Source organism: Corynebacterium sp. HMSC076D02 (genome assembly GCF_001813815.1).
Classification (GTDB): Bacteria; Actinomycetota; Actinomycetes; order Mycobacteriales; family Mycobacteriaceae; genus Corynebacterium; species Corynebacterium simulans.
Window position 1 is genome coordinate 1 of sequence record NZ_KV814037.1, and the last position, 49,928, is coordinate 49,928.

42 protein-coding genes and 1 pseudogene are annotated in these 49,928 nt (G+C 59.4%); 24 read left to right on the forward strand and 19 right to left on the reverse strand.

What is annotated here, in order from left to right; genetic code table 11:
- Nucleotides 1-1,223 precede the first annotated feature (1,223 nt).
- Nucleotides 1,224-2,213 carry a pseudouridine synthase gene (locus tag HMPREF2935_RS00885; RefSeq protein WP_070731606.1) on the reverse strand — a complete coding sequence of 330 codons (990 nt, stop codon included), beginning with the start codon at nucleotides 2,211-2,213 and terminating at the stop codon, nucleotides 1,224-1,226.
- Between HMPREF2935_RS00885 and HMPREF2935_RS13110 the strand changes: the two genes are divergently transcribed.
- The 4 genes from HMPREF2935_RS13110 (at nucleotide 2,212) to HMPREF2935_RS00900 (ending at nucleotide 4,401) form a co-directional block, all read left to right on the forward strand.
- Nucleotides 2,212-2,355, forward strand: coding sequence for a hypothetical protein (locus HMPREF2935_RS13110; protein WP_162839578.1), 144 nt, complete (start codon nucleotides 2,212-2,214; stop codon nucleotides 2,353-2,355). The two genes, HMPREF2935_RS00885 and HMPREF2935_RS13110, sit on opposite strands and share 2 nt — an antisense overlap.
- 43 nt (nucleotides 2,356-2,398) lie before the next feature.
- Nucleotides 2,399-3,298 carry a universal stress protein gene (locus HMPREF2935_RS00890; protein WP_070731608.1) on the forward strand — a complete coding sequence of 300 codons (900 nt, stop codon included), beginning with the start codon at nucleotides 2,399-2,401 and terminating at the stop codon, nucleotides 3,296-3,298.
- A 155-nt stretch (nucleotides 3,299-3,453) separates the two neighbouring features.
- A complete protein-coding gene (locus HMPREF2935_RS00895; protein WP_061925134.1) occupies nucleotides 3,454-3,717 on the forward strand; it encodes a GlsB/YeaQ/YmgE family stress response membrane protein in 264 nt (87 codons plus the stop codon).
- Nucleotides 3,718-3,792: 75 nt separating this feature from the next.
- Nucleotides 3,793-4,401, forward strand: a complete 609-nt coding sequence (locus HMPREF2935_RS00900) for a TetR/AcrR family transcriptional regulator (RefSeq protein ID WP_062043032.1) — start codon at nucleotides 3,793-3,795, stop codon at nucleotides 4,399-4,401.
- Here the strand turns inward: HMPREF2935_RS00900 and yidC are convergent.
- Nucleotides 4,358-5,332 carry a membrane protein insertase YidC gene (yidC, locus tag HMPREF2935_RS00905; protein WP_062043035.1) on the reverse strand — a complete coding sequence of 325 codons (975 nt, stop codon included), beginning with the start codon at nucleotides 5,330-5,332 and terminating at the stop codon, nucleotides 4,358-4,360. The two genes, HMPREF2935_RS00900 and yidC, sit on opposite strands and share 44 nt — an antisense overlap.
- A 61-nt stretch (nucleotides 5,333-5,393) precedes the next feature.
- Between yidC and HMPREF2935_RS00910 the strand changes: the two are divergent.
- Nucleotides 5,394-6,126: pseudogene (locus tag HMPREF2935_RS00910) on the forward strand (class E sortase).
- Nucleotides 6,127-6,279: a hypothetical protein gene (locus HMPREF2935_RS13115; protein WP_168166278.1), complete on the forward strand. Its 153-nt coding sequence runs from the start codon at nucleotides 6,127-6,129 to the stop codon at nucleotides 6,277-6,279. It begins immediately after the preceding pseudogene.
- Here the strand turns inward: HMPREF2935_RS13115 and HMPREF2935_RS00915 are convergent.
- Nucleotides 6,276-6,830 carry a DUF2020 domain-containing protein gene (locus tag HMPREF2935_RS00915; RefSeq protein WP_061925122.1) on the reverse strand — a complete coding sequence of 185 codons (555 nt, stop codon included), beginning with the start codon at nucleotides 6,828-6,830 and terminating at the stop codon, nucleotides 6,276-6,278. The two genes, HMPREF2935_RS13115 and HMPREF2935_RS00915, sit on opposite strands and share 4 nt — an antisense overlap.
- On the opposite strand from HMPREF2935_RS00915, the gene HMPREF2935_RS00920 reads away from it, so the two are divergent.
- Nucleotides 6,829-8,001 (forward strand): sensor histidine kinase, encoded by a 1,173-nt coding sequence (locus tag HMPREF2935_RS00920; RefSeq protein ID WP_061925119.1) that lies wholly within the window; start codon nucleotides 6,829-6,831, stop codon nucleotides 7,999-8,001. The two genes, HMPREF2935_RS00915 and HMPREF2935_RS00920, sit on opposite strands and share 2 nt — an antisense overlap.
- 42 nt (nucleotides 8,002-8,043) lie before the next feature.
- Nucleotides 8,044-8,682 carry a LuxR C-terminal-related transcriptional regulator gene (locus tag HMPREF2935_RS00925; RefSeq protein WP_061925116.1) on the forward strand — a complete coding sequence of 213 codons (639 nt, stop codon included), beginning with the start codon at nucleotides 8,044-8,046 and terminating at the stop codon, nucleotides 8,680-8,682.
- 113 nt (nucleotides 8,683-8,795) lie between these two features.
- Here the strand turns inward: HMPREF2935_RS00925 and HMPREF2935_RS00930 are convergent, their stop codons facing one another.
- Nucleotides 8,796-9,428, reverse strand: coding sequence for a DUF6474 family protein (locus tag HMPREF2935_RS00930; RefSeq protein WP_070731609.1), 633 nt, complete (start codon nucleotides 9,426-9,428; stop codon nucleotides 8,796-8,798).
- 66 nt (nucleotides 9,429-9,494) lie between these two features.
- On the opposite strand from HMPREF2935_RS00930, the gene HMPREF2935_RS00935 reads away from it, so the two are divergent.
- Nucleotides 9,495-10,958 carry a TM0106 family RecB-like putative nuclease gene (locus tag HMPREF2935_RS00935; protein ID WP_083313152.1) on the forward strand — a complete coding sequence of 488 codons (1,464 nt, stop codon included), beginning with the start codon at nucleotides 9,495-9,497 and terminating at the stop codon, nucleotides 10,956-10,958.
- A gap of 83 nt (nucleotides 10,959-11,041) precedes the next feature.
- Here HMPREF2935_RS00935 and HMPREF2935_RS00940 read toward each other — a convergent pair whose 3' ends face one another.
- Complete coding sequence (locus HMPREF2935_RS00940; RefSeq protein WP_246817750.1) at nucleotides 11,042-12,322, reverse strand: copper oxidase; 1,281 nt, start codon at nucleotides 12,320-12,322, stop codon at nucleotides 11,042-11,044.
- 11 nt (nucleotides 12,323-12,333) lie between these two features.
- Nucleotides 12,334-13,485: an MFS transporter gene (locus HMPREF2935_RS00945; protein ID WP_070731613.1), complete on the reverse strand. Its 1,152-nt coding sequence runs from the start codon at nucleotides 13,483-13,485 to the stop codon at nucleotides 12,334-12,336.
- A gap of 92 nt (nucleotides 13,486-13,577) precedes the next feature.
- Here HMPREF2935_RS00945 and HMPREF2935_RS00950 point away from each other — a divergent pair, with 92 nt between their 5' ends.
- On the forward strand, nucleotides 13,578-14,486 hold the full coding sequence (locus HMPREF2935_RS00950; RefSeq protein ID WP_070731614.1) for a LysR family transcriptional regulator: 909 nt from the start codon (nucleotides 13,578-13,580) through the stop codon (nucleotides 14,484-14,486).
- 95 nt (nucleotides 14,487-14,581) lie between these two features.
- Here the strand turns inward: HMPREF2935_RS00950 and HMPREF2935_RS00955 are convergent, their stop codons facing one another.
- Nucleotides 14,582-15,184 carry a superoxide dismutase gene (locus tag HMPREF2935_RS00955; RefSeq protein WP_061925107.1) on the reverse strand — a complete coding sequence of 201 codons (603 nt, stop codon included), beginning with the start codon at nucleotides 15,182-15,184 and terminating at the stop codon, nucleotides 14,582-14,584.
- Nucleotides 15,185-15,381: 197 nt separating this feature from the next.
- Here HMPREF2935_RS00955 and msrA point away from each other — a divergent pair, with 197 nt between their 5' ends.
- The gene (gene msrA / locus HMPREF2935_RS00960) at nucleotides 15,382-16,032 is read left to right on the forward strand and encodes a peptide-methionine (S)-S-oxide reductase MsrA (protein WP_061925106.1); all 651 of its coding nucleotides are present in this window, start codon (nucleotides 15,382-15,384) and stop codon (nucleotides 16,030-16,032) included.
- Nucleotides 16,033-16,072: 40 nt separating this feature from the next.
- Here the strand turns inward: msrA and HMPREF2935_RS00965 are convergent, their stop codons facing one another.
- Nucleotides 16,073-17,920, reverse strand: coding sequence for an alpha/beta-hydrolase family protein (locus tag HMPREF2935_RS00965; protein WP_083313153.1), 1,848 nt, complete (start codon nucleotides 17,918-17,920; stop codon nucleotides 16,073-16,075).
- Nucleotides 17,921-18,050: 130 nt separating this feature from the next.
- Here HMPREF2935_RS00965 and HMPREF2935_RS00970 point away from each other — a divergent pair, with 130 nt between their 5' ends.
- Genes HMPREF2935_RS00970 through HMPREF2935_RS00980 form a run of 3 tightly spaced genes read left to right on the forward strand, consistent with a single transcriptional unit; the run spans nucleotide 18,051 to nucleotide 20,638 of the window.
- Nucleotides 18,051-18,998, forward strand: a complete 948-nt coding sequence (locus tag HMPREF2935_RS00970; protein WP_061925105.1) for an L-lactate dehydrogenase — start codon at nucleotides 18,051-18,053, stop codon at nucleotides 18,996-18,998.
- Complete coding sequence (locus HMPREF2935_RS00975) at nucleotides 18,998-19,696, forward strand: glycerophosphodiester phosphodiesterase family protein (RefSeq protein ID WP_062043054.1); 699 nt, start codon at nucleotides 18,998-19,000, stop codon at nucleotides 19,694-19,696. Before HMPREF2935_RS00970 ends, HMPREF2935_RS00975 begins: the two co-directional genes overlap by 1 nt.
- Nucleotides 19,697-19,717: 21 nt before the next feature.
- Nucleotides 19,718-20,638, forward strand: coding sequence for a DUF5926 family protein (locus tag HMPREF2935_RS00980; protein ID WP_061925103.1), 921 nt, complete (start codon nucleotides 19,718-19,720; stop codon nucleotides 20,636-20,638).
- A gap of 118 nt (nucleotides 20,639-20,756) precedes the next feature.
- On the opposite strand, the gene HMPREF2935_RS00985 is transcribed toward HMPREF2935_RS00980, so the two are convergent.
- From HMPREF2935_RS00985 to HMPREF2935_RS00995, 3 genes are all read right to left on the reverse strand, one after another.
- On the reverse strand, nucleotides 20,757-22,100 hold the full coding sequence (locus HMPREF2935_RS00985) for an LCP family protein (protein ID WP_070731615.1): 1,344 nt from the start codon (nucleotides 22,098-22,100) through the stop codon (nucleotides 20,757-20,759).
- A gap of 103 nt (nucleotides 22,101-22,203) precedes the next feature.
- Nucleotides 22,204-22,953 (reverse strand): CPBP family intramembrane glutamic endopeptidase, encoded by a 750-nt coding sequence (locus HMPREF2935_RS00990; RefSeq protein ID WP_210400709.1) that lies wholly within the window; start codon nucleotides 22,951-22,953, stop codon nucleotides 22,204-22,206.
- Complete coding sequence (locus HMPREF2935_RS00995; protein ID WP_070731618.1) at nucleotides 22,950-24,098, reverse strand: amidase; 1,149 nt, start codon at nucleotides 24,096-24,098, stop codon at nucleotides 22,950-22,952. The genes HMPREF2935_RS00990 and HMPREF2935_RS00995 overlap by 4 nt, the downstream gene beginning before the upstream one ends.
- A gap of 33 nt (nucleotides 24,099-24,131) precedes the next feature.
- Here HMPREF2935_RS00995 and pheA point away from each other — a divergent pair, with 33 nt between their 5' ends.
- Both pheA and HMPREF2935_RS01005 read left to right on the forward strand, forming a co-directional pair.
- Nucleotides 24,132-25,049 carry a prephenate dehydratase gene (gene pheA, locus HMPREF2935_RS01000; RefSeq protein WP_061925094.1) on the forward strand — a complete coding sequence of 306 codons (918 nt, stop codon included), beginning with the start codon at nucleotides 24,132-24,134 and terminating at the stop codon, nucleotides 25,047-25,049.
- Nucleotides 25,050-25,060: 11 nt separating this feature from the next.
- On the forward strand, nucleotides 25,061-25,726 hold the full coding sequence (locus tag HMPREF2935_RS01005) for a histidine phosphatase family protein (RefSeq protein ID WP_062043068.1): 666 nt from the start codon (nucleotides 25,061-25,063) through the stop codon (nucleotides 25,724-25,726).
- Nucleotides 25,727-25,735: 9 nt separating this feature from the next.
- Here HMPREF2935_RS01005 and HMPREF2935_RS01010 read toward each other — a convergent pair whose 3' ends face one another.
- Genes HMPREF2935_RS01010 through HMPREF2935_RS01020 form a run of 3 tightly spaced genes read right to left on the reverse strand, consistent with a single transcriptional unit; the run spans nucleotide 25,736 to nucleotide 27,990 of the window.
- Nucleotides 25,736-26,083, reverse strand: coding sequence for a metallopeptidase family protein (locus HMPREF2935_RS01010; RefSeq protein WP_096337089.1), 348 nt, complete (start codon nucleotides 26,081-26,083; stop codon nucleotides 25,736-25,738).
- A 45-nt stretch (nucleotides 26,084-26,128) separates the two neighbouring features.
- Entirely contained in the window at nucleotides 26,129-27,211 is a 1,083-nt protein-coding gene (locus HMPREF2935_RS01015; RefSeq protein ID WP_070588556.1) for a septum formation family protein, read from the reverse strand.
- 44 nt (nucleotides 27,212-27,255) lie between these two features.
- Complete coding sequence (locus HMPREF2935_RS01020; protein ID WP_070731620.1) at nucleotides 27,256-27,990, reverse strand: GntR family transcriptional regulator; 735 nt, start codon at nucleotides 27,988-27,990, stop codon at nucleotides 27,256-27,258.
- Nucleotides 27,991-28,055: 65 nt separating this feature from the next.
- Here HMPREF2935_RS01020 and serS point away from each other — a divergent pair, with 65 nt between their 5' ends.
- The 6 genes from serS to HMPREF2935_RS01050 all read left to right on the forward strand — a co-directional run bounded on the left by serS (nucleotide 28,056) and on the right by HMPREF2935_RS01050 (nucleotide 36,661).
- A complete protein-coding gene (gene serS, locus HMPREF2935_RS01025; RefSeq protein WP_070731621.1) occupies nucleotides 28,056-29,312 on the forward strand; it encodes a serine--tRNA ligase in 1,257 nt (418 codons plus the stop codon).
- A 141-nt stretch (nucleotides 29,313-29,453) separates the two neighbouring features.
- On the forward strand, nucleotides 29,454-31,274 hold the full coding sequence (locus HMPREF2935_RS01030; RefSeq protein WP_070731623.1) for a lysophospholipid acyltransferase family protein: 1,821 nt from the start codon (nucleotides 29,454-29,456) through the stop codon (nucleotides 31,272-31,274).
- A gap of 354 nt (nucleotides 31,275-31,628) precedes the next feature.
- A complete protein-coding gene (locus HMPREF2935_RS01035) occupies nucleotides 31,629-33,341 on the forward strand; it encodes a glycerol-3-phosphate dehydrogenase/oxidase (RefSeq protein ID WP_061925075.1) in 1,713 nt (570 codons plus the stop codon).
- A 27-nt stretch (nucleotides 33,342-33,368) separates the two neighbouring features.
- Complete coding sequence (locus HMPREF2935_RS01040) at nucleotides 33,369-34,109, forward strand: MIP/aquaporin family protein (RefSeq protein ID WP_061925072.1); 741 nt, start codon at nucleotides 33,369-33,371, stop codon at nucleotides 34,107-34,109.
- A gap of 45 nt (nucleotides 34,110-34,154) precedes the next feature.
- Nucleotides 34,155-35,702, forward strand: coding sequence for a glycerol kinase GlpK (gene glpK, locus HMPREF2935_RS01045; RefSeq protein WP_070731624.1), 1,548 nt, complete (start codon nucleotides 34,155-34,157; stop codon nucleotides 35,700-35,702).
- A 122-nt stretch (nucleotides 35,703-35,824) separates the two neighbouring features.
- Nucleotides 35,825-36,661, forward strand: a complete 837-nt coding sequence (locus HMPREF2935_RS01050) for a Cof-type HAD-IIB family hydrolase (RefSeq protein ID WP_061925066.1) — start codon at nucleotides 35,825-35,827, stop codon at nucleotides 36,659-36,661.
- 36 nt (nucleotides 36,662-36,697) lie between these two features.
- On the opposite strand, the gene HMPREF2935_RS01055 is transcribed toward HMPREF2935_RS01050, so the two are convergent.
- Nucleotides 36,698-38,857, reverse strand: a complete 2,160-nt coding sequence (locus tag HMPREF2935_RS01055; RefSeq protein WP_070731626.1) for an N-acetylmuramoyl-L-alanine amidase — start codon at nucleotides 38,855-38,857, stop codon at nucleotides 36,698-36,700.
- Between the two features lie 204 nt (nucleotides 38,858-39,061).
- Between HMPREF2935_RS01055 and glf the strand changes: the two genes are divergently transcribed.
- The gene (gene glf, locus HMPREF2935_RS01060) at nucleotides 39,062-40,258 is read left to right on the forward strand and encodes a UDP-galactopyranose mutase (RefSeq protein ID WP_070731628.1); all 1,197 of its coding nucleotides are present in this window, start codon (nucleotides 39,062-39,064) and stop codon (nucleotides 40,256-40,258) included.
- Between the two features lie 245 nt (nucleotides 40,259-40,503).
- Nucleotides 40,504-42,000: an ATP-binding protein gene (locus HMPREF2935_RS01065; RefSeq protein WP_246817751.1), complete on the forward strand. Its 1,497-nt coding sequence runs from the start codon at nucleotides 40,504-40,506 to the stop codon at nucleotides 41,998-42,000.
- On the opposite strand, the gene HMPREF2935_RS01070 is transcribed toward HMPREF2935_RS01065, so the two are convergent.
- The 4 genes from HMPREF2935_RS01070 to HMPREF2935_RS01085 all read right to left on the reverse strand — a co-directional run.
- Nucleotides 41,997-45,215 (reverse strand): type I restriction endonuclease subunit R, encoded by a 3,219-nt coding sequence (locus HMPREF2935_RS01070; RefSeq protein WP_070731630.1) that lies wholly within the window; start codon nucleotides 45,213-45,215, stop codon nucleotides 41,997-41,999. The two genes, HMPREF2935_RS01065 and HMPREF2935_RS01070, sit on opposite strands and share 4 nt — an antisense overlap.
- Nucleotides 45,216-45,255: 40 nt before the next feature.
- Nucleotides 45,256-46,419, reverse strand: coding sequence for a restriction endonuclease subunit S (locus HMPREF2935_RS01075; RefSeq protein WP_070731632.1), 1,164 nt, complete (start codon nucleotides 46,417-46,419; stop codon nucleotides 45,256-45,258).
- Nucleotides 46,419-48,050: a class I SAM-dependent DNA methyltransferase gene (locus HMPREF2935_RS01080; protein WP_070731633.1), complete on the reverse strand. Its 1,632-nt coding sequence runs from the start codon at nucleotides 48,048-48,050 to the stop codon at nucleotides 46,419-46,421. The genes HMPREF2935_RS01075 and HMPREF2935_RS01080 overlap by 1 nt, the downstream gene beginning before the upstream one ends.
- A 52-nt stretch (nucleotides 48,051-48,102) precedes the next feature.
- Nucleotides 48,103-49,928: hypothetical protein (locus HMPREF2935_RS01085; protein WP_070731635.1), on the reverse strand; the 1,826-nt coding region annotated here is incomplete at its 5' end.

Consider the following 49,928-nt stretch of genomic DNA (forward strand, 5'->3'; position numbering starts at 1 on the left):
CGAGAAGCGTTGGGGCCGCTAGATTTTATGGCTTCGATGCTTCGAATGCAGGTCCTGTCCGCTTTTGAGTTTGAATGCGGCTTTCGATGGTTGTTTAGGATTGGGCCCCGCTTGGTTAATGCCGATGAGATCTTTCCCCAAGGCCGCTAACTCCGGAGAAGCTGAATACATCATCTTTCGTTGCCTTGTTCTGACGGCGCTTGAGCAATCAACCCGGTTGTTATCGGCCTTGGATCAGGGAATCCATGGCTGGAGGTCTTGTGATCGCAGGGGTATTTGCGGCGTCAATTATTCACTCAAGCCACACCGGTTTTCCAATAGTGCTCCTGTTTGTACACCGATTTTCCCGTTTCCCTTAGGAATGCTCAATCCCTGCGTTTTTGAATGGCGTTTAGATCGCTTTATTCGTTGTTCAGCTAGTCGAGACGTTTTCCGTGAGTAGTCCCATTCTGAGCCGGTGGGTAATTGCGTCTATTTGTTTGCATAGCTGTGCAATTGGTGCTTGTCCGTCTCGTGAATGTGCAGGTAGAGACAGTTTCACTGATAGCGGCGCGCCGCCGGACTGATTTATTGCCCGTGGGCGACGGTGTCGGTGACTGTTCCAATTCGCCGTCCTTAGTCTCGGCTTAAAGCACAGTGTCGAAACGCTTCTTATGGATGGATCGCATGAAAGTAGACATTTCGCCGTCGATTTCTTTATTGCGATTGCAGCCGTGGACCGGTTGGTCCTTGGGTAGTGGCGACGAGTGGGGTACGGAGTTGCTATGGGGCTTACGGTGCCGGTGTAGTTTCGGGGAATCGCAACCTCACCGAGGTAAGTCGCCCTTTCAAGTTTTGTCGTTTCGTTTGCGTCGCGGCGGCTCCGACTTCATCGTCTGCGGAGCGTTGAGTCTTAGTCGTTCGGGGTGACCTTATGCTGCGGGCTATAACTCTAAGTCTGCGGCTTGTTCGTGGTTGCTGTAACGGGTCGTGCTTGTTTGGTGGATTGCTCGCGCCAGGGTTATTGCTTTCTGGTCGGGTCCAGGGCGCGATAGCTTGAGCATGAATGCTCTAATGCGCGCTGCATTTTAATGTGGGCGAGGCTCGGCTTTTGAAAGTTTGGAATGCGGGTCGGCTGTTTTTATTTCGTTTCGGTTTAGTGGGTTGGGTAAAAGATGAGTTTGTAGACGCTCGTGATTTTCCTGGTGAAAAGCTCGATGGGATCGACGTACGAATTACAACATTTATGGGTGAAGGAAATTATGGGCGACTAGTGGCAAGTTTGAGGAGAACTCGCGAGGTTTGCCAGAAAGTGGATCGGTGAATGCGATGTGCGTTGCGGTGAGATGCATTGGGACGCGCATGTTCTCCGCGTCGGCGGGATAGATGACGGGGTACACGGGGTCGCCGAGAATGGGTACGCCGGCTTGCCACATGTGGAGCCTTAGCTGATGGGTCTTACCCGTCTTCGGCTTGAGCGTGTAGCGGGCGAGCGGGGGTTGCTTGCCATGAATATTTTCGTAACCGGTGTTGTCCACAGCGGTCACGTCGGCGAGGATGGTGATCGCGTTTACGGGGCCGTCCACAATGCGCCCTTGGATTTCGCCAGGGGTCTTTTCGATGCGTGACTCCCACACGGTGCCCGCCGCGACGTCGGAAAGCGGGGCGATAGCCTCGTAAGTCTTTTGCACACGCCTTTCCGCAAATAGTGTCTGGTAGGCGCCGCGTACGTCCTTCGTCTTTGTAAATACCAAGATTCCGGAAGTAAGTCGGTCGAGGCGATGCGCGGGTGTGAGTTCGTCGATTCCGGTCTTGCGGCGCATCTGAACTGTGGCCGTCTGGACGATGTGCTTTGCGCGGGGCATCGTTGCCATAAATGGCGGCTTGTCTACTACGAGCAGGTGCTTGTCTTCATAGATGATCGGGATGTCATAGGGCACCGGTGTTTCGGGCGCCGGCATGCGGTAGAAGAACACGTCAGTGTCGGTGCTGAGCAGTGTTTCCGGGCTCAATACTGTTTGGTCGCGCAGAACCACCTCATTGTTGTCGAAGCGCGCCTGGAGCGCCGCGGCGTCGTCAAGCGGACTGCGATGGCGCTGTGCTGTAATCACTTCTTCCAAAAATGCCCAGGCTGTAATTGGGCCGGCCGGTACGCGCACCCTGGTCGGATTCAGACCATCTTTAATTGGCAATGGGCTGAACCCCTTGCGCATATGCACTAGTCTGTTTCCCATGGATTTTGACTCTCTTCTCGCACCGGTAATTGAATTCTTCTCTAACGGCATTGGCGCCGTAATCGCACAGATTGCGGAGTTCTTGTACTCCGTATTTTTCCCAGCTAATGCAGGCGCTGCAACTACTGCGGAGATTGGTTAGTACGTACTAGACTGAGGGTATAACCAGCTGAAAGGAAAACATCATGGCCAAGGAAGACATTGTTGTTGTTGCCGTAGACGGTTCGGAAGCCTCCAAGAACGCTGTTCGTTGGGCTGCTAACACCGCAACCAAGCGCGGCATTCCGCTGCGCATTGCCTCCAGCTACACCATGCCGCAATTCCTGTACGCAGAGGGCATGGTCCCTCCGAAGGAACTCTTCGATGATCTGCAGGCAGAAACTCTGGAGAAGATCGAAGAAGGCCGCGCCATCGCTCATGAGGTTTCGCCGGATCTGAAGATCGGCCACACGGTGGCTGAAGGCTCCCCGATTGACATGCTGCTGGAAATGTCCAAGGACGTCACGATGATTGTCATGGGCTCCCGCGGTATGGGTGGTCTCTCCGGCATGGTGATGGGTTCCGTTTCCGCTTCCGTGGTTTCCCACGCTGCCTGCCCGGTTGTTGTGGTTCGTGATAACAACAACGTCACCGAGCTGAACAAGTACGGTCCGGTTGTTGTTGGTGTCGATGGTTCTGAGGTTTCCCAGAAGGCTACCGATTATGCCTTCAAGGAAGCAGATGCCCGTGGCGCCGAGCTCATCGCGGTTCACACCTGGATGGACATGCAGGTTCAGGCTTCCCTCGCTGGCCTCTCCGCCGCACAGGCTGAGTGGGCAGACGTGGAGAAGGAGCAGGCAGAGCTGCTCAGCGAGCGCATTGCTTCCCTTCAAGAGGAGTACCCAGGCGTTCAGGTCAAGAAGGTTATTGCTCGTGACCGTCCGGTCCGCGCACTTACCGACGCCGCTGATGGCGCCCAGCTGCTAGTCGTTGGCTCCCACGGCCGCGGCGGATTCAAGGGCATGCTTCTTGGCTCCACCTCCCGCGCACTCTTGCAGTCGGCACCGTGCCCGATGATGGTTGTGCGTCCGGATTCCGGAGAATAGAGCGCTAGTTTCTGGGGGTTCCCTGGCAATTAACTAACGATTCATCAACGCTTCGAGGGGCGACCTGCGGAAACGCAGATCGTCCCTTTTGTGTTTATATTTTTTGCTGGCACCATAGTGCTTGTAGCTGAAAGAACTAATAAAAGGAGATAGCTATGGGCATGGGCCTTGGATTTTTCGGTTCGATCATCGTCGGCATTATCGCTGGCTGGTTGGCAGAGAAGATTATGAAGCGTGATCACGGTCTTCTGACCAACCTGATCGTCGGTGTACTTGGCGGCCTCTTGGGCGCAGGCATTATGTCCTTTGTTGGTTTTGACTCCCCGAATCGATGGATCATGATGATCGTCGTCGCCACCTTGGGCGCTTGTTTGCTTCTGTGGATTGTCGGCCTGGTTACCAAGAAGTCTCCCAAGTAAACAGGGTTAATTAGCGTACATACCGGTTTGTCTATATTGTATAGATGAACCGGTTTTGTCGTTTTAGGAGAGGATATGCCAGAAAAGAAATCGCGCAGGAACCGTCCGAGTCCGCGTAGCCGACTCCTTGAGTCCGCAACCAATCTTTTCACCACCGAAGGCATTCGCGTCATCGGTATTGACCGTATTCTCCGCGAGGCGGATGTGGCCAAGGCATCCCTTTATTCCCTCTTTGGCTCTAAAGACGCCCTCGTCATTGCATATGTGGAGTCGCTTGACGAGAAGTACCGGGCCGATTGGGAAGCCCGTACCGCAAACATGACCGATCCGTACCAGAAGGTGCTGGCCTTCTTCGATAAAGCAATCGAGGAACAGCCAGGAATCGAATTCCGCGGCTCCCACTTCCTAAACGCCGCGGGCGAATATCCACGCCCTGAAACCGATGCTGAACGCGGCATCGTGGCAGCCTGCGTAGAGCACCGCACCTGGGTGCACAACACCATGACTGCGCTGCTTACCGCAAAGAACGGCTATCCTTCTGCCACGCAGGCAAGCCAGCTGCTCATCTTCCTGGACGGCGGCATGGCAGGCGCGCGCCTTACCCGTGAGCTTTCACCGCTGAAGACCGCGCGCGAACTGGCTATTCAGCTTCTTTCTGCGCCTCCTGCTGACTATTCGATCTAAGCTGCTTGCGAGCCTGCGCCACGATGCGCATGTTTTCCTTGCGCTTCGCCTTAGCCTGTTCCTTTGCCTCCTTGCCGGAACGGGCTTTCTTTTTGCGCTTTTCTTCCTTGGAACGCCAGCGGCCGATGGTCTCACGGCGGAAGGCATGGACTTCCTCTGGTAGCGGGTAACGGCGGCGCAGGATTAGCTCATAGACCACTGTCTGGATGAGCGTGTAAAGATACGTCCAGCCCCAGTAGTAAATGATTGCCACCGGGATAGGTGCGGTCATTGCGGTGTTCCATAGCAGCAACGGCACCAAGAAGATGAGCAGGACCGTAAACCAGAGCATGCGGCGGTTGAACTTCTTATCAAACTGCGTGGTCAGATAAGAGCGGTAAAGCGTGATGACCATGTTCAGAACGGTGAACAAAAGCGCTAGCACCAAGATGGGAATCACAAGATCCTTGTGCTCACGGGCGAAATCCGTAATCGGTACTCCGTTGAGCAAGGTGGTGCGGAATGCCGCGACGTCTGCGGGATTTAAAAGGCCCACATGGTCGCTGTTGCCCTCGCGGGAGGCGCGCAAAACCACCTGGTAGAGGCCCAAGAACATCGGCATGATGATGAAGATGGGCAGGCAGCCTACCGCCGGGTTGAATTTGAATCGCTCACGCAGTTCCTTTTGCTCGGTGAGGATCTCCATCGCCTCTTCCACCGTGGTTGCCTCTTTGAGGCGGGCATTGAGAGCGACCTGCTCTGGGCGCATGAGCGCGCCAATGCGCCCCGACTTCACCGAAAGCCAATTCAGCGGTGCGATAAAGCTGCGGATTGTGATCACAAGGAAGACGATTGCCACCAACCACGCCAGCGAGCTATCGAGGAATTGGGCGAAAAGTATGTGCCACAACTTCATGATTCCGGAGACCGGGTACATGAATATTTCGAGCATGTTAATCCTTCACGAGGCGCGGATAGGGCTTTCTGTACTGTACAGCGATTAAGTTTAAATTATGAGCAAAAATAGAGTGAGCACCGTCATCGGTGAGCTATTGCTGACCAGTGGCGTCATCTTGCTTCTCTTTGCCTTCTATGAGGCCTACTGGACCAACCTTGAGTCTGACCGTCTGCAGGAAAAGGCGAGCGAAAACTTGGAAACTCAGTGGCATAACCCCCCGCGGAAAACTCCACCCCAAGCTGGGTGAGGCCTTTGCCCGGATGTATATTCCGACGTTCGGCTCGGATTTCCAATTCGCCATCATTGAAGGCACGCAGGAAGAGGATCTACTGCGCGGTCCAGGTCGCTACACCGATAGTCAGATGCCGGGGGAACTCGGAAACTTCGCCGTCGCCGGCCACCGCGTGGGCAAGGGTGCCCCATTTAATGACTTGGCTAATCTTGAGACCTGCGATGCCATCGTGGTCGAAACCCAGTCGGAGTGGATAACCTACCGCGTGTTGCCAATCGACGGCGCGCCAGCTGATTGCTTTAGCCCTGAACAGAAGGCTAAGCCTGAGTACCAAGGTTTGAGCGGTCGGCATATCACGCTGCCTGGCGACGTCGGGGCTATCGCCCCTGTCCCGGGCTGGGATACCCCGGTCGAGCAGGCGTCGGAAGCCTTGCTCACCCTAACCACCTGCCACCCGCAGTTTTCGAATGCGGAGCGCATGATTGTCCATGCCATGGAAGTCGCACATGAACCGAAGGTAGAGGGCAAGACCCCTGCCGTACTGGAGGAGAGCTAGATGTATCGCGCACTATGGAATCTTTTGCCAGGGCCCACCGCCGTCAAAGCGGTGCTGGCTCTCGCGATTGCGGTTGGCGTATTTTTTCTCCTGATGGAGGTTGTTTTCCCGTGGGTTTCGACGATAATGCCGTATAACGACGTGGCGGTTTAAAGCCCTAAGTTCTTAATCGCCTCTTGGGCGATGAGCTCAGCCTTCAAGGTCTGGAGCTGATTCGACCACACCAGCACGGCCTTGTTGTCCTTTTGCACGGCGTATACGGAATATGCTTCGTCGAAGACGCCGCGGCCGCCGGACCAGCCTGCGAACTCGGCTAGTTCCGTGGAATCGACCGGGGCGGCCCAATCCACCACGGCACGGGCCTGTTCAACGTCCGGCATCTCGCGGACTACGACCGTGGCCTGCGGGTCTTCCGGATAGGACCAGAAGATGCACGCGGGGGTGCTAAAGCGCTTGTCGACGGCCGTGCGGGTCATCCTCTGCCCATTCGTATCAGCTACCCACTGGGTATCGAGATAGGGGCAGGCTTCTTCGGCATTCGGCTCGGCGGTGGCATCGACGGGCAGGCCGTCTCCTGGAGCCGCGGAAGACGGCGCGGCGTCGTGAGGCGCGGGTGCGGAGTCGGTGGATGCGGTCTCCTGGGAGCTGCAGGCGCCGAGGGCGAGCGTGACGGCCAGAAGGCCGGACAGTAGGCTTTTGCGCATGATGTCCACAATAGACCAGCGTTCCTCAGAGACTGAGGCTTTGCGCAATGGCATTCATATCCTTACCGCGACCTTGCTCGTGGTGGCCATCTTCAGCACGGTGCGCCTGCCGTTGTGGCAGGCCGTGATTAACCTGTTGCTGCTGACGGCGTTTGCGGCAATTTACTTCGCAGGCTCGGTCTTTTTGGAGCAATGGCCAAAGGGCGTGCGATACCTATGGCTGGTGATTCTATCCGTCGTGTGGATGGCAGACATGTTCGTCGCTCCCGTTGCGATTTACCTGGTCTTTGCGCTGTTCTTTTTGTATCTCTACGTGCTTGACCTGTACGTGGGCATCGTCTGCGTCATTGCGGCGACGGCGATTTCGGTGATCATGCAGATCCCGGGTGGGTTGACCTTCGGCGGTGTCATGGGACCTGCGGTCTCTGCGCTAGTGACGGTGGCTATCTACTACGCATTCCGAGCCTTGTCCCTGATGAATCGCGAGCTCATCGAGACGCGTTCGCAGCTGGCGGAATCGGAACGTGAAAGCGGCATGATCGCAGAGCGCCAGCGCATCGCGCACGAGATTCATGACACCCTGGCTCAGGGGCTTTCCTCCATCCAGATGCTGCTGCATGCGGCAGATCGGGACTTGGGGAAGGAAGACATCAAGCGAGCCCAGGAGCGCATCGAACTCGCGCGGCGAACTGCGGCCGATAACCTGCACGAAGCCCGCGCCATGATTGCGGCGCTCCAACCACCCGCGCTGGCGGAGGCTTCACTGGAGGCGGCGCTTAACCGCATGGCTGAGAACTTCGCGGCCACTAGCGGCGTGAACGTCGAGGTGGAGGCAGAAGGTGAAGAAGTTAAGCTGCCGATGAAGGTAGAGGCGGCGCTTTTGCGTATCGCGCAGGGCGCGGTGGGCAACGTCGTCAAGCATGCGGGTGCCACCCGCGCGCGCATCACCGTGACTTATGCCCCGGACGAGGTGCGTGTCGACGTCGTGGATAACGGGCATGGCTTTGACGTAGCGAAGGTGCAGGACCAGCCCGCGGGCCTGGGGCATATTGGGCTCAGCGCTATGAGCCGGCGCGCGGAGGAGCTCGGCGGTGAGGTCGTGGTGGAGTCAACACCAGGTTCCGGTACTGCGGTGTCAGTTAGTATGCCCTTGGGCGGCACGGTAGATTAAACTTTTGGATGATTGTCTCGACCACTTTAGGAGGAAGCGCGCGTGATTAGGGTCTTGTTGGCCGATGACCACGAGATCGTTCGCCTCGGGCTGCGATCCGTACTCGAAGGCGCTGAAGACATCGAGGTTGTAGGCGAGGTGGCAACTGCGGAGGCCGCGGTGTCCGCGGCACAGGCCGGCGGAATCGATGTCATCTTAATGGACTTGCGCTTCGGTGCCGGCGTGGAAGGCACGCGCGTGATGGGCGGTGCTGAGGCAACCGCAGCTATTCGCTCCTCCATGGCGCATCCGCCGAAGGTTCTCGTAGTGACTAACTATGACACCGACGCCGATATTCTCGGCGCCATTGAGGCTGGCGCAGTGGGCTACCTGCTCAAGGACGCTCCGCCGAACGAGCTGCTCGCTGCCGTGCATTCCGCCGCAGATGGTGACTCGGCGCTTTCGCCGATCGTGGCAGATCGTTTGATGACCCGCGTGCGCACTCCGCGCACCTCGTTGACCCCGCGAGAGCTAGAGGTACTCAAGCTGGTGGCTGCCGGCGCTTCCAACCGTGAGATCGGCCAAGACCTCATGCTGTCTGAGGCAACCGTGAAGTCCCACCTGGTGCACATCTACGACAAGCTGGGCGTGCGCTCGCGTACCTCCGCTGTGGCGGCTGCTCGCGAGCAGGGCGTGCTGTAGAGCTTTCTCGGCCCTACCGCCCTTTTTAAGGTTCTTAATAGGGGTCCAAAACTTGGTTGAGCCCTAATAAAAAATAAAAAAGGCGGCGTGGAGAACTGCTCTGCTGGTTGACCTTATGCGGACAGGCGCTGCTGGATTTCAGCGGTGATGTTGTCGATCTCCGCGTTGATGGTCTTGTGCACGCGGCGGCGCTGCTGGTCGGTCATGTACTCGGCGTTATCGATGGAAGAGTCAACCTCGTTGAGGCGCTCCTTCACGTCACGCTTGAAGCCGGCCGGGAGATCAGAATCCTTGAGGGTGTTGCGGATGCCTACGGTGCGAGCCTTTAAGGAAGCACCGTGGCCGGAGAATGCCGCCATCTGATCGGTGGTCAGGCCGGCCTTCTTAGCGCGTTTGGTCTCAAGCTGGCCCTGTGCCGCAACGATGCCACGGTAAACGAGCGGCAGCAGCAGTGGGGCAGCGGTGCGCAGAGCACCGGCGTAACGCTTGACATTGTCCTTGTTAAGGCGGCCGTGCTTGAGCTTATCGAGCTCGAGCTGTGCCATCTTCTTTTCGTGCTTGCGGCGCTTCTTAAGGCCCTTCTCCTCGGACTTGATGAGCGCCTTTTCCTGCTTGGCCAGGAGCTTCTGCTGGCGCTGCTGGGCCTTGGATGCTTCCTTAACCTCTGCCTTGACGCGGGTCTTGGCGGCCTTGACCTCGGCGCGTGCTTCGCGGCGAGCCTTCCTAATCTTCTTCACGATGCTCATAAATTTTTCCTTTACTTAATTGTCTGGGTTCAACTTTACCTTGCTGTTCTATTAAGCTCACCCGTTGTGAAGGATGTGCTTGGTGCTGCGGACCTCGTGGGGTGTCGCTATAGGCTGGTGCAGCGGCGTGCCCATCCGGAGATCCAACCAACTGAGGCCTCCAAGGCCCGGGCCGAAAGGCACGTGGCCGCCGTAGAAGCCGCGATGGCGAACCTGCCGGTCAAGGCTCCCGGCCGCTTCCGGCGCATCGACTTGGAAGGTGATGAGTGGGAGCGTTCTATGGCCACGCTAGAGGCGTTGGCCTATGGATACACACACATCACGGGAGCCATTTTCGCCACCGACGAATGGAAGGTAGAAGTAGACCTTCTGCTGCGTGAGGGTGAGGCATATACGCCGATCATCGTCTCGAATCACCGCGTAGCGCGCCGTAACGAAAATGCGCGCACTCTGGCGGTGCCCACCCACAGGGTAGGCCTTAGTGAACCACTAGAGGTGCCTTATAAGCTGCGGCATCATTCCGTCGACGGCTATCGTCTGGCATTTGCCGCGCGTGCGCTGGAGGACCTTGATCTAAATTCGGGCCGGGGCGGAGCGATTGGCCAGGATCGCTCGCGGGTATTTTTCACCGACACCGCACGTTTCGACGTCGCGAGTGCGTTGGCGCAGCCTTTGCCCACGGGTCCACGCCGCGTCAAAGAGTGCGCAACCTGCCGTTTCTGGAAGCTGTGCGAGCCTGAGCTGCGCGCCCGCGACGACATTTCGTTGTTCCTGCCGGGCGATCGCGCCAAGCCCTACCGCGAAAAGGGCATCGAGACGGTGCAAGCGCTTATCGACGCCCAGTTGGGCGAGCCCTCCCAGCTCGCCAAGGCCTGGCGCGTGGGCGAGCCACTTTTGCGCCGCGATAAAGCTACACAGAGCGCTCAGCCCGGACTCACCGTGCCACGTGCCGACGTCGAAGTCGATGTAGACATGGAGGCCTACCTGGACCAGGGCGCTTATCTCTGGGGTGCTTGGTATGAGGGTGAGTACCACGCTTTCGTGACCTGGGAACCGCTCGGCGGGCGCGCTGAGGCTGCTAACTTCGCGGAGTTCTGGGAGTGGCTGATGGGCCTGCGCGCCCAGGCGCATGCCGCGGGCAAGACCTTCGCGGCCTATTGCTATTCCGCGCACGGTGAGAACCACTGGATGCGCATGTCCGCCAAGCGTTTTGGCGCCCCACAGCTTGAAGAGGTCGAAGAGTTCATCGCCTCGCCCGAGTGGGTCGACATGTTTGTCCACGTCAAGCGCAACTTTGTGGGCCCCTATGGGCTCGGCCTTAAGACCGTGGCTCCCGTTTCCGGTTTTCAATGGCCCGAAGACTTCGACGGCGAGGAATCCGTCAACGCCCGCCGCGAAGCTTTGGCAGGGGATATGGAAGTTCGCCAGCAAATCCTCGATTATAATTCTGGCGACGTGCAGGCCACTCGTGCCGTGCGCGACTTCATGAGTGTCGGCGCGCCGGGCGTACCTGCGCTTTCTAGCATCTAGCCTTTGGGGCTTTATCTAATCTCTCTAGCATCCTCCGATCCTGGATACGCCGGAACCGCCGCTGTAAGCGACGAGTCTGCGTATTAGAACAGCAGCAGTGGTGCCAGGATGGCAGCGCCTATGCCCACTTGGTGCCACGGAATGGTGGTCTCCGGGGCAGGGCCCTCGGCTTTCTTCTGCAGCACTGCTTTCTGGGCTTTCACCGCGCGTACGATGAGCACCGGGTAAACCGCGAGGGAGCCGATGCACAGGAGAGTGGCAACCAGCGTCACCCAGACGGTCGTCGAGGACATCCAGATCGCCACGCCGCCGTTGATGAAGGTGGCGCGCAGCAGGCCCAAGCGGTTGAGCTCCTGCAGGCCCGCACGGGTGGCTGCCGGGCCGCCGCCCATTGTGATGGGAAGCAGGTAGCTCATCACGCCAAAGAGGAGCTGCGCGGCAAAGCCCACCACCAGTCCAAGCGTGGGAATGCCGGGCTCAGGGCTAAAAAAGTGTTGCACCGTGTAGTAGGTCAGCGCGCCTACCAGCCAGAAAGCGGAGCACAGAACGGAGATCGAAGGGTAGTTCACACGCCCGCGCGGCTCCTTAGCCACGTTGAGTACGTTGGTGACCCAACCTTCAAGGCTTAAGACCCAACCCACGCAGTAGACCACGAGGCCGAACTCCGGATGGTTAAAGATGGTGCCGACCAAGGTGACGATGACGCCGAGGGCCAACAACAGGAAGCTCGGGCGCATACGCTTGTTGACGCCCTTGGTGCGCCAGATGGACGGGAACAAGATGGTCAGCGAGCCGGCCGCGGCCAAGCCCACGAAGCCAGCGACGTTGGCCGTGACGTGGGCGATGAGCAGTTGTGGGTGAGCAGGATGCACCGAAAGCAGCGCGCCCAAAGCAGCGCCCACCGCGAGGAAGAAGGCGGAGGCGACGTAGGCGGCAACGACGGGGCGGAAGCGTTTGCCATTGCTTCCACGCCACTGGCCGGACAAGGAAACGCCATGCCAGGCAATCATCGCAGCAACTATTGTGGCGCCGACCTGGGTGAGTATCCAGTGCTGTGACCACGCATGCAGAAGCAATTGACCGATAAGCACCAGCACAATGCCCGCGTTGAGCACGTAGATGCGGGTGAGCTGGGCGGGCCGGGCGGAATCCGGCAGGCGGGTTTGCACAAACTTCTCAGAAAGGTGCTGGGACCACACCACGATGGAGTTGCTCAGAATGCCCAGCGTGAAGATGTGAATGAGCACCCAGCGCGCGTTCGGGATAAAAGTGTGGATAGCGCCTGCAACGATGAAGACCATCATCCAGATTGTCACGGGACGCGAGGCCCGGCGATGCCACGTGCGCGCTGACCATTTATCCATAAAACACGAGTTTATTCGTTTTTTCTCAAGGTCAAAGTCAGGCCTGTCAGTACCAGCGCCGCGCCGCCGTAACAGGCGATGAAGCCGGCCCAGGGCAGGGCGTCGAAAAGCAGGCCTGCCACCGCGCCCAGGACGGAAGAACCAAAGTAATAACAAAAGACGTACATGCTGGAGGCCTCCGCACGGTCATGGGTGGCCAGATGGCCGACCCAGCCAGAAGCTGTGGAATGCGCGGCAAAGAAACCGACCGTCAGCGCCACGATGCCCAGCAGAACTAACGGAAGGGGCCCGGCGCAGGCAAAGATGCCGAGCGCGAAAAGGAGACAGGAAGCAAAAAGCGTCTTTCCATGGCCGATCTGCTGTACCAGCCGGCCTGCGCGAGCCGAGGCCCACGTGCCGCTCAAGTAGAAGAGGAACACCGAACCCGCCAGCGCTGGCGCCAGGCCAAAGTGCTGGATGAGCCGGAATCCTAAGAAGTTGTACATCGAGACAAAGGTGCCCATCGCCAGAAATGCCACGAGGTATAGCTCCACCAGTTTGCGGTTTCGCAGATGGCCAAAGATGGCGCGTAGCTCGTTGCCAAAGCGCAGTTCCTTAGGGGTGAAGTTGCGCTGTGCGGGCAGCAACAAGATGCAAACGAGGGCGAAAAACAACGAGACGCAGGCTGAGCCGAACAACGCCCATCGCCAAGAGCTGAACTCCACGATGCTGGTGGGCACGAGACGGCCGGTTAGCCCGCCGATGGAGGTGCCGGCGATGTAGAGGCCCATCGCGCGGGCGAGATCGGTGGCAGAAAGCTCCTCAGATAGCCAGGCCATAGCCGTGGCTGGGGCGCCGGCAATCACCGCGCCCTGCAGGCCACGCAAAGTAATGAGCAATGCTGCGTTTGGGGCCAGCGGTACGACCAAGCCCAGCAGCGTCGCACCCACCGCCGAGACGATGAGCAGGCGGCCGCGTCCGAATCGCTCCGAAAGGATGGAAGCGGGAATTACGCATAGTGCCAGCGCGCCAGTGGCCGCCGACACCGTCAGAGCGGCCTGCGTGGAGCTGAGCCCCATCTGTTCCACCAGCGTGGGCAGTAGGGCTTGGGTGGTGTAAAGACAGGAAAAGATCGCCAGCCCCACGAAGAGCATTGCGAGCATGGCGCGCCGGGTTCTAGTCATATAAACAGCATGCGTGGCGGAAATGCATGTGTAAAATGTCTGAAAATTAGAAATTTAATGCAGACTGCGCATATAGAAAAGTGGGTGCGGGAGTGAACCTGGATGACGTTCGTGGCATCGTCGCCGTTGCGGAGCTCGGGCAGGTGGGCGCCGCGGCTGATGAGCTAGGCATTTCCCAGTCTGCGCTCACCCGCCGAGTGCAACGCATGGAGCGCGCGCTGGGGGCAAGTCTTTTCAACCGCGTGGGGCGCAGGCTGGTGCTCAATACCCGCGGTGAGGCATTCGTAGTGCAGGCACGGAAGATGCTCGCCGCCGAGCGCGCCGGGCGGGATATGGTGTCCCGGCTCATGGACCCGGAACGCGGCACGGTTCGCCTAGATTTCATGCATTCGCTGGGCACCTGGATGGTCCCTGACCTGGTCAAGGCTTATCGCGCACAGCATCCGAACGTGGATATTCGTCTGCATCAAGGCGCGGCGCAAGAGCTGGTCGGCCGCGTGGTCGCGGGCGAGTCTGATCTAGCGTTGGTGGGCCCGCGGCCTACTTTGCCCGAAGCGGCGGAGCCGGCAACTAGCGCACAGGTGGGATGGCACCAGATCGAGAGGCAGCGGCTGGGGCTCGCCGTGCCCGAGGGGCACTGGGCCGCAGGCCGCGCGGAGGTAGGAATCGCCGAGTTCCGCGAGGAACCCTTCATCGGCATGCTTCCCGGGTATGGCACGCGCATGCTTCTCGACGCCCTAGCAGACAGTGCAGGCTTTAGCCCACGGTTGGTCTTTGAGTCGATGGAGCTAACCACTGTGGCAGGACTCGTTGCCGCCGGCCTGGGTAGCGCGCTTCTGCCCCTCGACGACCCCTACCTGCAGGTAAGAAACCTCGTTCCGCTGCAGCCGCCCGCCTACCGCGAGCTTGGCCTCGTCTGGCGGCAAGGAGATGAGGCTCCGCCGGTCGCGCAGTTCCGCGACTTCATCGTGGAAGGGGCCTGGGCTAAAGGCAGGGTCTAACAAGGGCTCGAGAAGTAGGTGAAAACAAAAAGAAAGCCGGCCTTCCTGCCAATCAAAGGCGGGTAAAGGCCGGCTCTAAAAGCGTGAATTAACGCTTACTTGGAAGCTGCAGCGAAGCGCTCAGCAACGTCATCCCAGTTGAATACGTTCCAGACTGCCTTGACGTAGTCAGCCTTCACGTTCTTGTACTGGAGGTAGAAAGCGTGCTCCCACATATCCAGCATGAGCAGCGGGGTGAAGTTGATGGAGGTGTTGCCCTGCTGATCGGTCAGCTGCTGAACGAGCAGGCGGCCAGCGATGTGGTCGTAGCCCAAGACAGCCCAGCCGGAGCCCTGCAGGCCAAGAGCCGCAGCGTTGAAGGCCTTCTGGAAAGCCTCGAAGGAACCGAAGTCGCGGTTGATAGCCTCTGCCAGCTCGCCGGTTGGCTCGCCGCCACCGTTAGGGCCAAGGTTCTTCCAGAAGATGGAGTGGTTGGTGTGGCCACCCAGGTTGAAAGCAAGGTTCTTGTACAGAGCGCGGAGGCGGTCAGCGTTGCCCTCACCCTTAATCTCAGCGTCGATAGCCTCGAGAGCAGCGTTTGCGCCAGCAACGTAGTTAGCGTGGTGCTTGGTGTGGTGCAGCTCCATGATCTCTGCGGAGATGTGTGGCTCGAGTGCGTCGTATGCGTAGTCGAGTTCTGGAAGTTCGTAGACAGCCATTGTTAATTCCTTTCTTTGGGTACGGTGCCCAATGATAGGAGCGCTGAAAGTATTCCGCCACAATTTTTCCACCCCGCGCTACACTCGTCCGCATCGAAGAGCAGGCCTTGGCCCTAAACGGTGGCCAAACGGCCCGAAGAAAATTCGTGAAAACCATCAAATAACCATCAAATTCAAAGTGAAACGAGGAAGAAAACATGTCGTGGTTGTTTAAACCAGAACCGAAAATCGTTAGCCGGGAAGATGCTCTGCCGGGGCGCGCGGAACCGATCTTGGAGCCGCAGCCGCACGCTGTGTTGGGCACGCCGATTACCGGCCCCTGGAAGGAGGGGCAGAAGTCTCTCGTGATCGGCATCGGCTGTTTCTGGGGTGCGGAGAAAATGTTCTGGGAAACCCCCGGTGTGGAGTCCACGTCCGTTGGCTATGCCGGCGGCACCACCCCAAACCCCACCTATTACGAGGTCTGCCGCGGGCTGACCAATCACGCGGAGGTCGTGCAGATTACCTATGACCCGCAGCAGGTAACCCTGAAAGAGCTCGTGGTCAAGGCTTTGGAGGCACACGATCCAACGCAGGGCTTCCGCCAGGGCAATGATGTGGGAACGCAGTACCGCTCGGCCTTTTATCCAGAGACCGAGGCCGAGCGCGTGGAAATTCAGGGCATCGTTGACTCTTACGCGGGCAGGCTTGCCGACGCCGGCTTTGGTGACACCACCACTGAAGTAGTCGTGCTATCTGAGACCGACGCAGGAGAGTATTACCTCGCCGAAGACGAGCACCAGCAGTACCTGCACAAGAACCCACACGGCTACTGCCCGCATCATTCCACCGGCGTGAAGTGTGGCTAAGACCCAGCCATGCTGGGATAGAGCGAGAAGCGTTTCTTAGCTAAAAACGCTTTTTTACCTGGTGCCGGAAATCGGAAGGCTTGTTGAGCTGGTCGCGCTCGACGAAGGCGCGCATGCGCTCTGCCAGTTCTGGCGTTAGCTGCGTACGCGCCTGTGAGCCGAGCACGCTATCCCAGTACCAGAAGGTTTCCTCGAAGTAGTTATGCCCGTGCCCGCCAGGGACGTTGAGCGAATTGAGTTGGTCGAGAGCTACTTGCCAGAAGGTGATGAACGGCACCCATGGCAGGCGCCTGAAGGTATCTGCGTACAGCGTCCTTGGGGTGGGTTCCTGGATCCAGTCAGGGCGCATGAAGATAAGGCGGCGATCCCACCAGACGATGGCGTCAGAGGCGTGTTGGCCAAAGACCACGCGGGGACGCTGCCAGCGCTGGTATTCGTTGCCAAAGGCGTCGTGCTCCATGTGTTCTGGGGTGGAAGCGAACCTGACGTGTTGCCCGGCGTCGATAAGCGGTAGCCGCTCCAATGAACCGCGGTCGCGGCTACGAGCCAAACGGCGGGTAAAAGCCGTCATCCGCGGCGGGCCGGTAAAGACCGCGCCGTCGCAAGCCGCCAGCAATTCCTCCAAGTCCCGATAGTTTTCAACGATGCCGTAGCAGCCCAAAGACTCCCCGGCGAAGTAAAGCTTCGGCCGGTTATCCTCCGGCATATCGTTGATGCGTGATTGCACCGCGGCGATGAGCTCGCGCGCAGCATTGATTGGTGCTTTGCGGTCCACGACGTAGCAAAAGACCGAAGGAAGATAGGAAAACTGCAGTGTCACGGTGGCGCAGTCGCCATGGGTCAAAAACTCATACGCGGACACCGAGTAGTTGTTGATCCACCCGGAACCTGCTGGCAACTCAATCACGATGGTGTCGCGGCGGAAGGCACCGGTGCGTTCCAGCTCGGCGAGCGCCTGTTGAGCGGCAGCGATGGGGCCGCGGCCTTGGACCAAGCCAATGAAGATGCGGATCGGCTCGTGCGCATCAGAGCAGAGCATGACGTCCTTGATGTCGTGCGCGCGGGGGCCGCGATCCAAAAAGGCGCGGCCTTGTGAGCCCACGGCAGTCCATGGCTCCAGGGACCACGGGCTGCCGGAGCGCTCAGGCTCCCACGGCATCACAGAGCCGGGATAGACCAGCTTATTAAGCTGCAGCGCCTGCATCGAGGCGTCGTGGATGAAGCGCCGCCACAGCATGCGGTCACTAAACAAAGTCATGAGATAACCCACGGTTGATCCGGCCAACGGCCACGCCAGCCAGCGTGGCAGCCAGCGTTGGGCCTGGCGGGAGAGCTGGGTGACAGTGAGCTGAGCGGCCTCGCCGATGACGAGCAGGCTGCCATAACCTAGGATTCCGATGGCGATGCCGAGTGCTGCCGACTGGGGGCCGCGTTCGTTGTACTTGTTGACCAGCTTGGCCTGCTCGCTCTGATTACGCAGAGAGCGCACGCCCATCAAAAGAGTGACTGCGCCCAGTGCGAGGTGGGTGCGGCTGCGGGTGGTGGGGCCAACCCTGTCTTGCGGGCGCTTACCGATGTAGCGCAGCCCGCGTTTAGTGATAAACGCAGCGGTGGTTGCCGTGAAATGTCCGGCTGCCTGCCCGATGGCGACGTTGGCGGCCGTGACCCACCACGGGCGAGGAAGGAGCGAGGGTGAGACCGCCGCCCAGGTGGCAATCTCGGCGGCGAAGATGCCGGGCGCCATATTTTGTGGCAAACGTCTCCTGCCCGTCATGCGTACTCCAGGGGTAAGATCGCTTAGCACTTCCAGGCCGAAAACCGCAGCTGAAAGGGTATGTATGGCTGCGGTGCGGGCGAATTTGCGGGCGATATCACGCATGCGAACCATTCAACCAGCATCCTCACCCTCGTGCAGGGGATGTTTGATCGGGCATAAATGATGTGAAATCGGACAGTCCCTTGTGTGAGATCGGGCGTACAACAGGCGAAGTTGGGGGACTCGGGGCACAATAGGGCTCATGGGAAATCATGTAGGAAACAAAGTCGTACTCATCGGCGCAGGTGATGTTGGAGTTGCCTACGCATTCGCACTCGTTAACCAAGGAACCGTCGACCACCTGGCCATCATCGACATCGACGAGAAGAAGCTCGCCGGCAACGTGATGGACTTGAACCACGGCGTGGTCTGGGCGCCTTCGCGCACCCGCGTCACCAAGGGCACCTACGCGGATTGCGCTGATGCCGCAATGGTGGTCATTTGCGCCGGCGCCGCGCAGAAGCCGGGCGAAACCCGCCTGCAGCTGGTGGATAAGAACGTCAACATCATGAACTCGATCGTCTCCGACGTCATGGCCAACGGCTTCGATGGCATCTTCCTGGTTGCTTCCAATCCAGTGGACCTTTTGACCTACGCAGTGTGGAAGGCTTCCGGCCTGCCGCATGAGCGCGTCATCGGCTCCGGCACCATCCTGGACTCCGCGCGTTATCGCTACATGCTCTCGGAAATGGATGACATCGCTCCGACCTCCGTCCACGCCTACATCATCGGCGAGCACGGCGACTCTGAGCTCCCGGTTGTCTCTTCGGCCAATATCGGCGGTGTGTCCTTGTCCCACCGCTCCGAGGAGGACCCGGGCTACAACGAGCGCATCGAGAAGATCTTCGAAGATACTCGCGACGCTGCCTACACGATCATCGACGCCAAGGGTTCCACCTCTTACGGCATCGGCATGGGCCTGGCACGCATCACCCGTGCAGTCATCCAGAACCAGGCCGTCGTCCTGCCAGTATCCGCTTACCTCCAGGGCCAGTACGGCGTTGAGGATGCCTACATCGGTACCCCAGCGGTGATCGACCGTTCCGGTATCAACAAGGTCGTTGAGCTGGCGCTCGACGAGCACGAAAAGGAGCGCTTCCGCGCTTCCTATGAAACGCTCAACAAGATCAAGACTGAGATTTTCGGATAGTGAAAATTGTCGCGCACAGGGGATACTCCGGTAAATATCCGGAGTTGTCCCCTCTTGCATTTGCTAAGGCGCTGGAGCTGCCGATTCACGGCCTCGAGTGCGATATCCGCCTGTCCCGGGACGGCAAGGTCGTGGTCAACCATGACGCCACCCTTGACCGCACCGCGGGCCGCCCAGGCCGCATCGCGCAGATGGATTGGCAGGAATTGCGCCAAGTCGGAATCGGCGGTGGCCAGCGCATGATGCTGCTCGATGAATTGCTGGAGATGCTGGGCGATAACCCGCATCACCTTTACATCGAAACCAAGCATCCCTCCGGCCAGGGTGATGTCCTTGAAGAACAGCTGGTGCTGCGCTTGCGCTACGCCGGGCTTCTCGATGACCCCCGCATCCACATGATTTCCTTTTCCCACAAAGCAGTCCGGCGCATGCAGTCTCTTGCCCCGCAGGTCGATCGCTTCTATCTACGTCGCGACTGGGAGCGGCACTTCCCGGATGTTTTGCTTTCCCGCCCAACGGGCCTGGGCATGTCGTTGTTGCGTGCCAAATTGCGCCCCGATGACATCGGGGCCTTTGGGCTTCCTACCTATCTGTGGACGGTGGATAAACCGGATGACATGAAATGGGCGTGGTCCAACGGAATAGACATTTTGGCCACGAATCAACCAGAAGTGGCCCTACACGCCATCGAGCTCTAGCCAGCAGGTAGATTGGTGAACATGGCCAAGAAGAAAAAGAACAAGGAACAGCTGCCTGAGGGAATGTCTCGCCGTCAGGCCAAGCTAGCTGCTCGCGCCGCAGAGCGCGCGGCCCTAGAAAAGGATGCCCGTCCATTCGGCGGCTTGAGCGCTGAGGCTTCCCTCGTTGCGATGCAGGAATTCGTTCCTTCCGCGACTGCAAAGCTCTCCCTCAAGGGCTTTGACAAGAACGTTTATGTCGCCACCGTTCTGCCGGGCGCTTCTGCCGCACTCATCCGTGACGATGAGTTCGGCGGCGACGCATTCGTGGGCTTGCAGGTACAGTCCCACACCCACAACCCGGGCCGCGACCTCGCATTCGCCCTGAACTGGGTAAAGAATAATGAGCCGGGCTCTACCCTTGAGTCCACCGCGGCAGACGGCTCCGAGCCGGCTCTTAGCGAGTTGCTTGAGGAATCTGCAGACTTGGACATTAACGTCTACCAGGATTTCTCTTGGTGGATGCCAGAGGGCGCTCAGATCACCCCGCAGGTGGCGCAGTCCATGCAGATGGCAAACGACTCCGTCATCGAGTCCCACCAGGTAGGCAACGACATCGAGGGCATCGCCTTCTGGGCAAACGCCGGCGGCGGCAAGGCGCACATCCGTTGGGTACGCCCGAACGATGATGAGAACGCCTTCTTGAACGCCCTGGCCCGCGTTGCAGCACGCGGCGAGCTGAACCTTGGTGAAAACACCAAGTTCGCCGGTGTTTTCCGCACCCACGGCCTCATCGCGCCGGTCTTTGACCTGCAGCCAGAGGTAGCATTCGACTCCTACGAGGCAGAGCTTGCCCGTGTCGACAAGGCGCTCGCCGCAGAGATCGACAACGACGAGAACCTGAACTCCGACGAGCGCAAGCAGCTCGAGAACATCAAGTCCCGACAGGTCACCCTGCGCTAGAAAGTAGCTGTTTAGTACTTCCCGCGCGGACGATGCGCCTACAAAAGACACAAAGAAGGGGAGGCACCTCCGATGAGGTGCCTCCCCTTTCATGATCGCTGCTTTATCGGGAGCGGTCTTACTTCAGCGAATCCCACAGCTGCTGGGTTGCTTCTTCATCCCAGAGCACCACGTTGCCCACCGTGGTGTCCTCGAAGCCGCCGATTGGCACGGTCTCCGTCTCCACGCCGCTCGCCATGGCCAGCGCCACGCGGGCCAGGTGCCAGACGTGGTCTTTTTCGCCCACGATGAATGAGCTGGCGGTGTGGTTGACCAGGGAGATGGTCCTAAACGGGTTGATCAGCGTGCTCGGCGAGGTGATCTTATCCAGCAGCGCTGCGAAGAATTCACGCTGGCGCTGGACACGGTCAAGGTCACCCATGGCGGTAGCGCGCGTACGCACATAACCCAGAGCCTGCGGCCCGCGCAGTTCCTGACAACCCGGCTGCAGGTTGATGCCGGCGAGCGGATCATCAATCGCTTCCTTGACACAGATATCTACACCGCCAACAGAATCGACCACGTTGGCCAGGCCGCCCATGCCGATTTCGGCATAGTGATCGATGTGCAGGCCAGTGGATTGCTCCACGGTTTCCGTCAGCAGCTGCGGGCCACCATAGGTAAAGGCAGCATTGATCTTGTCCATGCCGAAGCCGGGTACCTCGACGTAGCTATCGCGCGGAATGGAGACCAGCTTGGCCTTGCCGGAGGTCGGAATATGAAGGACCATGATGGTATCGGTACGGCCAACGCCCACGTCACCGCCGGTGCCGAGCTCTGCCTGCTGTTCCTCCGTCAGCCCCTGGCGGGAATCGGAGCCCACCAACAGCCAGTTGGTGCCCGCCGTATTGGAGACCTGCTGTTCCGGCATCGCCTCGATGCGGGTCAGGCGCGAATCCGTCCACAAGGTAAAGACCAAAGTCAGCACGAGCATGATCGCCACGAACCAGCCCAGGCAGCCCAAAGACTTCTTAATCGGGTTTACCTTCTTGCGGCGGCGATGCGGACGCTGCGGCTTTACGCCCCTTGTGCCTTCAGGTGAGCGATAGCTGCGCGGTACATCCGGCGTTGCGCGCCGAGGCGCGCGCTGTGGCATAGGCTGTTGCTCGAGCCGGGGCGGCGTGCGCCGTGGCGCGCCCTGATTGCGCTCCATGTATGCGCCCACATCAAAACGGGTTTCTTCCGGGCGGGGAGAGGTTGGGCGGGAGCTAGGGTTACTCGCTGCAGATCCTGCCCGCGGTGGGCGCGGCGCTGCTTGGCGACGCCGCACTGGGCGCCCAAATCGGTCCCTTATAGGTTTGCCGTCAGCACCGAGCACGTAGTCTGCGGCCGAGCCTGCGCCGGAATCTGCTCCGGAGGCGGGCACAGGGCTATCACCTGCGCGGCGTGCCTCGCGATGCGGGTCTCGTCCAGATTCAGTCATGCGCTCAACTCTACATCGAATTCACTCCTGTCCCATATGTGTACATGCGTTTGTCCACATGCGTGTGTCCCGAACTGGGCCGTGAATAAACAGAATACGCAATCTAGAAAAGCAGGGCATATCCCACGAAAGCCACGGCGTCGATGAGAAAGTGCGCGATGATAAGCGGCCAGACCTTGCCGGTCTTGGCATAGAAGTATCCGTAGACCAGCCCCATCACGATGTTGCCGAAACCTGCCGATACACCCTGGTAGAGATGATCAGAACCGCGCAGGATTGATGACGCCGCGAGGGTGGCCGGCAGCGCCCAGCCTGATTGGCGCAGGCGGGTCATAAACCAGTAGACCACCACGACTTCCTCGGCAAAGGCGTTCGCGGCTGACTTCAAAAGCAGCACTGGCATTTCCACCCAGGCATTATCGAAGGAGGTTGGGACGACTTCCTTGGTCCAACCAAAGTGCAGCGCAGAGTAGTACAGAGCGAGCCCCGGCAACCCGATGAGCGCGGCCAGGCCTGCGCCCTGCAGCCAATCCCTTACACGCGGGAAACGCTCAAGCATCGCCGCGGGTTTGTTTCGGACCGAAAGCAAATAGAGCGCCAGCGCGCCCCAGGAAAACAGCACGGCGGCGGAGCAGAGCTGCAGGCCCAGGTCCAGCCACGGGGAGACAGATTGGCTCGAGTTGATGGTCACCGATTGCTCGTTCAGCGGTGCTGGATTGAGCAGGTCATCGATGAGCCGCAGCACCGAGCGCACGCCCGAAATACCAAAACTCAAGGCCAAGACGATGAGGATTTCCGTCAGCGTTGCTCGCATCGCCTGGGGTCGAGCATCCTTGTGTAGATTGCGCGTCATGGGTGCAGCACTTTCGCGAGGCCGAGCAGCTCGGCGTCGTCAAGCGTGATGCCTCCCAAATGCACGCCCACCGGCGGATGGTCTGGCACCTTCCAGGGAATCGAAACCGCGGGCAGCATCGCGACGTTGAACAGCGAGCCCCACGGCGACCACCGCGTTTGTTCGTCGAAATTCTCCTGGTGCGGGAGGGAGGTGAACGCGCCGCGCCTGGGCGGATCATAGGCCAGCATTGGTGTGAGAATGGCGTCTACCTGCCAGTACTCCGCTAACAACGCTGGCAGCTGCGCCGCGTGTTCGCGCGCCGCCGCGTGCTCCGCGTTGCTAACCTGCATCCCGTGCTGGCGAATCCACTCGGCATAGCCGGTGGTCTCCGGCAGCTTGGCCAGCTTGCGCATGAATAGGTGCTGGAAAGCCCGGAATGTCTCGCCTGCCTGCGGATAGGGCGAAATCGACACCGTTTCAAAACCCTGGCCTTCCAAGGACTGCGCTGCTTCATTGACCGCCTGCAGCATGTGCGGGGCAACGGCCGTGGAAGCAAAGAGCGGATCGACCAGCACGCCTACCCGTGCGCGTGGCGTCCGTGGGCGCAGTTCGTGGAGAAAAGCGGCGTCGTCAAGAGTGCGCGCAATAAAGCCCTGCACTGCCAGCTCCTCGCCGGAGGGCTTGAAGCCCACCACGCCACAAGCCGCAGCGGGCACCCGGATGGAGCCGCCGCCGTCCGAAGCATGGGCCGCACGCAGCAACCCTCGGGCCACCTGCACGGCCGCACCGCCCGAGGAACCACCCGGCGTCTTTCCTGGATAGAGCGGGTTATCCGGATGTGGCAGGCCCACCGGCTCCGTATCTATCCGTAGGCCCAGCTCCGGTGCCGCGGACTTACCCACGATGCGCGCACCCTGCTGCTCCAAGCGCTCGATGAAAGGATCGCTGAACTCTGGGAGATAGGTGCGCTGCGCATGCCCCATGGTAGTCGGCATGCCCGCTACATCGTTGAGATCCTTGGCGGAGAGTATCCACCCGCTCAACCGGCCTTCCGCCTGCGGTGCGCGCTCCAAGTCGAGGTGGGTAAATCCATGTTCTTCGGCGCTTAAATGCCCAAGCGATTCGCGGAGAGCCGCCAAGCTGAAATCCGGGGAAAACTCCATGGCGCCACAGTCTAGTGGGCTAGGGTTGCCAGCATGAGCAACGCAACAAAAATTGCTTTCCTTGGCCCCGCCGGTACTTTCACCGAGGCTGCCCTGCAGCAGATGGCCAGCGAATTCGCCGCCGTGGAACCGCTGCCAGTGGACTCGCCCGCGGCAGCTGTGAACGCGGTGCGCGCAGGTGAAGCGGACTATGCCTGCGTTGCCCTGGAAAATTCGGTCGACGGTGCGGTGACCGCCACGTCCGACGCCCTGGTCGATGGCGACGCAGTGCAGATCTATCGCGAAGTCGACCTGTCTGTTGCGTTTAGCATCATGGTTCGGCCCGGCACTAAGCCCAATGACGTGCGTACCTTCTCCACCCATCCGGTGGCCTTTCAGCAGGCCCGTGGCTGGTTGGCAGAGAATCTTCCCGCTGCCACGTTTGTTGCCGCCAGCTCCAATGGCGCCGCAGCCCAGGCGGTAGCTGCGGGGGAAGTCGATGCGGCAGCAGCGCCGGCCCGCGCCGCGGAACTCTTTGAGCTGGACACGCTTGCCGATGCCGTGGCCGACGTCCAGGGCGCCACCACCCGCTTCGTCCTCGCGGGGCTGCCCGGAAAACCAACGACCCGCACCGGTCGTGACAAGACCGCAGTGGTCTTTACCCTTCCCAACGAACCCGGTTCGTTGGTCGGCGCACTGGAGGAATTCGCCCACCGCGGCGTGGATCTTTCCCGCATCGAATCGCGACCTACCCGCACCGGACTCGGCACGTATAGGTTCCACGTGGAACTAGTAGGCCACATCGATGACGAACCCGTGGCCGCAGCGCTGCGCGCATTGTGGTTGCGCGCGGAAGAACTCGTCTTCTTGGGTTCGTGGCCCTCCTATTCGGATAAGGGCACGCAGCCGCGTGATCTATCGCGCTTGAAAGCGGCAGATGAATGGGTAGCGCGGGCACGGAAGGGCCAATAGTGTAGGAAACTATGAGCGGAAGAATCTTTCTCGTGCGCCATGGCCAGACCTACTCCAACGTCGAGCACCTGCTTGATACACGCCCGCCGGGAGCCGAGCTTACCGAGCGTGGCCGTGGTCAGGCCACGGACGTGGGCCAAGAGCTTGCGGAGCTAACCGCAGGCCGCAAGGTGCGCTTTTATTGCTCTATTGCGTTGCGCGCCCAGCAAACCGCGATGCTGGCGGCGGAGTCTTTTGCCAAGGCCACCGGCCAAATCCGTGTGCCTGTGGAGGTGAAGACGGGCATCCACGAAGTTTTCGCCGGCGACTTCGAGATGGACGGCAGCGAGGACGCCCACCGCTCCTACATGGTGGCGCTGCGCGGCTGGCTCGACGGCGACGAGAACGCCTGCATGGAAGGCGGCGAGACCTACCGCAACGTTTTGGAGCGCTATCAGCCGGTGATTGAAGAAATTGCCGCTAACTTAGGCGAGGACGAGGACGCGGTCGTTGTCAGCCATGGCGCTGCCATTCGTGTGGTCAGCCGTCACGCCACCGGAGTCGACGCGGACTTCGCCTACACCGGGTACATGGCAAACGGACGTTTTACGGTGATGGAACCCAACGGCCAGCCCTTTGGCAAGTGGACACTGAAGCGCTGGGCAGATACCGATATGGAAGAATCCAGCAGCATCTAGCCGAGGGCGCTAACCCCAGCCCAGATGGTGTAGCTCGTGTTCTTCTAGCCCGAAGTAGTGGCCTAGCTCGTGGAAGACAGTCACCTCGACTTGGTGCGCCAGCTCTTCTTCCGTGTTGCACCATTCCTGCAGCGCACCGCGGTAGATGAAGATGGTGTCGGGGAGAAAGCCCGTGTGGTCGAAAGTGCGATCCGGAAGGGCCACGCCCACGTAGAGGCCCAACAGGTGGGGATTTTCTGCGTTGAAATCCTCCACCAAGATGGCCAGGTTGCGCATCCGCTGGACGAACTCGTCCGGGAGTTTATCGAGCGCATCGTTGACCATCTCATCGAAGCGCTCTTCGCTTACTAAATACACCTGCTGCTCGCTATCGCTTTTTGTATTGCCGATTTGCTCGGTTTATTACTGCGCGGCAGGTGCCGGAGCGTTAGCCGCCGAGTTATTGTCTGCTGGGGCGCCTTGTGCGTTAGGCGCTGTGGTGGGCGCTGCGGAAGGCTTGCGCACCGGATTGCGCTCTGGCTGGACTGCTGGTGGCGCGCCGTCGATAGTCAGAGCGTCACGGCCGCCGGTGGCTGAGCCGGTGATTGCGGAGAAGTGGCCATCGTTTGGGTGCATCAAAGAGCAGTTCACGGAGCGGCTGCCACCGTTCCATGCGGCCTCGCTGACCGAGCCCCAGAAGGGCTGCAAGGTGGACTGATAAAGGTTTTCTTCCTCGCCCAGGTACTCGATGGCGGCGGCCGTACAAGTTTCGTTGAGGTAGGAATCCAGTTCCTCACCGTTGGGGTAGCCACCGGTGAAGTGTTCGCCTAGGTTCACGATGGATACGGTCTCCAGCTGGTGCGGCTGCGCACAGTCCACGGTGCGCACGACCTGCTTGTCATCGATGCTGCGGCATTCGCCAGGCTTGGCGACGACCGCCTGATCTACCGCTTCCACGTTGCCGGTATTTAGCTGTGGAACGCCTGCCTCATCGGTGGTCTGTAGGCCACAGAGTAGGGTGCGATCTCCTTGCTGCCATGCTGCCTGTGGCGGCAGGACAGATGCAATGTCGTACTTGCCGTTTGGATCCCATTTGCCGTGCAGGTAGCCCAGGGTGCTGGACTCGCACAGCTCATCGCGCAGGGCATTCTGGCGCGTGACGTCGGGACGTTCGGCGTCGGGGCCGAACTCGCTGGTGGGGTAGGTGCTGAGATCCTCGCGGGCGGCAACCTCGAAGCGGTGTGGTTTGTCGCAGGAAATTTCTGCGAAGTTAGAGATTTCTCCCTTGCCGTCGATGTCCCAGGATAAGCAGGTGCCGGACTCGGCCGAGGTAAATGCAACTACCTCCGGCTCGGCGGAGGGCTGCTCTGCTTTATTGGGAGCGGACTGGTTGCCAGTATTCGGGCTAAGCAGCCCGTATGCACCGAGAAACGCGGCGGCTGCGAGGGTGGCCACCAAGAATAAGCGGACGGCAAACGATGAGCGCCAAGGAGAATTCTTACTCATAAGGCCTCCCATAGTACCCGCCTGCCTGGGATTCTTCTTATCTCTTAGGTGTCGAGAGCGCGGCTTACCCGCGTGGTAAGCCGGTAGCGGTCGGTGCGATAGACCGAAGAACACCACTCAACTGGGCGATCGCCCGAGCGGGACTTGCGGATGATGTGCAGCAGTGGGGTGCCGGGCTCGACGTCGAGAAGCTGGGCTATCTCCGCATCCGCCGCAATCGCCGTGACCGTCTGGTCCGCCTCTGTGATCGGTAGATCGAAGTTGGAGTCCAGGATGGCGTAGACCGAGTTGTAGATGTCATTTTCCAGAAGGTTGGGAACAAAGGCAGAGTTATACCCGCCGTCATCGATGGAATAGGGCTCCCCATCGCCCAAGCGAAGGCGGCGCAGGTGGGTATGCGTCACGGAAGGATCGGCGCCGAAGAACTCGGACACCTCATCCGGGGCTGACGCGCGGCCGCCCAAGAGGATTTTGCTGGAGGCCTGGACACGTTGGGCACCCATTTCATCGGAGAATGAGGCCAAATGCAGACGAGATACTAGGGGATTAGGGGCGACGAAGGTGCCTTTGCCGCGCACGCGCCGCAGGCGTCCGGCGGCAACCAAATCACCGATGGCGCGGCGCACCGTGATGCGAGAGACGCCATAAGTCTCTTCCAGAATGCGCTCACCTGGGAGGATGTCCCCTGGTTTCAAAGTGGTGTTGCACAGCTCGGTGAGGATGTCACGCAGCTGGGCATGCTTTGGGACGGGTCCATCGGTGATTATTTGTGCGGTCATAAACACATAATAATTCGCTGGTTATTACCACTGCAAGGGCAGCTTAGTGCGCTAAACTTTTAAGCGTGATTGATCTAAAGTTCCTCCGCGAAAACCCAGACGTTGTCCGTGCCTCCCAGGTAACCCGTGGTGAGGATCCAGCTCTTGTTGACGAGCTTCTGGCCGCCGACGAAGCTCGCCGTTCTGCCATCCTGGCAGCCGACGAGCTACGTTCCGAGCAGAAGGCCTTTGGCAAGAAGATTGGCCAGGCCTCCCCAGAAGAGCGCCCAGCCTTGCTGGAGGGTTCTAATGAGCTGAAGGAAAAGGTCAAGAAGGCCGAGGCGGAACTGGCTGCTGCTGAAGAAAAGGTAAACGAGCTGCAGTTCCAGCTCTCCAACGTCGTGGAGGGCGCGCCGGCTGGCGGCGAGGATGACTTCATCGTCCTCGAAGAGGTTGGCACGATCCCAGAGTTCGACTTCGAGCCGAAGGATCACTTGGAACTCGGCGAGTCCCTTGGGCTTATCGACGTAAAGCGTGGCGCCAAGGTGGGCGGCGCCCGCTTCTACTACCTGACCGGTGACGGTGCCTTCCTGCAGCTGGGCATGCTCATGCTCGCGGCACAGAAGGCGCGCGAGGCTGGCTTCCAACTGATGATCCCGCCAGTTCTGGTTCGCCCAGACATCATGGCTGGCACCGGCTTCTTGGGCCAGCACTCCGATGAGATCTACTACCTGCCGGCAGATGATCTCTACCTCGTCGGTACCTCCGAGGTTGCGCTCGCGGGCTACCACAAGGATGAAATCCTGGATCTCAGCGACGGCCCAATCAAGTACCCCGGTTGGTCCTCCTGCTTCCGCCGCGAGGCTGGCTCCCACGGCAAGGACACCCGCGGTATCCTGCGTGTTCACCAGTTCGACAAGCTGGAAATGTTCGTCTTCTGCAAGCCGGAAGAAGCAGAGCAGATGCACCAGATGCTACTGCAGATGGAAAAGGACATGCTCGCTGCGATGGAGCTGCCTTATCGCACCATCGACATCGCTGGTGGCGACCTTGGCTCGTCTGCGGCCCGCAAGTTCGACAACGAGGCATGGGTTCCAACCCAGGGCTGCTACCGCGAGCTGACCTCCACCTCGAACTGCACCACCTTCCAAGCGCGTCGTCTGCAGACCCGTTACCGCGACGAAAACGGCAAGACCCAGTACGCCGCAACCCTCAACGGCACCCTGGCCACCACCCGCTGGCTCGTTGCCATCTTGGAAAACCACCAGCAGGCCGACGGCTCCGTGGTTGTCCCAGAAGCGCTGCGCCCATTCGTGGGCAAGGATGTTCTGTGTCCGCGCTAAAGCAGATTAGTTAACAGTTATATATACGTCCCCCGGGTTTTCCTGACCCGGGGGACTTGTCGTGCTTAACTAGTAGTTGTTTTGTCCGAGCTACCTTTAGCCTTCACAAAGTCCCGCATATTTTAACCAGGGGGAAGAACTATGAACGCCGTTAAAGACTTCTTTTATCAACGCATTGTCACCCTGGCACGGGGCGTTACTATTGCGCAGGGGCTTAAGTTTCGCACCTGGGGCGAGGAGAATATCCCGGACAAGGGCGGCGCGGTGCTCGTGGTCAATCACACCGGTTACATGGACTTTGTCTTCGGAGGTTTTCTACCGCATAAGAAGAAGCGCCTGGTGCGCTTTCTGACCAAGGCCGGCGTCTTCAAGACCCCAGTCGTGGGCCCACTGCTGAAGATGATGGGCCACATCCCGGTAGACCGTATCGATGGTGGAGCTTCCATCCGCCAAGGCATCGAGCTGGCCAAGGCCGGCGAGCTGGTCGGCGTCTTCGCCGAGGGTACGATTTCCCGCAGCTTCGAAATCCGCAGCATGCGTGGCGGCGCAGCCCGCATCGCTTATGAAGCCGGCGTGCCGATTATCCCGACGGTCACCTTCGGCTCCCAACGGTTGTGGACCAAGGGACAGAAGAAGAACCTGGGCCGCAGCAATACCCCGCTGCTTATCCGTGCCCTCGAGCCTTTTAAACCGACTGGCGACGTCGAGGCAGACACCGCCGAGATTCGTCGCCGCATGCAGGAAGGCCTCGAGATGCTCTGGAAGGACTACGAGGCGGAGTTTGGTCTAATGCCGAAGGGCGCTTTCTGGGTTCCAGCCCGCATGGGCGGCGGAGCGCCGAGCCTGGAGGAAGCAGAGCGCGAGGATAAGGCGGTCGAGTCGGAGCGCTACCGCGTGCGCCGCCTGCGCGATGACCTGATGGGGCTCAAGACTCGCATCTCCGAAGCCACCTCTGAGCTGGTCAAGGACCGTCTGGCCATTACCGCAAAGCCGGCCAGCGGCGAGGTGGAGGAGCTCAAGCGCACCACCCCGGAGACACTCGAGTGGATCAAGGAAAACCTCAACATCGTCATCGAGGAGGCCACTCGTGGCTTGGGTGAGGGCCGCGACAAAGTCACCGAAATCATGGGACAGCTCAAGGTTGATGTGGCTGAGACGCAGGCCAACCTCGCCACCAGTAGCAAGGAAGTCTTCGCGGGCTCCAAAGTGGAGCAGGGCTTGTTGAGCGCTGCGACCCAGTCGCGCCTTATCGTCTCCCGCCTGCCACACCGCATGAAGGCGCACTTCACGCAGATCCCGCGCATCGTTGTGGCAGATGAATCCACCTTGAATTATGAGGATGGTTCCGTGACCAAGCGCCTGCATGATGCATTCGCCGGCGTTTATCCGGAGTCGCAGATGCTGGTGCTGATGTCCCCGCAGGCGGCGGCTTACCCAGACTCCACCTTTGCCAATATCCAGCAGGAACTTTGGAGGATTGAGCATCAGGGCGGCGTCGTCAAGCATGGCTCCGAGGTTATTGCCATGCATCCGCTTTCCGACGCCGCCGTTGCTGCCATCGAAGCACACAGCGACATTGTCGTCGAATGGGCCTACGAAGGTGGGGAAGTGGTCTCTGGTCATATCAAGCGCGAGCTGCGTGAGGTGAAGGACGTCCTGGGTGAAGTACCCGGTGCCCGTTTCGTGGACACCCCAACGGGGCTAATCGTGGTTGCAGATGAGGCATGTCGTTGGGTTGCTACTGAGCAGATTCTTGAGCTAGTGGGGGCGGCCCCGCGTGAGGTGACCGTCTTTGCTGGTGAGGCAGGAGACGAGGTTTTCTTGGACCACACGCAGGTGGTCGCGCTGGAGACTGCACCCATTGAGCTGGTCAAAGAAGCAGGTTCCGTGACCTACTCGGCAGAGCGCGCTGGCGTCTCCGAGGTGCTGGAGGCGATGGCGAAGTTGAATAAGAAGAAGTAGACCTTAAAAAGGTTAGGGAAACCGCAAGGAGCGTCTGGATATGACCGGGCGCTCCTTTTTATTTGTCTGTCTACACCCCCCTATAGGGGTATAATAAGTTTCTTTCCTTTATAAAAACTCATGGAAAATGGTGGTTACGGTGGCGAAACTTACGAGTGAGTAGTGCAACAGCGCGCTTTCTGTCGTGACCCCTAACATAAGATTTAGGAGAAAAGATCTTCAAGGCCCGAGGCGGGGAATGGACCACTTTGGGCGACCATGAGGCTCCACCTGTCACCGTAGCGCGCGCCGTGCGAGAGCACGGCGACTGTATTGCGATGGCATAAGGGGCAAGTTAAGGAGATGAGTTTAGTAATGACAAAGCTAAGCAATCAGAGTTTCAACCCGGAATACTTTGAAAAGGCATGGGAGAACTACTCCGATGAGGAATATGACGTCGTCATCATCGGCGGTGGCTCCGTTGGCGCAGGCGCAGCAGTCGACGCCGCTACCCGTGGCCTGAAGACCGCAGTTGTCGAGTCCCGCGACTTCGCAGCAGGTACCTCTTCCCGCTCCTCCAAGATGTTCCACGGTGGCCTGCGCTACCTGGCGATGTTCGACTTCCGCCTGGTCGCCGAGTCTCTCCATGAGCGCGAGCTCAACATGTCCACCCTGGCTCCGCACCTGGTCAAGCCGCTGAAATTCATCTTCCCGCTGACCCACCCAGTCTGGGAGCGCGTGATGATGTTCGGCGGCTTTACTTTGTATGACCTCATGGGCGGCGCAAAGAGCGTTCCGATGCAAAAGCACCTGACCCGCAAGGGCGTGCTGAATGTTGCCCCGGGCCTGAAGGATCACGCAGTGGTTGGTGGCGTGCGCTACTACGACACGCTTGTCGACGACGCTCGCCACACCATGACCGTCCTGCGTACCGCCGCCGAGTTCGGCGCCAGCGTCCGTACCGGCACCGAGGTCGTGGGCTTTGAAAAGGACCGCGGCGGCCGCATCACCGGCGCGCATGTCCGTGACGTTGCAACCGGCCGCGAGACCACCATCAAGGGCCGCGTCTTCATCAACGCCACCGGCGTGTGGAATGACAAGATCCAGGAGATGGCCGGCGTGGAGGGCAAGTTCACCGTCCACGCTTCCAAGGGCGTGCACATCGTCGTGCCGAAGGACGCCCTCGACGCCGATGCTGCACTGTGCTTCGTCACCGAGAAGTCCGTACTCTTCGTTATTCCATGGGGCGAATACTGGATCATCGGTACCACCGACACGGACTGGGAAAAGGGTCTATCTCTGCCGGATCCGGCACCAACCAAGGCCGACATCGACTACATCCTGGATCAGGTTAACCAGCGCGTTTCCCGCACCATTACCCGCTCCGACATCGTCGGCGTTTACTCCGGCTTGCGCCCGCTTTTGACCGGTAAGTCCGACACCACCACCAAGCTGTCCCGCAACCACGCCGTGGCCAAGGTTGCTCCGGGCCTCGTCTCCGTTGCCGGTGGCAAGTACACCACCTACCGCGTCATTGGTAAGGATGCCGTTGACCTGGCCGTCAAGGAGCTGACTTTCGACGCTCCAGAGTCCGTCACCGAACGCACCCCAATCCTGGGTGCCGAGGGCTACCACGCTCTGGCTAACCAGGTACCGACCTTGGCTAAGCGCTACGGAGTGCACCAGGACGTCATCGAGCACCTGCTTGGCCGCTACGGCTCCCTGCTGGGCGAGGTCCTCGCTCCGGCAGAAGAAGACGCTGAGCTGCTGAAGCCGGTTCCAGGCGCAGAGCAGTACCTGTGGGCTGAGGTGCGCTACGCCGTCACCCACGAGGGTGCACTGCACCTGGATGACATCCTTTCGCGCCGCCTGCGCATCGCCATTGAGTACGCACACCGCGGCGTCGATTGCGCCGATGCGGTGGCCAACTTCGTCGCTCCGCTGTTGGGCTGGGACGATGCTACCAAGCAGGCAGAAATCGCCGCATTCAAGCAGCACACCGAAGCCGAGCTGCAGGCAGAAGCAGCACTGACCGACCAAGAAGCAAACGACATCCTCGTGCGCGCGGCAGGCAAGCCGCAGGTATAAGGACCATTCAAGAGAAAGACTAAAAGCATGACCGCAATGGATGCTTTCCTCTGGGAGTTCATCGGAACTGCCCTGCTCCTCCTGCTGGGTAACGGCGTGTGCGCCTTGGTTACCCTGCGCACCTCCGGTGCCAAAGGATCTGACTGGATTGTCATTGCCCTGGGCTGGGGCATGGCAGTTTTCGTGGGCGCCAGCGTGGCGGACCCTTCCGGCGGCCACCTCAACCCGGCCGTGACCTTGATGGTTGCCATCAACGGCGGCCTTGAGTGGAACCTCGTTCCTGCTTACATCGCAGGCCAGCTATTGGGCGCAATGCTCGGCGCATTGCTTGCTTGGGCGGCCTTCAAGCAGCTTTTCGACGCCAATAACCTCGACGAAGCTGGCAATGAAACCGGTGCGAACGCCTCCACCGGTGGCATCTTCTTCACTGGCCCTGCTCACCCGAATAACTTCTGGAATGCGGTCACTGAGTTCATCGGTACCTGCGTACTGTTGATGTTCATTGCCTTTGGTCCTTCCGGCGGTGAGATTGGTGCACTGAAGTATTTCGCAGTCGCATTCGTCGTCGTTTCGGTCGGCCTTTCCCTGGGTACCCCAACCGGCTACGCCATCAACCCGGTCCGTGACCTGGGCCCGCGCTTGATGTACGCATTCGTCCTTCCCATCAAGGACAAGGGAAGCGCCAACTGGGGCTATGCCTGGGTGCCAATCGTCGCCCCGCTGCTTGCTGCAGTAGCCATCGGTTTCCTTTCCATGGCTTTGGCTTAAATACGCATCTCACCGCATCTTTGAAAATACGCAAGGAGTAAATCCATGAGCGAAAACAAGTTCGTAGCAGCAATCGACCAGGGCACTACGTCCACCCGCTGCATCATCTTCAACCACGACGGCGAGCAGGTCTCCGTCGGCCAGTTCGAGCACGAGCAGATCTTCCCGGAAAAGGGTTGGGTTGAACACGACCCGAAGGAAATCTGTGACAACACCCGCCGCGCCGTCGGCGAGGCTTTGGCCAACGGCGACGTCTCCGTCGAGTCAATCGTTGCGCTGGGCATCACCAACCAGCGCGAGACCACCGTCGTGTGGGATAAAAACACTGGTGAACCGGTCTACAACGCAATTGTTTGGCAGGACACCCGTACCACCCAGATCTGCAAGGAGCTGGCGGGGGAGGAAGGCCCGGACAAGTGGCGTCGCCGCACCGGCTTGGTCATCAACTCCTACCCGGCAGGCCCGAAGGTCAAGTGGATCCTCGATAACGTCGAGGGCGCTCGCGAGCGTGCCGAGGCTGGTGACCTGCTCTTCGGCACCATCGATACTTGGCTGCTGTGGAACCTGACCGGTGGCGCCGAGGGCGACGGCGACCAGCCGCCAGTTCACGCAACCGACGTCACCAACGCATCCCGCACCTTGCTCATGGACATCGAAAAGCTCGAGTGGGATGAGGAACTGTGCAAGGAGATGGGCATTCCTACCTCCATGCTGCCGGAGATTCGTCCTTCCCTCAGCGACTTCCGCACTGTGCGTGCCCGCGGCTCCCTGGCTGGTGTGCCGATTCGCGCCATCCTCGGCGACCAGCAGGCAGCAATGTTCGGCCAGGGCTGCTTCCGCCCGGGTTCTGCAAAGAACACCTACGGCACCGGCCTATTCTTGCTGCTGAACACCGGTACCACCCCGAAGTTCTCCGAGAACGGTCTGCTGACCACGGTGTGCTTCCAGCGCGAGGGTGAACGCCCTGTCTACGCGCTCGAGGGCTCGGTCTCCATGGGCGGTTCCTTGGTGCAGTGGCTGCGCGATAACCTGCAGATGATTCCGAACGCGGCCTCCATCGAGAACATGGCCCGCTCCGTCAAAGACAACGGCGGTGTTTACTTCGTGCCGGCCTTCTCCGGACTCTTTGCGCCGTACTGGCGCCCGGATGCCCGCGGCGTCATCGTTGGTCTTACCCGCTTTGCCAACCGTAATCACATCGCCCGTGCGGTTCTGGAGGCAACTGCTTACCAGACCCGCGACGTCGCCGATGCTATGGTTGCCGATTCCGGTGTGGAGATCACCGAGCTGCGCGTCGACGGCGGTATGACCCACAACGAGCTGCTCATGCAGTTCCAGGCGGACATCCTGAACGTCGAGGTGCACCGCCCGAAGAACGTGGAGACCACCGCAACCGGTGCTGCCTTCGCCGCTGGCCTGCAGGTCGGCTACTTCGAGGATCTGAAGAGTCTGGACACCGGCAGCGGTGAGTTCAAGGTCTGGAGCCCGAAGATGGATGAGGAGGAGCGTTCCAACCTCTACAGCGAGTGGAAGCGCGCCATCAAGCGTTCCCTGGCTTGGGAAGACTCTGAAGACGACGACGTTATTCAGTAGGCAACCCTCCCGCTAGCTCCCGATGAGCTAGCGCGCTCTAGGTCCCGCATCTTTTTTGGTGCGGGACCTTATTTCTTGCAGGAGGCACTAATTGCCTGCGGGCGCGAAGTAGACTGTGGGGCATGGTTGATTCCTTATGGGCGCCGCGCCTTATTGCCAGTGACATCGACGGAACTTTGTTGGATAAGAACCATCGCGTCACCAAGCGAAACCGTGAAGTAATCGCCCGAGCCGTGGCTTCGGGTGCGTACTTTGCGCTTTCCACCGGGCGCCCGTTCCGCTGGATTGCGCCCGTGCTGGAGCAGCTGCCCGTCCGCCCGGTATGCGTGACGTCGAATGGCGCCGTCATCTACGATTCCGCGGAAGATAAGCTCCTCAATGTTCACGCGCTCTCGCCCGCCGCCATCACAGAAGTTATCGCCGTGGCGCAGGAGGTGCTCGACCCGCTTGGGGGAGCAGGCTTCGGCGCGGAACGCGGCGGGACCTCGCTTGCCGACCCCGTCGAAGAGCTTTTTGTGGTGGAGCCCCGCTATTCCGAGAACGCGCTTTTCGACGGCTTTGGGGTCGTTTCCATCGATGAATTAGCGGCTGAGCCCGCGGTGAAATTGCTTATCCGTAACACGCAATTTAGCGCCCCTGAACTCTACGATCTGATTGCTCCGCGGGTGGACCCAACGGTTGCTCACGTTACCTATTCGATGACGGAGGGCATCCTCGAAGTCGCTGCCCCCAACGTGACCAAGCGCAAGGGCGTGTCCTGGCTGGCGGAGAACTTCGGCATCGAACGTAGCGACATAATCGCTTTTGGGGACATGCCCAATGACATCGAAATGCTGTCGTGGGTGGGGCGCGGCGTCGCCATGGGCAATGCGCATCCTGCCGTGAAGGAGGCCGCTGACGAAGTCACCATGGCCAACCATCAATCGGGCGTGGCAAAGGTGCTAGAACAATGGTTCTAGCACCTTAATCCTGCAGGGGCTGACACCCCCTGCCAACTAGTCGGTGAAGACGTTAATCTTCTCGGTTGCTGGGTCGTACTGGATGTAGCCACCCTGGAAGTCCACGCGGATTTCGCGGCCGTTGCCGGTGGAGACCTCGTCGGAGGTCGGCAGGCCGAGTTTGGTGGAGTTGTCGCCCTCGGACCAAGCCTCAGCGACCTTGCCCGTCAGGGCGTGGGTGCCCGTTTCCTTGGAAGAGAGAACAACGCCGTTTTCAAAGAGCTGGGAGACAATGCCCGCCTTGAAGTCCGGGCCGCCTACTGCGAGGCCGAGAACCGGGCCGAAGGCGTTCAGGATTGCCGTCCAGGACTGCTGCAGGCTCGGGTTGCCGGAGATCTGGACGACCTTGGAGACAATGTTTGGAATCTCCGAGGTGGTCAGGCCACCGACGACGGTCTTATTGCCGTCGACCTTCTGGCCCGAGCGAGACAGGAAGATGCCGACCAAAGTCGCGGCGATACCGGCAACCGCCTGGACTACTGCAACCGGCACCTGGACGCCGCCCAGGGAGGAGGTAGCGCCGTTCGTACCGGTGTTTCCGCCTGGGTTTCCGCCGGTGTTTCCACCCGGATTATTGGTACCCGGCGTCGTGGTGCCGGTATTCGTCCCAGTGTTCGTGTTGGTGCCATCGTTGGATGGCAGCTGCGCACCGGAGCCGGCAGTGCCGTTCTTGATGGACTGGTATTTGCGGTAGGTCGCATTGCGGATATCGCCCCAACGTGCCACGGTGTACTTGCCTGGGCAGGCGGTGTAGTGCAGGTCATTGTGGCCGTGGAAGGTCGGAACGTGAGCAACCGTTCCTGCTGGGAAACGGGAGCCGTTGAAGCCGCCGGAGACCAGGTCGGTGGAGCCCTTCGGGTTGATGTTGGAGATCGCGGCCTTCCAGCCAGCGATTTCCGCCACGGAATTCAGCATGGCTTCCGTCGGTGCTGTGGTTTCGTAGTTACCAATCATGGAGATACCCCACGTGTTGGTGTTAAAGCCGCCAACGTGTGCGCCCTGCACGGCCTTATCGAGGCCGCCGTAACGGCCCTCATAGATGGTGCCGTACTTATCCACCAGTGCGTTGTATCCGATATCGCACCAGCCCAGGTTCTGCGCGTGGTAGTGGTAGATTCCGCGCACCTGCGCTGCAGCATCAGCCTTGGTGTAGTTGTTGCTGCCCGCGGTGTGGTGCAGGGTCAGTGCCTTAACGCCGTCGTCGTAGTCTGGCCCCATGCAGCGCTTAGACTCGTCCGCACCCCAGCCCGCGCGGGAGACGACCCTTGGCATGCCGTCGGTGACGGCGGTCTGCTCGATAGCCTCGCCAGCCTGCGCATTGCCGTCAATGAAGACAGCCTCCATGCCCTCGGTGCTGGTGTTGTTTGCCGACGCGCCAGATTCCTGTGCGCCAGATTCCTGTGCGCCGGAATCCTTAGTGTCCATCTCCTGCACGTCAGCCACCGGCGCAATGTCACCGACGTTGTACGGCAGCGGCGCCGGGTGCGGGTTGGCTGCTGCTTCCGCGGCCTGTTCAATCACGGACTGATTGGAGTCCTCCGCCGGTGCGGAAGCAGGCGTCTGGCTTGCCGACGCCGCCGGTGTCGAGGGTTCCTGTGCCGCGGACCCCGGGGCCTGTGCACCATCTTCTTCCACGGGGGTTTCCTCGAAGCTCTTGTCCAGGTTGGTGCCCGAGACAAGATCTACGTTGTTGATGGAAACTTGCACGTCGTTGGTGGTGTCGGTGTAAATCAGCTCGGTGCCGTTAGTGGCGTTCGGATCGTCGTTGGTATAACCCGAGTTGTCCATGCCGTACCACTGCGACCACGAACCGTCAGCCTGCTTCGCGCGCACGAAAGCGGCGACGTCACGAGCGCCCTTCCAGGTCACAGCGAACATGGAGAAAGGCTCGTCGCGGTGGAATTGCTTGACGGCGCGGGGGCCGTCGCCTTCGCCCTGGGCAGAGATAGCAGCGTCATCGACAACGACGGTTTCGCCGTCGCCAAAGCTCGTCAAGGCGGAAGCTACTTCGATGGGGCCGGAGCCGTTTTCTTGGGTGCGCAGCACTTGGTGGCCACCGAAGGCGGCAGCCGCAACCATCGAGACAGAGGTGACAGCAGCGATGATCGGAGTGGACCACTTCGACTTGGTAGGAACGAGACGGCGTCGTAGTTGCACGTTATCTCCCTTGAGGTTTTGCGTAACGCGTGCGGGTGGTTTAGACAGCTCAAACCGAATTACGAAAGTTAACAGTTGCGCAAAATGTTACTTTTGTTGTTTCTGTTAATCCTGTTCCGACACGCGTCAAAAGTGCATTCTTGATGAAGTTCTTTGTGGGTGTCATCCCCGGCGAGAAGGGCGATCTCCAATAAGGTGGGGTACATGACTTCTTATGACCTCATCGTTGTTGGATCCGGATTCTTCGGCCTGACCGTTGCAGAACGTGCGGCCTCTCAAATGGGCAAGAAGGTGCTCATTGTCGAGCGCCGTAACCACCTGGGCGGCAACGCCTACTCGGAGGCGGAGCCGGAGACAGGAATCGAGGTGCACAAGTACGGAGCGCACCTGTTCCACACCTCTAACGAGCGCGTGTGGAACTACGTCAATCAGTTCACTGATTTCACCGACTATCAGCACCGCGTCTTTGCCATGCACAACGGCACCGCGTATCAGTTCCCAATGGGTCTGGGCCTTATCAATCAGTTCTTCGGCAAGTACTACTCGCCGGATGAGGCACGCCAGCTCATCAAGGATCAGGCCGGCGAGTTCGACGTTGATGAGGCGCAGAACCTGGAAGAGAAGGCCATCGCTCTTATTGGTCGTCCGCTCTACGAAGCATTCATCCGCGATTACACCGCAAAGCAGTGGCAGACAGACCCGAAGGAGCTGCCAGCAGGCAACATCACCCGCCTGCCTGTGCGCTACACCTTCAATAACCGCTACTTCAACGACACTTACGAGGGCCTGCCGGTAGACGGTTACGCGGCATGGCTGGAGAACATGGCGAAGCACGAGCTTATCGACGTCCAGCTGGACACCGATTGGTTCGAGGTTCGCGAACAAGTTCGCGAAGAGAATCCGGATGCGCCGGTTGTTTACACCGGCCCGTTGGATCGCTACTTCGACTTCTCTGAGGGTGAGTTGGGCTGGCGCACCCTGGACTTTGATCTTGAGGTTTTGCCGACCGGCGACTTCCAGGGCACCCCGGTGATGAACTACAACGATGCTGACGTTGACTACACCCGCATCCACGAGTTCCGCCACTTCCACCCAGAACGGCAGGATAAGTACCCGAAAGATAAGACTGTCATCATGAAGGAATACTCGCGCTTCGCCGAGTCTGGCGACGAGCCGTACTACCCAATCAACACTCCAGAGGACCGCACCAAGCTCGAGGCTTATCGACGCCGCGCTGCCGCCGAGGCACGCGAGAACAACGTTCTTTTCGGCGGCCGCCTGGGTACCTACCAGTACCTCGACATGCACATGGCCATTGCCTCCGCGCTGAGCATGTTCGACAACAAGCTGGCCCCGTTCTGGAACGAGGGCAAGGCGCTTGAGCAGGAGCGCGGCCACTAAGCCGAACTCCTTCAACACAACACTCAACACACCACCCAACACACCACACTGTGGAGTGTTGGGTGGTGTGTTGTATGTAGTGTTGCGCAGGCCGGGAAAGCTATGATTGACCTGCGAAATCAACCCTTACTTTGAGGATTTTGGACGAGGAACACGTGCGAACACTACACAACACACCACAGTGTGTGTAGTGTTGTGTGTAGTGTTTGAGGGTGTTCAGGAGCGTTGAGCGCTGATAGGGGTGAGTGATTGTGGTCTGGGACGATGACCAGGCGGAGATCGCCGAGATCATTGGAAGCCTGCGATCTCAGGGCACCGATACGCGCGCTGTCGAGGTCAAGGCAGCTGCGGGAGGTTTTCCCAAGAAGCTCGTTCGCTCTATCTCTGCCTTTGCTAACGGAACCGGTGGAATCATCATCTTGGGGCTGGATGAAGACAACGGGTTCGTTCCGGTACCAGGCTTCGATGCTACTGCCATGGCGGATGCCCTGGCTGGCGCATGTGCAGACCTCGTGACCCCGTCGGTTCGCGCCCAGATCGACATTGTTGAGTGGGAGGGTGCGAGCATTGTCGTTGGCACCATTCCCGAATGTGCTCCTTTTGAGAAGCCTTGCTGGGTCATTTCTCAGTCGAAGTATCACGGCAGCTATATCCGGGTCCATGATGGGGACCGCGCACTAAAGCCATACGAGATCGACCGGCTGGAGGAAAACAAGACCCAGCCGGAATGGGATCTGGAGCCGGTTCCGGATGCTGACATCGACGATCTGGATCCTGACATCGTGGCCGAGATCTTGGCCCGCGAGCGCTCCATCCATGAACGCATCTTTGGACGGTTGAGCGATGAAGAGGCGATGTTAGCGCTCCACCTGATTACCCGGAACGACAACGGAAAACTAGTGCCAACTCTGGGCGGACTTATGGTAGCGGGCACTTACCCGCAACAGTTTTTCCCGCGGCTCAACGTGACCTTTGCGGCATATCCCGGCACCGATAAATCGGCCGGGATGGGCAAGCAGCGCTTCCTCGACAACGAAAGTCTGGTGGGGCCCATTCCGGTGCTGGTCGAGGATGCCGTGCGGGCAGTCCGACGCAATATGCGCGTCGGAGGCGTAATCGAGGGAGTCTTCCGTAAGGACCTGCCGGACTACCCTCCGGAGGCTGTGCGTGAGGCAGTCGCTAATGCGCTTATGCACCGTGACTATTCGCCGCAGGCGCGGGGCACGCAGGTACAAGTGAACCTGTATGTCGACCGGCTGGAGATCCTCAACCCCGGTGGTCTTTATGGAACGGTCACCGTTGATCGATTGGGCACTGCGGGTATGTCTAGCGCGCGCAATCAGCATTTGTCTGCGTTGCTGGAGGTGACTCCTGCCGGTGACGGAGATGGGTACGTTGCGGAAAACCGTGGTACCGGATATATCGAGATTCTCGACCAACTGGAGCGGCAGCTGCTGCCGCCGCCGGTACCAGAGGATTCATTAACCGAATTTGAACTCACCTTTGCGCGGCGAAATCCGACTACCCCGGAGCGCACCGCGGCGTTGGGGGGCGGAACCCGCGGGCGCGTGCTCGACTATCTTCGCGAACACAGGACAGCGTCCAGCCGCGAATTGGCAGGGGCTGCAGGGCTGTCCCTCAACGGCGTGCGCAGGACCATCAACGAACTTGTTGAGGAAGGCGTTATCGTGCGCACTGAGCCGCTGAAGAGCCCGAAGCAGCGCTATCGGCTGCAGGGCTAATCACGGTGTTCAACGTCAGCTTGTTCGCGCGCCGCCGCTGAATACCTTGGCGCGAATTTCTCCATCTGTTCAAGCACGAGCTTGATGGCCTCCGGCGCCTTGTCCGGTGGATACTTGTAGTCGCGTAGCAACCTGCGGACCGAGCGTCGTAGTTTCGCACGTACGTCATCGCGTACTGTCCAGTCGGTCTTTGCATCGCGACGCAGCATGGAAACGAGCTGGCGTGCGATTTCAGCAAGAACTTCGTCGTCCATGAGCTCGGTTGCGGATTCGTTTGTCGACACCGCGTCGAAGAAGGTGAGCTCGTCATTGCCTAGTGGCGGGGTGAATTGTTCACCGCGTTTGCTTTCCTTGACAATCTCCTTGGACAGGCGGATGAGTTCGGCGATGATTTCAGCGGCCGTGAGTTGTTGATTGGTGTACCGATTCATCAGCTCGGTGATCCGCTCGGAGAACTGCTTGGAGCGCAGCTCGTTGTTTCCTGTGGCGGTGCGGGCTTCCTGCTGGAGCTGGCGGCGCAACGCATCGATGAGCAACGAGACCTCAGAGGGGGATTGTTTGTCTTTGAACAGGTCGACGGTGAGATCCTGCAAGTTCGGAATCTCAATCCCGGCCTGGCGGTAGATGTCGATGACACCGGTGGCCTCAGCCGAATCAACGACCAGCTTGCCTAGGGCGTTGCGGATGGAGTCGCTAATCGGCTCGCCATTGGCCACGCGGTCGCCCGCATCGAGCTTGATGAGCCAGTTCTTGACCTCGGAATAGAACTGCACGCTCGGACGGAATTCATCGGCGGCAGGGCTGTTGGACGCAAGCGCCCATGCACGCGCGAGCCTTCCAGCCTGACGCTTGAACTCATCAGCGACGGGACGCGCGTTTGGCTTCTCGGGGTCGTAGTTGCCTTCGGTTCTTGGATTGCGAAGGAAACCAGTGACATCGAGCAGGGCACGGCGAAGGTTGGCGTCATCGATGGAAGCGGTGTTCTTCCATTCGATTCCCACAATGTCGTCGAGACGAGCCAGGAATCCCTTCGCCAGAGTTAGTGCTTCCTCAACGTCCTGGCCTGTGACCTTGGTTCCGTCGTCGGAAGGGTTAAGGGTGAACTCCGCAAGAGCTTTTTCCAGGTTCTCCACCAAGGGTGCGTAGGCCACGAGGAGACCGTCTTGCTTGTCGCGGAACGTGCGGTTGACACGGGCGAGCGTCTGCATCAGCAGCGCGCTCTTGAGCGAGCGGTCAATGTAGAGCGTGTGTAGCGGCGGTGCGTCGAAACCGGTGAGCATCATGGACTGAACGATGGCGATTTCCAGCTCGTCGTCGACGTCCTTGATACGGTTCTTCACTGCCTTGAGCGCGCTCGGACGGCGCATATGGACCTTGAGCTCATCCGGGTCGGACGGCGCGGCAGAGTAGATCACCTTGATTTTTCCCTTGTCATCGGCATCCGAATGCCACTCAGGGCGCAGCGCTACGATCTTGGAGTAGAGACGCGCTGCGATGGAACGCGTGGCGGTGACAATCATGGCTTTGCCCGGTGCACCGATGAATTCCCGCATGTTTTCGCGGCGGTCTTCCCAGTGGCGAACAAAGTCCTCAGCGAGCGCATCCAAGCGGTCGTCGGAACCGTAAATGATTTCCAACGCGGCGACAGAGCGCTGAATCCGGTCGCGCTCCACCTCGTCGAGACCCGTGAGCACTTCCTCGGCAGAGTCATCAATATCGTCATCCGTGATTCCAGCAATGCGCTTGAGCGGGATGAGGCGCGGCTCGAAGTAGACGGGAACGACGGCACCGTCCTCGACGGCGCGGTTCATGTCGTAGACATCCACGTCGTCACCGAAGACCTTGCGCGTATCGCGGTCCCACTCCTTGAGCGGGGTACCGGTAAACGCCAGCATGGTGGCATTCGGCAGTGCATTACGCAGGTGCTGTGCGTAACCATCGGCGGCGGTATCGCCAAAGCCATAGTGGGAACGGTGTGCCTCGTCGACGATGACCACGATGTTGCTCCGGTCAGAGAGCAACGGGTGCTCGGTCTCACGCAATTCACCCTGGCCGTTCAAGCCAAACTTCTGGAGCGTGGAGAAGTAGATGCCGCCGGAGGTCTTCTGCGACAGCAGCTCACGCAACTCAGCACGCGACTCGATATTGCGCGGTGCCTCCGGCAGGATGGTGGACCGGTTGAAGGTTTCGAAGAGCTGCTCATCCAGCTCGGTACGGTCATTGAGCACGATGACGGTCGGGCTGAGCATCTCCCGCCGACGCATAATCTTGGCGGTGTAGAGCTCCATCTCCATGGACTTGCCCGCACCCGTCGTGTGCCAGATGACGCCAGCGCGCTTGTCGCCGCGCGCCGCCGTGATCGTGGAACCTACAGCCTTGGTCACCGCGAAGTACTGGTGCGGCTTGGCAATACGCATGACCAGCCCCTCGGCCGTGTCATCGAACGCCGTGAAGTCGCTGTAGAGCTGTCCAAAACGTTCCACATTAAACAGACCATCAAGCAACAGATCCAGCTGCGTGACCGGCTCGCCGGCCACAACCATGTTGTTGGGGTCTACCGGGCTGCCGTCTTCATCCACGTTCCACGGTGCGAAGTGGTTCCACGGAGTAAACGGCGTGCCGTACTTGGCGCTGAGGTCATCCGAAGGAATCACAATATTGGCAAAGCGGAAGGCCATGCCGAATTCCTTGACGTAGGTCTGCAGCTGGTTGTGGGCGCCTTCGATTGAGGTATTAGCGCCCGTCTTCTTCAGCTCGATGAATGCCAGCGGCATGCCGTTGACGTAGCAGACCACATCAAAGCGACGCTCTCCATCAAGGTTCGCAACGGTGACCTGGTTGAGCGACAAATAGTCGTTCTGGTGCGGCTGTGAGGACAGGAAATAGATGGTGGGGTTCTGGACGTTGCCCTCGTGGTCGATGTACTCGATACCACGGTAGCCTTCCACCAGAATCTGGTGAATGCGCCGGTTCTCCGCAATTGCGGACTGCGACTTCGGCGTGATGACCTCACCAATCGCCTGGTCGAGGTACTCCTCCGGTACATCTGGGTTGAGGTTGCGCACGGCATTGCGCAGTCGCCCGCGCAGCACTATGTCATTCCACGTGTCGCGCTCGCCGGAGCCCGGCGCAAAGTCCGGGCCATGCCCAGACACCCACTCCAGTTCAGCCAGGTGGTCCTGAACAATGAGCTCGAGGGATTCTTCGCTCAACATGATTATCTCCTTTGATAGTTGTAGGGGGGATAGGGGTTGCTTAGCTTTCCGATGCCGCCTCATCCGCAGCGTCCTCCGCCTCACCGACCGTAATGCGGCCGCTCATGAGGAGGGGAAGCAGCTCGTCGCGGGTGCGAGCGAGTTGTAAATTCTGGATCTCAAGGCTTGTGGCAAGTTCCCAAAGTGAGTTTCCGAATTGATTCGTTTCTTCCGACATCTGGGCGGGGACTTCGACTTCCTGGTCTAAATCGCCACGCTTAATATGCCCCATCGTTGTGGCCTTACCAGCGGCAATCATTTGGAAATATTCGAGCTGAGCGTCGATTGCTTGACGGAGAGCCCATAAATCCAGTTGTCCATTGGGAACCACTTTGAAGATGTGTTGATTGACAATTGCCTGGTCATAGGGCCAACGCTTGGTCATAAGGGTACCGGACCAAGAAAATAGAAGGTCGCCCGGATTTACCTCGTTGTCTGGATCTGCATCGAAGTCGCTGAATACGGTCTTTCCGCCAATGCCAGAGTTCATTTCTGCAATGCGGACGACAACCCGGCCGGTTCCAGACGCGCCTTTAGTGAATGCTTTGCCATTGATGAATGAAGCCAATGAGCTAAGTGGAGCGTCAATATTGCCAAGAGAAAGTTCTTTTTGCCAAAGGGCTCTTAGGATTTCATCGATTCTTGAAATTGACGTTTGGTTTGCAACTATTTTGTCGTCGAGGGATGCCAATGTCCGCCCGATTGGGCGTTGAACTTTAAGTTCTGGAAGTGTTATTTCCCAATTGGGCAACGTGGTGATCGGCAGACGGTTTACGGTTGCCCCGTATAGGGTGTTTTGGGCAATCTTTTGCTGCCATTTCGGGGAAAGCCAATAGTAGAGTAGGAAGGTCGGATCGACGACTTCTGGGTTCGGTCGAAGCAGTGCCATACGGCGACCGAGGGCTGCATCGATGTCAGGCGGCATTAACGCGGCTTCCCCGAGCCGAGTTTCATAAGAAAATAGAAGGTCGTTTTCTCGTGGCGTTACTCGACGAGTCCAACGCTGAAAGTCTTCGTCATCGATGAAATCGGATTCGTCGAGAATTAAGCGTCCGTTTTGGAGTGAGCTGATGTTCAGGAAGTATTTCCCCTCTTCACGTCGTTTGGGTGTCGCGTGAGGACCATCAAAGACTTCACCAATTTCGCGGATTCGTAGCTTTGGCATTACTTCAACCTCCCCAGTTGTTCGCGCACGACCTGATCGAGGTGGGCGGCGTCGTCAAGCGCGGCGGTGAGCTCGTTGGTGAGTCGGGCAATCTTCTCGTCGATGGGCTCGTCGTCTTCCTCGGCCTCGGCGAAGCCGACATAGCGACCGGGGGTCATGGCGAAGTCGGCGTCGCGAATGTCGTCGAGGGAAGCGGACTTGCAGAAGCCGGCAATGTCTTCGTAAGTCTCGTCCTTCGGGGCGGAGGCGCGGCCGCGCCACAGGCGGTAGGAGTTTGCAATCTTCTGGATGTCCTCGTCGCTGAAGGTGCGCTCCGTGCGGTCAATCATGTGGCCGAGCTCGCGGGCATCGATGAAGAGCACCTGGTTGGTGCGGTCAATGGTGCCCTTGGAACCGGCCTTCTTGTCCTTGGCGAAGAACCAGACGCAGACCGGGATCTGCGTGCCGCGGAAGAGCTGCGCAGGAAGTGCGATGACGCAGGAGACGATGTCGTCTTCGACCATGGCCTTGCGGATGTCGCCTTCACCGGAGGAGTTCGACGTCATCGTGCCGTTGGCCATGACAACACCGGCCTCACCCTGAGGGGTGAGCTTGGAGATAATGTGCTGCATCCATGCGAAGTTGGCATTGCGCTTGGGCGGGACGCCGTACTTCCAGCGAGTGTCTTCCTCGTTGCGCGACCAATCCTTGATGTTGAACGGTGGGTTGGCCATGACGTAGTCCATCTGCTTACCCGGATGAATGTCGCGAGCGAAGGTGTCGGCCCAGCGCTCACCCAAGCCAGCAGAGCTAATGGCGTGGATGGCCAGGTTCATCTTGGCCATGCGCCACGTGCGCTCGTTGAGCTCCTGACCGTAGATGGCCAGAGCAGTGCGGTCCTTCTCTGCGGTCTCGAGGAACTTCTCTGCCTGCACGAACATGCCGCCTGAGCCACAGCATGGGTCGTAAACGCGACCCTGGGTTGGCTCCAGGATTTCTACGAGAGTGCGGACGACGGGGCGCGGGGTGTAGAACTCACCGCCACGCTTGCCCTCAGCACGGGCGAACTTCTCCAGGAAGTATTCATAGACCTCACCCAGCAAATCGCGTGCGCGTTCCGGACCCTCCGCAGTGAAACGCGTGGTGCTGAATAAGTCGATGAGCTCGCCCAAACGACGCTGGTCAACGCTATCCGAGGCGAAGTTCGTGGGCAGGGTACCTAATAGCGACTCATTGTCCAGCATGAGCTGCTTCATCGCGTTATCGATGAGCTTGCCAATGGACTGGTACTCCTGGCCGGCGTCGGCCGACTTGCCCTTCGAGTTGTCACGCAGGAAGGTCCAACGAGCGATGGGGTCGACCCAGAAAACGTTCTTCTCACGGTAAGCGTCGATATCCTCCAAGTCTTCCTGGATGTACTCTTCGCTATCTCCGCGCTCCTCGCCTTCGGCACGCAGCTCCGCGCGCCGGGCATCGAAAGCATCAGTGACGTATTTGAGGAACACCAGTCCTAGGACGATGTCCTTGTACTGGGATGCGTCCATGGAACCGCGCAGCTTGTCTGCTGCCTTCCATAAAGTGTCCTTGAGCTCTTTGAGGGTGGTGGCGGAGGCAGACTCTACGTTCTGCTCATCCTTGACCGAGTTAGTCATTTTTCTCCTTAAATATAACGGTGTTTGTGCGTTTGAATGTTGAACTCTGTTATTAGCCTGGCGGGGATTGCGCACGAGATTCTGCGATGGTGACAGCACCGGTACCTATCGACATGACGAGGCCGTGCTCAAGTTCATCGAGGCTATGTAACTGTTCTAAGAGCTGCTGGCGTCGTGCGCGGAGCTGGTGCTCCACCGAGCCGAGGTGCTTCGCATTCCCACGTGGAAAGACGGGGAAGTACACCGATCCCAACTCGGAGGAGACAGCTTCGTTAATAGCCTTCTCTACGAGGTAGGGAATGCAGACCTGTTCCAAGGGAGTGTGGCTGCGTCCACGGAAGGTGCGGCATCGTAGTGCTTGAGCCGGTGCAGTGACTAGCTTGCCGCCTTCCTCATCGATGAGTGCACGTGGTCTTGGGCTCTTGATGAAGACCACGTCTCCCGGTTCTGTGAAGGTGCCGCGCGGTGCAATGTCTTCCAGCCGGAGACGATCGATGCAACGTGAGCCCTGTGGAATGCTCCCCAGAATTTCGGGTTCACCGATGAGTTCCAGTTTTGCTACTGCTTCAGGGGCGAGATCACGTTCGGCAATGCGGGAGCCGCTGAGTTTCTGCAGCACCCCAGTGCGAGCGTTGGTCGCGGCCTTCCACGGTAGGTACTCAAGGCGCGTTGCCCCCGATTCAGCGCGCATACCAATCTTTGGCGGCGCGTCCTCCAACCCTGCTGAACTGATGTCTAACCCTGCTTGATGCGCGGTGTGCATGAGATCGGCGGCGGAAGACGTCGACGTAGAAGAAAAGACCGAGTCATCGAGAGAATGAGTACGACTGCGCCAGGCATCAGCGGCGCGAAGAATACGACCGCGGACAAAAGTGTGCTTGCGTGCTTCATCCGGTGTGGTGAGCATGGTTGCCCAGTCTGAGACGAGACCGGGTGTCTTAAGGTCCGGCACGTCAGCGATAACGGCAGCAGCATCGGCAGGGTTGCCTATGGCCTCGCGATTAGGGCGCTTGAGAATCCATAGTGCGCCCTGCTGCTGTCCGCGGCCTGGAAAAATGCCTCGGGGCAGCCGTGCACTGTAACGCAGCGGTGCAATTGCGCCGGTTTCAGTCGGTGCGAGGAAACGCCGTCGGACGACCTGCGCTAACGAGTCCTCGATAAGCATGTCTGCGGTGGAAATGCAGAACATTGCGCCGCGTTCGTTCAAGTTGTCGAGCAAGTCCTGGAGGTGCTCGAAGTATTCGGGCGCATTTTTGAGAGGTGAAGGAGCGGCGAGGACGATGAGAGAATTCGCTGGGATCTCCTCGTTAGCGTCGATGAATTCCACGCTTCGGCACGCTAGTTCGGCCCAATAGAGAGAGTCTGGTGCGCAGTCCTTTCGATATCCGATGTTGAGCGCCGGCGTTTCTTCGAGTTCCCGGGCGAGTCTAGTGACGAAACCTAGGCTGTATTCATCAGTAGGGATGATAGGTGGAGTTGGGTTCTCTAGCGTGAGGGCTTCCGATACTGCTTGCATAGCGCGGGAAGTAAATCGGGAAGAGAGTGTTACCTGGCGCTGAGCACTGAGGTCATCTGCAAGACGGGTGAGCGCGGCCGCGGGCCCGAAAGCTGCCTCGGCTACCTGCTCTGCTGCTTTTGCGATGTCAGCTTCAGAGGTATCAGAAGGAACGTTGTCTGCTGCGCGCTGGTACGCCGCGCTAAGAGAGTCGATTACTGCAGCAGAGGGCGAAAAACCCTGAGGGGAGGAAGCCGTGTTGCAGTTCAAAAGGCTCAAGGCCGCGCGTGCCGGATTGCGGAGCAGCATTCGGTAGAGCGAAGAATAGAAGAGGGCATCTTTAACGGCTGTGTCGCGGCGGCCGAGCTTAGTGGCTCGCAGCC

Coding starts and splice junctions, on each gene's coding strand:
- HMPREF2935_RS13110 (WP_162839578.1), top strand. CDS start 2,212: ATGGATTTTGACTCTCTTCTCGCACCGGTAATTGAATTCTTCTCTAAC.
- HMPREF2935_RS00885 (WP_070731606.1), bottom strand. CDS start 2,213: ATGGGAAACAGACTAGTGCATATGCGCAAGGGGTTCAGCCCATTGCCA.
- HMPREF2935_RS00890 (WP_070731608.1), top strand. CDS start 2,399: ATGGCCAAGGAAGACATTGTTGTTGTTGCCGTAGACGGTTCGGAAGCC.
- HMPREF2935_RS00895 (WP_061925134.1), top strand. CDS start 3,454: ATGGGCATGGGCCTTGGATTTTTCGGTTCGATCATCGTCGGCATTATC.
- HMPREF2935_RS00900 (WP_062043032.1), top strand. CDS start 3,793: ATGCCAGAAAAGAAATCGCGCAGGAACCGTCCGAGTCCGCGTAGCCGA.
- yidC (WP_062043035.1), bottom strand. CDS start 5,332: ATGCTCGAAATATTCATGTACCCGGTCTCCGGAATCATGAAGTTGTGG.
- HMPREF2935_RS13115 (WP_168166278.1), top strand. CDS start 6,127: ATGTATCGCGCACTATGGAATCTTTTGCCAGGGCCCACCGCCGTCAAA.
- HMPREF2935_RS00920 (WP_061925119.1), top strand. CDS start 6,829: ATGATGTCCACAATAGACCAGCGTTCCTCAGAGACTGAGGCTTTGCGC.
- HMPREF2935_RS00915 (WP_061925122.1), bottom strand. CDS start 6,830: ATGCGCAAAAGCCTACTGTCCGGCCTTCTGGCCGTCACGCTCGCCCTC.
- HMPREF2935_RS00930 (WP_070731609.1), bottom strand. CDS start 9,428: ATGAGCATCGTGAAGAAGATTAGGAAGGCTCGCCGCGAAGCACGCGCC.
- HMPREF2935_RS00940 (WP_246817750.1), bottom strand. CDS start 12,322: ATGGATAAATGGTCAGCGCGCACGTGGCATCGCCGGGCCTCGCGTCCC.
- HMPREF2935_RS00945 (WP_070731613.1), bottom strand. CDS start 13,485: ATGACTAGAACCCGGCGCGCCATGCTCGCAATGCTCTTCGTGGGGCTG.
- HMPREF2935_RS00955 (WP_061925107.1), bottom strand. CDS start 15,184: ATGGCTGTCTACGAACTTCCAGAACTCGACTACGCATACGACGCACTC.
- msrA (WP_061925106.1), top strand. CDS start 15,382: ATGTCGTGGTTGTTTAAACCAGAACCGAAAATCGTTAGCCGGGAAGAT.
- HMPREF2935_RS00965 (WP_083313153.1), bottom strand. CDS start 17,920: ATGGTTCGCATGCGTGATATCGCCCGCAAATTCGCCCGCACCGCAGCC.
- HMPREF2935_RS00970 (WP_061925105.1), top strand. CDS start 18,051: ATGGGAAATCATGTAGGAAACAAAGTCGTACTCATCGGCGCAGGTGAT.
- HMPREF2935_RS00980 (WP_061925103.1), top strand. CDS start 19,718: ATGGCCAAGAAGAAAAAGAACAAGGAACAGCTGCCTGAGGGAATGTCT.
- HMPREF2935_RS00985 (WP_070731615.1), bottom strand. CDS start 22,100: ATGACTGAATCTGGACGAGACCCGCATCGCGAGGCACGCCGCGCAGGT.
- HMPREF2935_RS00990 (WP_210400709.1), bottom strand. CDS start 22,953: ATGACGCGCAATCTACACAAGGATGCTCGACCCCAGGCGATGCGAGCA.
- HMPREF2935_RS00995 (WP_070731618.1), bottom strand. CDS start 24,098: ATGGAGTTTTCCCCGGATTTCAGCTTGGCGGCTCTCCGCGAATCGCTT.
- pheA (WP_061925094.1), top strand. CDS start 24,132: ATGAGCAACGCAACAAAAATTGCTTTCCTTGGCCCCGCCGGTACTTTC.
- HMPREF2935_RS01005 (WP_062043068.1), top strand. CDS start 25,061: ATGAGCGGAAGAATCTTTCTCGTGCGCCATGGCCAGACCTACTCCAAC.
- HMPREF2935_RS01015 (WP_070588556.1), bottom strand. CDS start 27,211: ATGAGTAAGAATTCTCCTTGGCGCTCATCGTTTGCCGTCCGCTTATTC.
- HMPREF2935_RS01020 (WP_070731620.1), bottom strand. CDS start 27,990: ATGACCGCACAAATAATCACCGATGGACCCGTCCCAAAGCATGCCCAG.
- HMPREF2935_RS01030 (WP_070731623.1), top strand. CDS start 29,454: ATGAACGCCGTTAAAGACTTCTTTTATCAACGCATTGTCACCCTGGCA.
- HMPREF2935_RS01035 (WP_061925075.1), top strand. CDS start 31,629: ATGACAAAGCTAAGCAATCAGAGTTTCAACCCGGAATACTTTGAAAAG.
- HMPREF2935_RS01040 (WP_061925072.1), top strand. CDS start 33,369: ATGACCGCAATGGATGCTTTCCTCTGGGAGTTCATCGGAACTGCCCTG.
- glpK (WP_070731624.1), top strand. CDS start 34,155: ATGAGCGAAAACAAGTTCGTAGCAGCAATCGACCAGGGCACTACGTCC.
- HMPREF2935_RS01050 (WP_061925066.1), top strand. CDS start 35,825: ATGGTTGATTCCTTATGGGCGCCGCGCCTTATTGCCAGTGACATCGAC.
- glf (WP_070731628.1), top strand. CDS start 39,062: ATGACTTCTTATGACCTCATCGTTGTTGGATCCGGATTCTTCGGCCTG.
- HMPREF2935_RS01070 (WP_070731630.1), bottom strand. CDS start 45,215: ATGTTGAGCGAAGAATCCCTCGAGCTCATTGTTCAGGACCACCTGGCT.
- HMPREF2935_RS01075 (WP_070731632.1), bottom strand. CDS start 46,419: ATGCCAAAGCTACGAATCCGCGAAATTGGTGAAGTCTTTGATGGTCCT.
- HMPREF2935_RS01080 (WP_070731633.1), bottom strand. CDS start 48,050: ATGACTAACTCGGTCAAGGATGAGCAGAACGTAGAGTCTGCCTCCGCC.